The sequence below is a fragment of the Polycladomyces abyssicola genome (assembly GCF_018326425.1).
Lineage (GTDB): Bacteria > Bacillota > Bacilli > Thermoactinomycetales > JIR-001 > Polycladomyces > Polycladomyces abyssicola.
This window is the reverse complement of record NZ_AP024601.1, coordinates 1,916,144-1,973,814: the sequence shown is the minus strand read 5'-3', so window position 1 is coordinate 1,973,814 and position 57,671 is coordinate 1,916,144. Positions and strand designations below refer to the sequence as shown.

56 protein-coding genes (2 of these 56 running past the window's edge) are annotated in these 57,671 nt (G+C 53.3%); 50 read left to right on the top strand and 6 right to left on the bottom strand.

The window, feature by feature from the left end:
• The 4 genes in view from fdhF to KI215_RS09850 are tightly spaced (at most 39 nt apart) and all read left to right on the top strand, a layout consistent with a single transcriptional unit that may run on beyond the window.
• Window positions 1-1,877: the 3' portion of a formate dehydrogenase subunit alpha gene (gene fdhF, locus KI215_RS09865; RefSeq protein WP_212775151.1), read on the top strand. The gene continues 1,105 nt to the left of window position 1, outside the view; only the last 1,877 of its 2,982 coding nucleotides appear in the window; the start codon falls outside the window, past its left edge; its stop codon occupies window positions 1,875-1,877.
• Window positions 1,828-2,301 carry a helical membrane plugin domain-containing protein gene (locus KI215_RS09860; protein ID WP_212772577.1) on the top strand — a complete coding sequence of 158 codons (474 nt, stop codon included), beginning with the start codon at window positions 1,828-1,830 and terminating at the stop codon, window positions 2,299-2,301. Before fdhF ends, KI215_RS09860 begins: the two co-directional genes overlap by 50 nt.
• Complete coding sequence (gene fdhD, locus KI215_RS09855) at window positions 2,298-3,188, top strand: formate dehydrogenase accessory sulfurtransferase FdhD (protein WP_212772576.1); 891 nt, start codon at window positions 2,298-2,300, stop codon at window positions 3,186-3,188. Before KI215_RS09860 ends, fdhD begins: the two co-directional genes overlap by 4 nt.
• Window positions 3,189-3,227: 39 nt before the next feature.
• Window positions 3,228-3,677, top strand: a complete 450-nt coding sequence (locus KI215_RS09850) for a hypothetical protein (RefSeq protein WP_212772575.1) — start codon at window positions 3,228-3,230, stop codon at window positions 3,675-3,677.
• 64 nt (window positions 3,678-3,741) lie between these two features.
• On the opposite strand, the gene KI215_RS09845 is transcribed toward KI215_RS09850, so the two are convergent.
• Together KI215_RS09845 and KI215_RS09840 are read right to left on the bottom strand one after the other, a co-directional pair.
• Window positions 3,742-5,460, bottom strand: a complete 1,719-nt coding sequence (locus tag KI215_RS09845) for an Rqc2 family fibronectin-binding protein (RefSeq protein ID WP_212772574.1) — start codon at window positions 5,458-5,460, stop codon at window positions 3,742-3,744.
• Between the two features lie 369 nt (window positions 5,461-5,829).
• Complete coding sequence (locus KI215_RS09840; protein ID WP_212772573.1) at window positions 5,830-6,204, bottom strand: hypothetical protein; 375 nt, start codon at window positions 6,202-6,204, stop codon at window positions 5,830-5,832.
• A 166-nt stretch (window positions 6,205-6,370) separates the two neighbouring features.
• Here KI215_RS09840 and KI215_RS09835 point away from each other — a divergent pair, with 166 nt between their 5' ends.
• Window positions 6,371-9,163, top strand: a complete 2,793-nt coding sequence (locus KI215_RS09835; protein ID WP_212772572.1) for a calcium-translocating P-type ATPase, SERCA-type — start codon at window positions 6,371-6,373, stop codon at window positions 9,161-9,163.
• Between the two features lie 22 nt (window positions 9,164-9,185).
• Window positions 9,186-10,034, top strand: a complete 849-nt coding sequence (dapF, locus tag KI215_RS09830; protein ID WP_212772571.1) for a diaminopimelate epimerase — start codon at window positions 9,186-9,188, stop codon at window positions 10,032-10,034.
• A 148-nt stretch (window positions 10,035-10,182) separates the two neighbouring features.
• On the opposite strand, the gene KI215_RS09825 is transcribed toward dapF, so the two are convergent.
• A complete protein-coding gene (locus KI215_RS09825; protein WP_212772570.1) occupies window positions 10,183-10,830 on the bottom strand; it encodes a LysE/ArgO family amino acid transporter in 648 nt (215 codons plus the stop codon).
• Between the two features lie 259 nt (window positions 10,831-11,089).
• Between KI215_RS09825 and KI215_RS09820 the strand changes: the two genes are divergently transcribed.
• The 28 genes from KI215_RS09820 to spoVM all read left to right on the top strand — a co-directional run bounded on the left by KI215_RS09820 (window position 11,090) and on the right by spoVM (window position 41,011).
• Window positions 11,090-12,445 carry a glucose-6-phosphate isomerase gene (locus KI215_RS09820; protein WP_212772569.1) on the top strand — a complete coding sequence of 452 codons (1,356 nt, stop codon included), beginning with the start codon at window positions 11,090-11,092 and terminating at the stop codon, window positions 12,443-12,445.
• A 213-nt stretch (window positions 12,446-12,658) separates the two neighbouring features.
• A complete protein-coding gene (gene galT / locus KI215_RS09815; protein ID WP_212772568.1) occupies window positions 12,659-13,639 on the top strand; it encodes a galactose-1-phosphate uridylyltransferase in 981 nt (326 codons plus the stop codon).
• Complete coding sequence (locus KI215_RS09810; RefSeq protein WP_212772567.1) at window positions 13,640-14,833, top strand: galactokinase; 1,194 nt, start codon at window positions 13,640-13,642, stop codon at window positions 14,831-14,833.
• Window positions 14,818-15,819: a UDP-glucose 4-epimerase GalE gene (gene galE, locus KI215_RS09805; protein ID WP_212772566.1), complete on the top strand. Its 1,002-nt coding sequence runs from the start codon at window positions 14,818-14,820 to the stop codon at window positions 15,817-15,819. The genes KI215_RS09810 and galE overlap by 16 nt, the downstream gene beginning before the upstream one ends.
• On the top strand, window positions 15,816-16,949 hold the full coding sequence (locus tag KI215_RS09800; protein WP_212772565.1) for a M24 family metallopeptidase: 1,134 nt from the start codon (window positions 15,816-15,818) through the stop codon (window positions 16,947-16,949). Before galE ends, KI215_RS09800 begins: the two co-directional genes overlap by 4 nt.
• 23 nt (window positions 16,950-16,972) lie before the next feature.
• Window positions 16,973-18,193 (top strand): ROK family transcriptional regulator, encoded by a 1,221-nt coding sequence (locus tag KI215_RS09795; RefSeq protein ID WP_246512076.1) that lies wholly within the window; start codon window positions 16,973-16,975, stop codon window positions 18,191-18,193.
• Between the two features lie 342 nt (window positions 18,194-18,535).
• Entirely contained in the window at window positions 18,536-19,945 is a 1,410-nt protein-coding gene (locus KI215_RS09790) for a branched-chain amino acid transporter BcaP (RefSeq protein WP_212772564.1), read from the top strand.
• Between the two features lie 263 nt (window positions 19,946-20,208).
• Window positions 20,209-21,072: a YicC/YloC family endoribonuclease gene (locus KI215_RS09785; protein ID WP_212772563.1), complete on the top strand. Its 864-nt coding sequence runs from the start codon at window positions 20,209-20,211 to the stop codon at window positions 21,070-21,072.
• Between the two features lie 151 nt (window positions 21,073-21,223).
• Window positions 21,224-21,490, top strand: coding sequence for an extracellular matrix/biofilm regulator RemA (gene remA, locus KI215_RS09780; protein WP_205492469.1), 267 nt, complete (start codon window positions 21,224-21,226; stop codon window positions 21,488-21,490).
• 14 nt (window positions 21,491-21,504) lie between these two features.
• On the top strand, window positions 21,505-22,110 hold the full coding sequence (gene gmk / locus KI215_RS09775) for a guanylate kinase (protein WP_212772562.1): 606 nt from the start codon (window positions 21,505-21,507) through the stop codon (window positions 22,108-22,110).
• A 12-nt stretch (window positions 22,111-22,122) separates the two neighbouring features.
• Window positions 22,123-22,335, top strand: coding sequence for a DNA-directed RNA polymerase subunit omega (rpoZ, locus tag KI215_RS09770; RefSeq protein ID WP_212772561.1), 213 nt, complete (start codon window positions 22,123-22,125; stop codon window positions 22,333-22,335).
• Between the two features lie 131 nt (window positions 22,336-22,466).
• Window positions 22,467-23,669: a bifunctional phosphopantothenoylcysteine decarboxylase/phosphopantothenate--cysteine ligase CoaBC gene (coaBC, locus tag KI215_RS09765; RefSeq protein ID WP_212772560.1), complete on the top strand. Its 1,203-nt coding sequence runs from the start codon at window positions 22,467-22,469 to the stop codon at window positions 23,667-23,669.
• Window positions 23,659-26,106, top strand: a complete 2,448-nt coding sequence (priA, locus tag KI215_RS09760; RefSeq protein ID WP_212772559.1) for a primosomal protein N' — start codon at window positions 23,659-23,661, stop codon at window positions 26,104-26,106. Before coaBC ends, priA begins: the two co-directional genes overlap by 11 nt.
• 16 nt (window positions 26,107-26,122) lie before the next feature.
• Window positions 26,123-26,602: a peptide deformylase gene (gene def, locus KI215_RS09755; protein ID WP_212772558.1), complete on the top strand. Its 480-nt coding sequence runs from the start codon at window positions 26,123-26,125 to the stop codon at window positions 26,600-26,602.
• A 23-nt stretch (window positions 26,603-26,625) separates the two neighbouring features.
• A complete protein-coding gene (gene fmt / locus KI215_RS09750; RefSeq protein WP_212775149.1) occupies window positions 26,626-27,549 on the top strand; it encodes a methionyl-tRNA formyltransferase in 924 nt (307 codons plus the stop codon).
• Window positions 27,546-28,907 (top strand): 16S rRNA (cytosine(967)-C(5))-methyltransferase RsmB, encoded by a 1,362-nt coding sequence (rsmB, locus tag KI215_RS09745; protein ID WP_212772557.1) that lies wholly within the window; start codon window positions 27,546-27,548, stop codon window positions 28,905-28,907. The genes fmt and rsmB overlap by 4 nt, the downstream gene beginning before the upstream one ends.
• A 51-nt stretch (window positions 28,908-28,958) precedes the next feature.
• A complete protein-coding gene (locus KI215_RS09740; protein WP_212772556.1) occupies window positions 28,959-29,789 on the top strand; it encodes a GAF domain-containing protein in 831 nt (276 codons plus the stop codon).
• 125 nt (window positions 29,790-29,914) lie between these two features.
• Window positions 29,915-31,504, top strand: coding sequence for a spore germination protein (locus tag KI215_RS09735; protein WP_246512301.1), 1,590 nt, complete (start codon window positions 29,915-29,917; stop codon window positions 31,502-31,504).
• The gene (locus KI215_RS09730; RefSeq protein WP_212772555.1) at window positions 31,501-32,658 is read left to right on the top strand and encodes a GerAB/ArcD/ProY family transporter; all 1,158 of its coding nucleotides are present in this window, start codon (window positions 31,501-31,503) and stop codon (window positions 32,656-32,658) included. Before KI215_RS09735 ends, KI215_RS09730 begins: the two co-directional genes overlap by 4 nt.
• Window positions 32,642-33,814 carry a Ger(x)C family spore germination protein gene (locus KI215_RS09725; protein WP_212772554.1) on the top strand — a complete coding sequence of 391 codons (1,173 nt, stop codon included), beginning with the start codon at window positions 32,642-32,644 and terminating at the stop codon, window positions 33,812-33,814. Before KI215_RS09730 ends, KI215_RS09725 begins: the two co-directional genes overlap by 17 nt.
• Window positions 33,815-34,056: 242 nt before the next feature.
• Window positions 34,057-35,115 (top strand): dual-specificity RNA methyltransferase RlmN, encoded by a 1,059-nt coding sequence (gene rlmN, locus KI215_RS09720; RefSeq protein ID WP_212772553.1) that lies wholly within the window; start codon window positions 34,057-34,059, stop codon window positions 35,113-35,115.
• 116 nt (window positions 35,116-35,231) lie between these two features.
• Window positions 35,232-35,987 (top strand): Stp1/IreP family PP2C-type Ser/Thr phosphatase, encoded by a 756-nt coding sequence (locus KI215_RS09715; protein WP_205492458.1) that lies wholly within the window; start codon window positions 35,232-35,234, stop codon window positions 35,985-35,987.
• 28 nt (window positions 35,988-36,015) lie between these two features.
• Window positions 36,016-37,638, top strand: a complete 1,623-nt coding sequence (gene pknB, locus KI215_RS09710; RefSeq protein WP_420830192.1) for a Stk1 family PASTA domain-containing Ser/Thr kinase — start codon at window positions 36,016-36,018, stop codon at window positions 37,636-37,638.
• A gap of 165 nt (window positions 37,639-37,803) precedes the next feature.
• A complete protein-coding gene (gene rsgA, locus KI215_RS09705; RefSeq protein WP_212772551.1) occupies window positions 37,804-38,682 on the top strand; it encodes a ribosome small subunit-dependent GTPase A in 879 nt (292 codons plus the stop codon).
• 2 nt (window positions 38,683-38,684) lie between these two features.
• Window positions 38,685-39,356 (top strand): ribulose-phosphate 3-epimerase, encoded by a 672-nt coding sequence (gene rpe, locus KI215_RS09700; protein ID WP_212772550.1) that lies wholly within the window; start codon window positions 38,685-38,687, stop codon window positions 39,354-39,356.
• A 177-nt stretch (window positions 39,357-39,533) separates the two neighbouring features.
• Window positions 39,534-40,091, top strand: coding sequence for an energy-coupled thiamine transporter ThiT (gene thiT, locus KI215_RS09695; protein ID WP_246512075.1), 558 nt, complete (start codon window positions 39,534-39,536; stop codon window positions 40,089-40,091).
• Entirely contained in the window at window positions 40,088-40,762 is a 675-nt protein-coding gene (locus KI215_RS09690) for a thiamine diphosphokinase (protein ID WP_212772549.1), read from the top strand. The genes thiT and KI215_RS09690 overlap by 4 nt, the downstream gene beginning before the upstream one ends.
• Before the next feature lie 165 nt (window positions 40,763-40,927).
• Window positions 40,928-41,011: a stage V sporulation protein SpoVM gene (spoVM, locus tag KI215_RS09685; protein ID WP_205493194.1), complete on the top strand. Its 84-nt coding sequence runs from the start codon at window positions 40,928-40,930 to the stop codon at window positions 41,009-41,011.
• Window positions 41,012-41,146: 135 nt separating this feature from the next.
• Here spoVM and rpmB read toward each other — a convergent pair whose 3' ends face one another.
• Window positions 41,147-41,335 (bottom strand): 50S ribosomal protein L28, encoded by a 189-nt coding sequence (gene rpmB, locus KI215_RS09680; protein WP_212772548.1) that lies wholly within the window; start codon window positions 41,333-41,335, stop codon window positions 41,147-41,149.
• Between the two features lie 185 nt (window positions 41,336-41,520).
• Here rpmB and KI215_RS09675 point away from each other — a divergent pair, with 185 nt between their 5' ends.
• The 6 genes from KI215_RS09675 (at window position 41,521) to recG (ending at window position 48,780) form a co-directional block, all read left to right on the top strand.
• Complete coding sequence (locus tag KI215_RS09675) at window positions 41,521-41,886, top strand: Asp23/Gls24 family envelope stress response protein (RefSeq protein ID WP_212772547.1); 366 nt, start codon at window positions 41,521-41,523, stop codon at window positions 41,884-41,886.
• A gap of 432 nt (window positions 41,887-42,318) precedes the next feature.
• Window positions 42,319-44,025, top strand: a complete 1,707-nt coding sequence (locus tag KI215_RS09670; RefSeq protein WP_420830110.1) for a DAK2 domain-containing protein — start codon at window positions 42,319-42,321, stop codon at window positions 44,023-44,025.
• Between the two features lie 19 nt (window positions 44,026-44,044).
• A complete protein-coding gene (locus KI215_RS09665) occupies window positions 44,045-44,899 on the top strand; it encodes a DegV family protein (protein ID WP_212772546.1) in 855 nt (284 codons plus the stop codon).
• Between the two features lie 100 nt (window positions 44,900-44,999).
• A complete protein-coding gene (gene sdaAB, locus KI215_RS09660) occupies window positions 45,000-45,659 on the top strand; it encodes an L-serine ammonia-lyase, iron-sulfur-dependent subunit beta (protein ID WP_212772545.1) in 660 nt (219 codons plus the stop codon).
• 177 nt (window positions 45,660-45,836) lie between these two features.
• Complete coding sequence (gene sdaAA / locus KI215_RS09655; protein WP_212772544.1) at window positions 45,837-46,724, top strand: L-serine ammonia-lyase, iron-sulfur-dependent, subunit alpha; 888 nt, start codon at window positions 45,837-45,839, stop codon at window positions 46,722-46,724.
• A gap of 4 nt (window positions 46,725-46,728) precedes the next feature.
• Entirely contained in the window at window positions 46,729-48,780 is a 2,052-nt protein-coding gene (recG, locus tag KI215_RS09650; RefSeq protein ID WP_212772543.1) for an ATP-dependent DNA helicase RecG, read from the top strand.
• A gap of 99 nt (window positions 48,781-48,879) precedes the next feature.
• On the opposite strand, the gene KI215_RS16120 is transcribed toward recG, so the two are convergent.
• On the bottom strand, window positions 48,880-49,005 hold the full coding sequence (locus KI215_RS16120) for a hypothetical protein (protein ID WP_275956696.1): 126 nt from the start codon (window positions 49,003-49,005) through the stop codon (window positions 48,880-48,882).
• A gap of 461 nt (window positions 49,006-49,466) precedes the next feature.
• Between KI215_RS16120 and KI215_RS09645 the strand changes: the two genes are divergently transcribed.
• From KI215_RS09645 to coaD, 4 genes are all read left to right on the top strand, one after another.
• Window positions 49,467-49,778 carry a DUF2461 domain-containing protein gene (locus KI215_RS09645; RefSeq protein ID WP_212772542.1) on the top strand — a complete coding sequence of 104 codons (312 nt, stop codon included), beginning with the start codon at window positions 49,467-49,469 and terminating at the stop codon, window positions 49,776-49,778.
• 299 nt (window positions 49,779-50,077) lie between these two features.
• Window positions 50,078-50,752 carry a hypothetical protein gene (locus KI215_RS09640; RefSeq protein ID WP_212772541.1) on the top strand — a complete coding sequence of 225 codons (675 nt, stop codon included), beginning with the start codon at window positions 50,078-50,080 and terminating at the stop codon, window positions 50,750-50,752.
• A 504-nt stretch (window positions 50,753-51,256) separates the two neighbouring features.
• Window positions 51,257-51,817 carry a 16S rRNA (guanine(966)-N(2))-methyltransferase RsmD gene (rsmD, locus tag KI215_RS09635; RefSeq protein WP_212772540.1) on the top strand — a complete coding sequence of 187 codons (561 nt, stop codon included), beginning with the start codon at window positions 51,257-51,259 and terminating at the stop codon, window positions 51,815-51,817.
• A 12-nt stretch (window positions 51,818-51,829) separates the two neighbouring features.
• Window positions 51,830-52,312, top strand: a complete 483-nt coding sequence (gene coaD / locus KI215_RS09630; protein ID WP_212772539.1) for a pantetheine-phosphate adenylyltransferase — start codon at window positions 51,830-51,832, stop codon at window positions 52,310-52,312.
• Between the two features lie 26 nt (window positions 52,313-52,338).
• On the opposite strand, the gene ylbJ is transcribed toward coaD, so the two are convergent.
• Window positions 52,339-53,583, bottom strand: coding sequence for a sporulation integral membrane protein YlbJ (ylbJ, locus tag KI215_RS09625; RefSeq protein WP_212772538.1), 1,245 nt, complete (start codon window positions 53,581-53,583; stop codon window positions 52,339-52,341).
• A gap of 213 nt (window positions 53,584-53,796) precedes the next feature.
• Between ylbJ and KI215_RS09620 the strand changes: the two genes are divergently transcribed.
• The 6 genes from KI215_RS09620 to plsX form a co-directional block, all read left to right on the top strand.
• The gene (locus tag KI215_RS09620) at window positions 53,797-54,600 is read left to right on the top strand and encodes a patatin-like phospholipase family protein (RefSeq protein WP_246512074.1); all 804 of its coding nucleotides are present in this window, start codon (window positions 53,797-53,799) and stop codon (window positions 54,598-54,600) included.
• On the top strand, window positions 54,584-55,699 hold the full coding sequence (locus tag KI215_RS09615) for a SepM family pheromone-processing serine protease (RefSeq protein ID WP_212772536.1): 1,116 nt from the start codon (window positions 54,584-54,586) through the stop codon (window positions 55,697-55,699). Before KI215_RS09620 ends, KI215_RS09615 begins: the two co-directional genes overlap by 17 nt.
• An 11-nt stretch (window positions 55,700-55,710) precedes the next feature.
• Window positions 55,711-56,235: a YceD family protein gene (locus KI215_RS09610; protein WP_212772535.1), complete on the top strand. Its 525-nt coding sequence runs from the start codon at window positions 55,711-55,713 to the stop codon at window positions 56,233-56,235.
• Window positions 56,236-56,303: 68 nt separating this feature from the next.
• Window positions 56,304-56,480, top strand: a complete 177-nt coding sequence (gene rpmF / locus KI215_RS09605; protein WP_212772534.1) for a 50S ribosomal protein L32 — start codon at window positions 56,304-56,306, stop codon at window positions 56,478-56,480.
• 158 nt (window positions 56,481-56,638) lie between these two features.
• Window positions 56,639-57,223 (top strand): transcription factor FapR, encoded by a 585-nt coding sequence (gene fapR / locus KI215_RS09600; protein ID WP_246512073.1) that lies wholly within the window; start codon window positions 56,639-56,641, stop codon window positions 57,221-57,223.
• A protein-coding gene (gene plsX / locus KI215_RS09595; protein WP_212772532.1) for a phosphate acyltransferase PlsX crosses the window boundary here: on the top strand, window positions 57,223-57,671 show its start. It continues 541 nt past the right edge of the window; the window shows 449 of its 990 coding nt (coding positions 1-449); it begins with the start codon at window positions 57,223-57,225; its stop codon lies beyond the right edge, outside the window. Before fapR ends, plsX begins: the two co-directional genes overlap by 1 nt.

Here is a 57,671-nt window from a genome sequence, read left to right as displayed (position 1 = left end):
AGAAGTTGGCCCGTGCTGTTATTGGTACCCACAATGTAGACAATTGCTCCCGATATTGCCAATCGCCCGCCACGCAAGGTTTGTTCCGCACGGTCGGATACGGCGGAGATTCGGGATCGATCTCGGATATCGCACAGGCGGATTTGGTCATCATCGTCGGTTCCAACACGGCCGAGTCTCATCCGGTACTGGCGACGAGGATCAAACGCGCGCAAAAACTGCACGGCCAGAAGGTGATTGTCGCCGATCTGCGCAAACATGAGATGGCGGAGCGGGCAGATCTGTTCCTGCGCCCCCGGCCGGGGACGGATTTCGTATGGTTGTCGGCGCTGGCTCGCTACATTCTGGATCAAGGATGGCACGATGCGTCGTTTTTGGAGGAGCGGGTGAACGGTTTAGAGGAATACAGGCGTAGTTTGGAACCGTTTACAATGGATTTTGCCGAGGAAATTACGGGGATTGCAGTGTCTGACCTGATCCGGGCGGCGGAGATGATCCGCGATGCCGATACTGTTTGCATCCTTTGGGCGATGGGCGTCACCCAACATACAGGGGGAAGCGATACCAGCACCGCCATTTCCAATCTGCTTCTCGTGACGGGAAATTACGGCCGTCCCGGCACAGGGGCCTATCCGCTCAGGGGACACAACAACGTCCAGGGGGCCAGCGATTTCGGTGCGATGCCGCATATGTTTCCCGGGTATGAACCGGTGACGGATGAGCGTGTCCGAAAGCGGTATGAAGAAGCGTGGGGTGTTTCGTTGCCGGACCGGCCGGGATGGAACAATCACCAGATGGTGGATGCGATCCACGACGGACGATTGAAAGCCATGTACATCGTCGGAGAGGATATGGCACTGGTGGATGCCAATGCTCGACGGGTGCAGCGCGCTTTTGAACAATTGGAGTTTCTCATTGTGCAGGATCTGTTTTTGACGCGAACGGCGCAGTTTGCGGATGTCGTACTCCCCGCCAGCCCCAGTTTGGAGAAGGAAGGGACATTTACCAACACCGAACGGCGGATTCAACGGTTGTATCCGGCGCTGGAACCACTGGGGGATTCGTTGCCGGATTGGCAAATCATCCAAAAGGTGGCGCGATCCTTGGGAGCGGACTGGTCATATGAACATCCGGGTGAAATCATGGCGGAAGCGGCCCGTTTGTCACCGATGTTTGCCGGGGTCACGTATGAGCGGCTGGAAGGATACCGCAGTTTACAATGGCCGGTCCTACCGGACGGAACGGACACCCCGCTGCTGTATCGCGATCGTTTTGCTTTCCCGGACGGGAAGGCACGTCTGCATCCGATGACATGGATTCCGCCGCGTAAACGGGAACCGTCGTATGACCTGCATTTGAATAATGGTCGCATATTGGAACATTTCCACGAAGGCAACATGACTGCTCGCTCCGCTGGCATCCGATCCAAAGTTCCGCGCGCGTTCGTGGAAGTGTCGCCCGAAGTGGCGAAGGAGCGGGGGCTGAGGAACGGTATGTGGGTTCGTCTCACCTCTCCGTACGGTCAAGTGCGGGTACCTGTGTTGGTGACGGATCGTGTGCGGGGGCGGGAGTTGTATCTCACCATGAATGATCACGAAGAGGGTGCTGTCAACCTGTTGACGGGTAATGACACGGATCGGGAGACGGATACCCCGGCGTACAAAGAATATACCGTCCGTATGGAGGTATTGGACGAACCGCCGACCGAACCGTTACCCCGGCACAACCCGCGTTTTGCCAACCGGCGTCCGACACGCGGGGTGGAAGTAGAACGAAAATGGCAAAGAGCGGATTACCGTATGCCCGGAACGGAAGGAGGAGTACGTGATGGCCGCACCCACGAGAGAAATCGCTTCCAACCGGAAAACCGCCGCTGAAGAAAAGCTGTCCCCAGAAGCGGTCCAATTGTTGAATCGGTGGGCGGAACGAAGAGAGGCAGTTGATGAACTGATCGACGTGATCGGTTTGCTTCACGAAAAAGGATGGTTACGAACGGCCAAGGCCTTTTTGGAATCGACCGACGAGCTGTTGGCTATCACACTGGAACAGCTCAATACGCCGGGCGGCAAACGTTTGTTGCGTAATCTGATTCACATTGGTGTCCTGCTGTCCGCGGTCGATCTGACGTCTGCGGTCAAAACGGCGGAAGAAGCGCATAAAAAAACAGATCGACCGGGCATATGGACGCTGCTGCAAACCTTGCGCGATCCCGAGGTGATCGCCGCCATCCACTTTCTCTTGAATATCGCCAAAAGGATACGTCCAGAAGAAGTAAAGGGGAGCGGGGAGGAGACGAGATGAGACTCCATTCGTTTCCTCCTCCCAGAAGCAATGTGTCTCGCAGGCACATCCGGCGTGTGACCGGAGGGCAAATTTCCACTCGGATGGACCGGATCATCGTGGAAGAACCGATGGAGATCCGCATCCGGCTGTTTGGTGTTCCCGAACCGATTTCCGTCGGGGTAACGATGCGCACTCCGGGTCATGATTTCGAACTGGCTGCGGGATGGTTGTTTGCTGAAGGCATTTTGCATTCGCCGGACGAAGTGTCGCATCTCACCTACTGTACAGACTCCCATGTGGATCATGAGCAGCGCTATAACATCGTAAACGTGTATTTGCGTCCCGGCATCCATCCGAATCTGGACCGGCCTCGCCGCCGTTTTGCGGCCATGTCGGGGTGCGGTGTCTGCGGGACAGCGTCGCTGGCGTCCCTCCGTGCCCAGGGTGTCGCCCCGGCAGAGAGTCAAATCCGGTTGCGCGCCGCCCTTTTGCCCCGGATGGGAGAGGTGTTTCGCCAGAGTCAACGTCTGTTTCAGCAGACAGGCGGTTTGCATGCGGCCGCCTTGTTTGATGAAGAGGGACGGTTGTTGTCCATTCGCGAAGATGTGGGGCGGCACAATGCGGTGGACAAACTGATCGGCCAGGCATGGCTCGATCGGCAGTGTCCGCTGGAACGGAACATTCTGATGGTAAGCAGTCGCGCCGGTTTCGAGATCGTACAAAAGGCGGCCGTGGCCGGCGTGCCGATCCTTATCACGATGTCGGCACCGTCCACTTTGGCATGTGATACTGCAAGCGCGTTCGGCATCACGCTGATCGGATTCGCCCGTGGTGACTCGTTTAACGTGTATACGGGTGAGGAGCGAGTTTGGTTGGAGACAGTCGAACACACGGAAGGGGAATAAGTGTGTTTCAACGGAGAGAAAGGGGACAAGGATTTCGGGATGAAGCGGATTTGGACGGGGAAACTGTTGGTTTCTGCAATGATGACGGTTGTGACTCTGATTGTATTGAAAATGATTGACTGGATGGAACATTCATTCCAACCACCGGACCCCGATGTGTTGGTGATCCCTTTTGATCCGTTTTTTTATCTGATGTACGTGGCCCCCTTCATGTTTTTATTTGCGTTGCCCGTCTCGATGGTGTCGGATTGGTTGACCCAGCGGGCGGGGAAATATCGGTGGGGGTGGTCCCTGCTCATTCATACGGGGGCCGCCGCACTGTTGATGTTCTGGTTAGGATGGCATATTCGGCAATCGGTTCAATGGGTGGTGACGCCTTTCACTCTCCTGGGATTGTTAGTGCAGTCGGTTTTCAGCCTGCCCACCTTGTTGGCGTTGATATATTGGGCACTGGATGAATGGTGGAAGAGCAGAAGCTTGAAAAAATAGTCGTACCGACGGTACGACTTGAGACTGCTGACAAAGCAGCTTCCTACACGCATTTCGGGTGTGTTTAAGCCCGTGCCTTTTTCGTCAGTTGCCGGATCACCGATTCATCCGGTGTGACATACAGCGTTTTTTGATGGTCATAGATGACAAAACCAGGACGGGCGCCGGAAGGCTTGCGCACATATTTGACCAATGTGTAGTCGACCGGCACTTGACTGGAATGACGGGCTTTGCTGAAGTAAGCGGCCAGCATAGCAGCCTCGTGCAAGGTTTTTTCGCCGAATGTTCGGGCCCGGATGACCACGTGTGAGCCGGGGATGTTCTTGGTGTGTAACCACGTGTCCCCGGACGAGGCGAGGTGATGGGTCAAATAGTCGTTTTGTTTGTTGTTTTTGCCCACGAGAATGGGTATCCCTTCAGAAGAATGATAGACAGCCGGGGAAGGTGCTTCCTTCTTCCGCCTGCGCGACCCTTTCCCCGAGGGACGAAGCCAGCCTTCTTCCTCCAGTTCTTCCCGAATCTGCTCCACTTCTTTCAACGAGGCGTTTTCCAACAGTGCCAGTACGGACTCCAGATAAGTGATGTCTTGACGTGCTTTTTCTATTTGCTCTTCGTTCCATTGACGGGTGGCTTTCGCTTTGTTGTACCGCTTGAAGTACCGTTGGGCGTTTTCTGACGGCGTCAACTGCGGATCGAGCGGGATCTCGATCTCAGGTGCTTCCGGGTCGTAATAGTTGATGACCCGTGCCACCTGGTCCCCACGTTGAATCTGGTGCATATATGCAGTGAGCAATTCCCCGTAAATCCGAGCATTTTCCGCTTTTTCCGCTTCCCGGATTTCCCTTTCCAGCACCTGGATTTTTTTCTCGTTCTTCTCTATCTCATTTTTCAGTTTGCGCACGAGATCCAATGTTTGCTGCCGAATGCGATCCCGTTCCGCCTTGCCGTGGAAAAAGGCATCCAAACACGAGCTGACACTGTCGAACGTTTTCGTTTCTCCCTTTAGGTGGGTTAATTTTACCACTGAGAAATACGACTTTTGTTCGGGAGAGATGACGATGGTGGGTTGGTACCGGTGTTCGCGAATCTTGGCCATCATCTCGGAAAAGGCCTGCCACAAACGCGACCGTTCTCCCAAACCAGCCCGATGAACGATTTCTTTGGCGACCACGGGGCTGATGCCGGCAAATCGGTCGACGATCTGTCGGTCCAATCGGCCCTGGTTGAAGTCCAACGAACGGATGAATGTCGCTTCATCCGCTGTCAGCGGATGATGTTTGTCCTGAGCGGGTGGCCGTCGGTACGTCACCCCCGGCAACACCTGACGGTACCGGTTGACCGCATGGGAGACACGGCGGACCGCATCGATGATGTGGTTGGATTCCGGGTCTACCAAAATGATGTTGCTGTGACGGCCCATGATCTCCGCGATCAGCAGGCGGGTCACATCATCGCCCAAATCGTTGCGGGCCCGGATGTGGATGTGAACGATCCGCTCCATGTCCACCTGTTCGATGGCGGTGATGATCCCGCCTTCGCAGTGTTTGCGCATCAGCATGCAAAACATTGGCGGCTCCAGAGGATTTTCCGTCATATGTCGGGTGAGGTGAATTCGTGCATAAGACGGGTGTGCCGAGATGAGCAACAAATGATTCCGTTGTTGTGCCCGTACTTGCAGCAACAACTCGTTTTCACTCGGCTGATAGATTTTGTTGATTCGCCCGCCGATCAGTGTCTGCATCTCCCGAACGGCGGCACGGGTGACCAAACCATCGAACGACATGGTATCCCTCCTTCCTGAAAGGGTGGTCGGTCTTATGTATTGCACACGTCTCGTCCAGTATAGCACGATTGGTGTTACCCACTCCATACGATTTGCTGTGAATCCAATACGTGAGATGTGTGAGAATGCACTCGCATCCCAATATTGGTTTCATGTTCATGTAGAACGGCTTTCGTTGGTGGTAACTTTATTTGCGCTTGAATGGAATTTTCGGCTCGAGGCTATGATTTTTCCCATGGATTAACTGAGGAAAAGACTTGATCAAAAAAGGGCCTTCGGCAATCTACCGAAGACCCTTTTTTCGTGCAGTCGGCAAATGTGATAGGGTTCAAACCCGGCTCCCTGGTAAGGGATCGAAATGTAAATGGATCACTGCTTAAAATAACCACTGGCTCTGCACTTGCCAGACGGGCAATCCACCTTGAAGATATATTTGGCAGCGGGCACTTTCTGCACGCGGGCGACCGCTTTCCCCGGCTTCACCGATCCCTCCGCCATCACCGGGCAAACATCGGTGGCCGGTGCACAATACTCGATCACATAATAATGTACGGGGTTTTTTCCGCTGTTTTTTAGGTACAGCTGCAACGGACCGGTTTTCATGTCCACAGGTTGGGTGCTGATCGTGTAATTTCCGGGATTCAGTTTGAGATGAACTTCCGTTTCCGCATCAGCCATAGTAGAAATGGTGGAAAAGGATAAAAATACAGCGATCGTCAGGAAAGCCGTCCATGTCCTACTCAATGCGCGTCCTCCTATGGATCTTTTCCATTTAAATTTCCCGATAGAGAATTCATTTACTCCAAACTGTGACAAAAACAGGTGCCTGGTTATAACCTGTGACCTGATGAGGGGAGCTGTTCATGAGACTCAGGGGCGCTTTTTCTCCCCTTCCTCCTTTAACCCAATCATGATTTGGGGCCTGTCTGAATATGGTTACCAGAGAGGATGGGACAAAGGAGGAGGGAATGTGACGGAGCATGGGCATTGGGTGGATGTGGACACCCGGGAGGTGTTGGACCATTTCGCTGTCGATCCGGCAACCGGTTTACGTACGTCCGAAGCGAAGCGGCGGTTGCGGCGGGTTGGAGCCAACCAGCTGGCCGAAGGACAGCACGTCTCCCCGCTGATTTTGCTGTTGAATCAATTCAAAGATTTCATGGTTCTGGTTTTGCTAGCCGCCACGCTGGTGTCCGGCTTATTGGGAGAATACACGGATGCGATTGCGATTATCGCCATTGTTGTCATCAATGCAGTGTTGGGATTTGTTCAGGAAGTGAAGGCGGAGCGGTCGTTGCAGGTATTGAAACAGTTATCGGCGCCCACTGCCCGTGTGTTGCGGGATGGTACGTGGCAACGGATGCCGGCGGCGGAGTTGGTGCCGGGCGATGTGGTCGGGTTGGAGAGCGGAGACCGGATTCCGGCGGATATTCGTTTTTTGCAGGTTGAAGGCCTGTATGTGGAAGAGTCCGCGCTGACCGGGGAATCACTGCCTGTTGAGAAGACGGCTGCCCGGCTGAAACGCTCCGACGTACCGTTGGGTGACCGCAAAAACATGGGTTACATGGGAACGATGGTGGTTCGTGGGACGGCCAAGGCAGTTGTGATTGATACGGGCATGCGTACGGAGATGGGACGGATCGCCCACCTCATTCAATCTACGGAAACGGTGCAGACGCCGCTGCAGCGTCGCTTGGAACAGTTGGGGAAAGTACTGATCGCAGTTGCGTTGTTGTTGACGGCGTTGGTGGTAGTCACGGGCATTCTGCACGGACATGATGCGTACAAAATGTTTTTGTCTGGTGTCAGTCTCGCAGTGGCCGCTATTCCTGAAGGATTGCCGGCTATCGTCACGATCGCACTGGCCCTCGGTGTGCAGCGGATGATCCGCAGGCGGGCGATCGTGCGCAAACTGCCGTCCGTCGAAACGTTGGGGTGTGCCACAGTGATTTGTTCGGACAAGACAGGTACGCTGACCCAAAACAAAATGACCGTGACACGGGTGTGGGCGGACCGTCAATTACTGGAAGTAACGGGAAGCGGATATGAGTTGGACGGTGCATTCCTTTCGAACGGCCGGGAAATGCGGATCGACCAATCGCCTGCACTGCGTCGTCTGTTGGAAATTGCCGTGTTGTGCAACAATGCGGCGTTGGTCAAAGAGACAGAGCGAAACGGGCGGCTGCGACGGAAACAGGAAACCTGGCGAATCGACGGTGATCCGACGGAAGGTGCGCTGTTGGTGGCAGGAGCCAAGGGCGGCATGAAACTGGAGCGGCTGGAGCGGGATTGGCGGCGGGTGAAAGAGTTTCCCTTTGATTCCTCTCGCAAAATGATGTCCGTCATCGTGGAACGCGGAGGGAAGCGGATGTTGTTGGCCAAAGGGGCACCGGATGTATTGATTGAGAAATGCACCCACATTTGGCACGAAGGTCGTATCCAACCGATGACGGAACGACTTCGGGTTGAAGCGCTGCAGATGAATGAACGTTTGGCGTCGATGGCATTGCGCAATTTGGCGTTTGCGTTTCGGGAATTTCACGGGACGATCGCATCAGAGAAGGAAACGACCCTGGAGCGAAACCTCGTGTTCGTCGGTTTGGCCGGGATGATCGATCCACCGCGGGAAGAGGTGCGGGAGGCAATCCTCACTTGCCGGAAAGCGGGCATCAAAACGGTGATGATCACAGGTGATCATCAGACGACGGCAGTGGCCATCGCCCGGCAGCTGGGAATTTTGCAGGCGGGTGGTTTGACAGTAACCGGAAGGGATCTCTATAATATGAGCGAGTCGGAATTGAAAGAAAAAGTTCATCATATCGACGTCTACGCCCGTGTATCACCGGAACACAAGCTGCGCATCGTCCAGGCGCTGCAGGCAAACGGACATGTGGTGGCCATGACGGGGGACGGTGTCAACGACGCACCCGCCATCAAAGCGGCGGACATCGGTATTGCCATGGGCATCACCGGTACGGATGTGTCAAAGGAAGCGTCAGCATTGGTGCTGGCGGACGACAATTTCACCACGATCGCCGCAGCCATCGAAGAGGGGCGCAGCATTTACGACAATATACGCAAGTTCATCAGCTATTTGCTGGCGAGCAATGTGGGTGAGATCCTCGTCATGTTTATCGCGATGATGGCGGGAATGCCGTTGCCGCTCGTGCCCATTCAGATTTTGTGGGTCAATTTGGTGACGGATGGCTTGCCCGCGTTGGCACTTGGGGTGGATCCGCCCGAGGAAAACACGATGAACCGACCGCCGCGCAACAGCCGGGAAAGCATTTTTGCCCGCGGTGTGGGATGGAAAATTTTGACTCGTGGTCTTTTGATCGGGTTGTTTACGGTGGGAGCCTTTTGGATGACCTATACCGAAACTCCCGATGATTTGGTTCGTGCGCAGACGATTGCCTTTGCCACATTGGTGATGTCCCAATTGGTGTACGTATTTGATTGCCGCAGCAACCTGACCGTGTTTCACCGGCATCCGCTGGAGAACAAACCGTTGGTGTTGGCCGTCATTTCTTCGGTCATGTTGTTGATCGGCGTCATCTATTATGCGCCGCTCCAACCCGTTTTCCATACGGTGGCATTGTCCCTGCGCGAATGGGCGCTCGTGGTGGCTGCATCCGCTTTTCCGACGCTGATCGCCGGATTGCTGGACAGTTTGCCGATCGCGCGGCGGATGGTTCACGGGTGAGTAGACGTAGAAGGGGAACACGATGAAATTCACCAAGATGCATGGATTGGGCAACGACTTTGTGGTGGTATACCAAAAAGAACCGTTGAAAGAATCTCCGACGGAACTGGCTCGGGTCGTTTGTGATCGTCATCGCGGTGTGGGAGCGGACGGTCTGGTGTTCATTCTGCCGTCGGAGCGGGCCGATTTCCGAATGCGCATTTTCAACGCCGACGGTTCCGAAGCGGAACAATGCGGCAATGCGGTGCGGTGCGTGGCCAAATATTACTACGAATGCATCTCCGGAGCCAAAAAGGAGCTGACCGTGGAAACCGGCGCCGGGATTCAGCGAGTATGGCTGGATGTAGCAGATAGCCGGGTGGATCGGGTGAAGGTGGATATGGGCGTGCCCGTGTTGCAGGGTGAGCAAATTCCTGTCGCACTCAGCAAAGACCGTGTGGTGGAAGAACCATTGGAAGTGGACGGACGGCGATTTGACATTACCGCCGTATCCATGGGTAATCCGCATGCCGTCATTTTCGTGGACGATGCCGTCGGCTTTCCGGTGGAAGAGTGGGGGCCCAAGATCGAGGTACATCCGTTCTTTCCCAAAAAAACCAATGTGGAATTCATCACGGTCCGGTCTGACAGAGAACTGGACATGCGGGTTTGGGAACGTGGTGCCGGCCAAACCATGGCGTGCGGCAGCGGTGCCTGCGCATCTGTGGTGGCGTCGGTGTTGACAGGCCGGACCGGTCGTCATGTAATCGTCCACCTGTGGGGGGGCGATCTGGAAATCGAGTGGAGCGAAGCGGATGGCCACGTGTACATGACCGGACCGGCAGAAGTGGTGTTTGAAGGAAAATGGTTGGGGGCGGATGCTTCCTTTTGAGATCGTGGAACGAGCCGGGAAAGTGATGCAACTGATATGGATCAGACATGTTCTGGCCCGGGAGGATACCTTGGGGTTCCTCCCGGGCATTTGTGTACGTCGACCCATCGATCAATCTCTGCGGACCGTTTGTATCCGGCGGTTTGTGTCACCATGACATTGTTCCGGCGTGTTTTCCCAGCTCCACGATCAGTTGCTGGCCGATCATCGCGGCTACCCCCCAGATGATCAAAGCCGAAAGGCGATTGATCCACTGAAACCAACGTCCGCCGGAGTCCAGCGTCCGTAGTGTACGTCCAACTACGGACAGACAGAAAAACCACACCCATGAAACGAGGATGCAGGAAATTGTAAACGCCCAACGAGCGATCCCCGTGTACTGCAGTGAGCTGGTGCCGATCACGCCGATGGTGTCCAGAATGGCGTGAGGATTCAGCAGGGAGACGGATAAGGCAAACGTGATCTGTTTTACCGGAGGCAGTGGTGCAGACTCTTTTTCGGAGTCGGGATCGGGTGCTGACTGCCAGATGCTCCATCCCATATACAACAAAAAGAAAAAGCCGACGCCGAAGAGTGTCCATTTCAGCCATACCCATTGAAGAACCACCAGCGATACACCTGTTACGGCCAATGCGATCAATAAGGTATCGCAAACGGAAGCGGTCAAAACGGCCGGTAGCGACCGGGTCCATTTGGGTTGCAGAGCGCCTTGGTTAAAAACAAACACGTTTTGCGCACCCAACGGGATAATCAGACCAAAAGCGAGAACCCATCCGTGAATGATAGCCGCCAACATCTCCATCACTCCTGGGACATCCGACATTGTATATAATCATATGAAAAAACAGCACATTTGTGAAGTTGTTTGGTTGAGATATAAAGATATAGAGGTCTTCATTTGATGAAAAAAGTATTTTCTGGGATGGATGACGGTATTGCTGAACATTTCTTTTGGGCAACAAAAAATTTGTAGTATAATCAAGAGTGGCAAGCGGTGGAATCTCAAATTCACCTATTGAGTCCTTTAATAGTAAGGATAACGGGGGGGATGCGCAATGACCAAACACTTGACGTTTGACTATTCGAAGGCATTGACATTTATCGGAGAGCATGAGATTGCCCAGATGGAGCCGGCAGTGCGGACAGCACATGAACTCCTACATAACGGTACGGGGGCGGGTAACGATTTTCTGGGATGGGTAAATCTTCCCTTCGACTACGACCGGGACGAATTTACCCGGATTCAGGATGCTGCGAAAAAGATCCAGTCTGACTCGGACGCTTTGGTCGTGATCGGGATCGGCGGATCGTATCTGGGCGCGCGTGCCGCCATCGAAATGTTGACCCACAGCTTTTATAACCAATTGCCGAAGAACAAGAGGAAAACACCCGAAATCTATTTCGTCGGGCATCACATCAGTTCTACGTACACTGCTCACTTGCTGGAGCTGTTGGAAGGAAAGGATATCAGTGTCAACGTGATTTCCAAATCGGGCACGACGACGGAACCGGCCATTGCGTTCCGGTTCTTCCGTGAATACATGGAAAAACGTTATGGCAAAGAAGAAGCACGTCGGCGCATTTACGCCACCACCGACCGGGCCAAAGGTGCCCTGAAACAACTGGCTGATGCTGAAGGATATGAGACGTTCGTTATCCCGGATGACGTCGGCGGGCGTTACTCCGTTTTGACGGCGGTGGGGCTGTTGCCGATCGCTGTGAGCGGAGTGGACATCGAAGCGATGATGGCCGGTGCCCGAGATGCCGCGGAAGCGTACCGCAACCCCGTGCTGGCGGAAAACCCGAGCTACCAGTATGCAGCGGTTCGCAACGCGCTTTATCGAAAAGGCAAAACGACGGAGCTTTTGGTCAACTATGAGCCGTCGTTCCATTATTTCGCCGAATGGTGGAAGCAATTGTACGGTGAGAGTGAGGGGAAAGACCAGAAAGGCATTTTCCCGGCCGCTGTCGACTTTACAACCGATTTGCATTCAATGGGACAATACATCCAAGAAGGATTGCGCAACATCTTTGAGACCGTGATCCGAATCGACCAACCCCGGGTGGATCTGACCATCCAGTCCGACGAGGACAACCTGGACGGACTGAACTATCTGGCCGGTCAAACGATGGACTTTGTGAACAAAAAAGCGATGGAAGGAACGCTTTTGGCTCACACCGACGGTGGTGTGCCCAATCTGGTAGTGGAAGTGCCGGAAGTCTCTCCTTATTATTTCGGCCAACTTGTGTACTTCTTCGAAAAAGCGTGCGGCATCAGCGGTTATCTGCTCGGAGTCAACCCGTTTGACCAACCCGGTGTGGAAGCTTACAAGAAAAATATGTTTGCGCTCTTGGGTAAACCCGGGTTCGAATCCGAACGGGAACGTCTGCTGAAACGGCTGAACGGATAACCATACCGCCGGGAAGATCAGACAGAACCCCAATATGTGGCTGAGTCTCATCAAACAGGCTCTGATCCGGATTTCAACGTCCACTCATCCCAAACGATGAGTGGACGTTTTTTCTGTCATTATTGTCAAAAAAATCTGCTTTACAAATAAAAGAAAGCGCTTTATCATAAAGATACATAATTAATTAATTTAAGTTAGAGGGGAGTAAGTCAGGTGGAACTCCGATACAATCCGCTGTTGGATGATTGGACCATGGTGGCGAGCAACCGTTCGCACCGACCGACCATGCCCAAGGACTTTTGTCCGTTTTGCCCGGGGTCGGGGAAGGTGCCCGATGATTATGATGTCTATGCCTACGATAACGATTTTCCGGCGTTGATGCCCGATCCGCCGGAGCCGGACCCGGTCGGCTCATCACTCTACCAAACCAGAAAAGCCCGCGGCAAATGCGAAGTGATTTTGTATTCTCCGGAACATACGGTCACTTTGCCCCAGCTGTCGGTGAATCATATCGAAAAGCTGGTCGATCTGTGGACGGAGCGGTTTATCGAGTTGGGTAAGGATCCTGCGCACCAGTATGTGTTGATCTTTGAAAACCGCGGAGAGGAATGTGGCGTGACCATGCCCCACCCACACGGTCAAATTTATGCCTATTCGCAAATGCCGCTCAAAATCCGCACGGAATTGGCCAATTGCCAAAAACATCACGAACGGACCGGCCGTTGCCTGATTTGCGATATGAACCGGGAGGAACAGGCGTTTAGGCAACGGGTGATCGCCGAGAATGATTCATTTCTGGCGTATCTTCCCTTTTTCACCGACTACCCTTACGGATTGTTTATCGTGAGCAAAAGTCACAAAACCGCCTTGCCGGATTTCACGCGGAAGGAGAAACGGGATTTGTCCGAGATGCTCAAACACATGACCGGTACGATGGATACACTGTTCGATCGGTTGTTCCCCTACATGATGGTGCTGCATCAACGTCCGGTCAACGGGGACGATGTGGAAGCGTACTATCATTTTCACATCGAATTTTATCCACCGTTGCGCGACCGTAATAAACTGAAATATTATGCTTCTTCGGAAATGGGAGCATGGGCGGCCTGTAACCCCAATGCTGTCGAACAAACGGCGGAGCAGATGAGGGAAGCGTACCGCCGGTATCTGGAAAAGGAGGGGCGGAGTGCTTAAATGGCGGGTGAAAATTGGTTCAGCGAGTTTGAACGGCGGTTTGGCGATGGAGGTGAGGTTCGCGTCTTTTTTGCGCCGGGAAGGGTGAATCTGATCGGAGAACATACCGATTACACGGGTGGTTACGTTTTTCCGGCGGCGCTGACGTTCGGCACATGGGTAATGGTTCGTCCACGCAGAGATGGTTGGTTTCGATTCGCATCACGCCAGATGGAACGGGAAGTCCACTGTCGTGTGGATGAGATCCGATACCGTTCGGAAGACGGTTGGGCCAATTATCCCAAAGGAATCATCCGCCAGTTTTTGGAGCAGGGTGTCCAAATGGACGGAGCAGACATGCTGTTTCACGGCAATATTCCGATGGGATCGGGGTTGTCCTCCTCGGCTTCCATCGAGATGGCCACAGCGGTGGCTTGTCAAGCGTTGGCCGGAACGGACTGGCCGATGGTGGAGCTGGTCAAAATGGCGCAACGTGCGGAAAACCGTTTCATCGGTGTCCAATGCGGGATCATGGATCAATTCGCCTCTGGTATGGGACGAAAAGATCACGCCATCCTGCTGCATTGTGACACCCTGCGGTACAGGTACGCTCCGTTGGAATTGGGCGATTACCGGTTGGTCATCACTCATACCAACAAACCGCGCGAACTGGCCGATTCCAAATATAACGAACGTCGTGCCGAGTGTGAGGAAGGATTTCGGCAAATCCGCCCCTGGTTGGAAAACGCTACTTGTTTGGGTGAGGTAGATGTGGACACGTGGCAACGGGTGCGGGAGCGGGTGTCCGATCCAACAATTCGAAAGCGGCTGACACACGTGGTAGAGGAAAACGCCCGTGTCCATGCATCCGTGGAAGCGTTGGAGCAAGGGGATTTGATCGCGTTTGGCCGATTGATGATGCAATCGCATGAATCTTTACGCGATTTGTACGAAGTGACCGGAAAAGAGCTGGATGCGCTGTTTGATGCGGCTCGACAGGTGGATGGATGCATCGGCACGCGTATGACGGGAGCGGGATTTGGTGGATGCACGGTCAGTTTGGTACACCTGGATGCGTTGGGGACGTTTCAAGAGGAAGTCGGAAAACAGTATGAAAGGCAGACGGGATTGACACCCACTTTTTATACGGCGGAGATCGGAGACGGTGCACACGAGGTAAGTGAGGAGGTTTTCACATCATGGCGATTCTCGTAACAGGCGGTGCCGGTTATATCGGCAGTCACACAGTATGCGAACTGTTGGATCACGGAGAAGAAGTGATTGTGCTGGACAATCTGGAAAAAGGCCATCGGGATGCGGTGCTGGCGCCGATTTTTATCCAAGGCGATGTACGTGACCGCGAACTGTTGGACCAGATTTTCCGCCGGTACGATGTAGAAGCGGTGGTTCATTTCGCCGCATACTCCCTGGTCGGTGATTCAATGAAAGATCCGTTGGCCTACTACGACAACAATGTAACGGCCGCACAAATCCTGTTGACGAAGATGATGGAACACGGAGTGAAGCACATCGTCTTTTCGTCGACTGCCGCCACGTACGGTGAGCCCAGACAGATCCCCATTCAGGAGACGGACCCGACCGAACCGACCAATGCATACGGCGAAACCAAGCTGGCCATCGAAAAGATGATGGGATGGTGCGAACGGGCCTATGGATTGCGTTTTGTTTCCCTGCGGTATTTCAACGCGGCAGGTGCGCATCCGGACGGTCACATCGGCGAGGATCATGATCCGGAAACCCACCTGATCCCGATCGTACTGCAAGTGGCCCTCGGCCAAAGGGAGGCATTGTCCATTTTTGGCTATGATTATCCGACCGATGACGGCACTTGCATTCGTGATTATGTACATGTGATGGATTTGGCGCAGGCGCATCGGTTGGCATTGGAGAAATTGCGGGAAACGGGGAAAAGCGGTATTTACAATCTGGGAAGTGGAACCGGTTTCTCCGTGAAACAGGTGGTAGAACGCGCCCGGGAAATCACCGGACACCCCATCCCCACGCGTGTGGCACCACGCCGACCGGGAGATCCGGCCGTGCTGATCGCATCCTCCCGGAAGGCGCGGGAAGAGCTGGGATGGCGACCGCAATATGAGGATTTGGACACGATGATCACCACAGCCTGGGCATGGCACCGATCCCACCCAAACGGATACAGAAAAGAGGAGATTCGCGGATGACAAAAGCGGTTGAAGCGGAGCCGTTTGCCATCGTCCAAGAGCGTATCGACCGACTTCGCAGATGGGCGGAACAAAACGGACTGGATGGTGTCCTGTTGCGAAAACGGCGCAGTTTCGCATGGCTGACCATGGGACGATGCAATCATATCGTCTGGTCAACGGAAGAGGGGGTTGCCGATCTACTGATTTTTCCCGATCGGGCAATATGTGTAACGACGCGAATGGAGTCTGACCGGATCGAAGAGGAAGAGTTGGCGGGACTGGGATTTGAGATGATCGCTCCGGAATGGACCGAGGGAGTGTTGCCCACTCTTCGCCGCTTATGTGCGGGGAAAAAGATCGGGGCTGATGTATGGCCGGATGCATTGGGTATCGAAAGCGCAGTCTATATGGGGGATTCATTGTTTCAGTTGACCTATGTGCTGGAGGAAGAGGAAATCCGGCGCTACTCATGGCTCTGCTGGCAGGCGGCGTGGGCTGTTGAGGAGACTTGCCGGGAAGTCCGACCGGGGATGAGCGAATGGGAGATTCAATCCCGTCTGGCGGAGAAGATTTTGCTGCACGGCATATTGCCTCAGGTGATCCTGGTGGCCACAGATGAGCGTGTGTTCCGCTACCGTCATCCTATCCCTACCGCCAAACCACTCAGGCGATACGCCATGTTGGTCCTCTGTGCGGAAAAGTGGGGATTGGTGGCCAATGTGACGCGTTTGGTCCACTTCGGTCCCCTGCCGAAAACGCTGTCGGACCGTCGTCGGAAACTGGCTGAGATCGATTTGACCATGAATCTCGCCACCCGTCCCGGAGTCCCGATCCGGGAAGTGTTGCGGGCGGGCATCGAGGCATACCGCCGGGTGGGACATCCGGATGATTGGCGATATCTTCATCAGGGCGGTCCAACCGGGTATGCGACCCGTGAGTTTTTGGCGACACCGGACTGTGAGGGGGTGGTGCAACTGCATCAGGCGTTTACTTGGAATCCCTCACTGCCGGGTATCAAATCAGAAGATACGATATGGGTGGATAAACAAGGGAATCACTTTCTCACCCACACCGGAAATTGGCCGTATATTATAATGGAGAGAGATGGACAAGTCTTCCAACGGCCAGATATTTTGGTGATACCCTAACGATCTGGGAAGGAGTTACAGCCGTGCCGCGGACGATTCAAGTGGGAAGTTTCCGGTGGATGAAGACGCTCAATAAGTCAACCATCCTGAATATGATTCGGCTTCACGGCCCCATTTCCAGAGCGGAGATTGCCAAGATGACCAAATTGACGCCGCCCACGGTGACCAATATCGTCGGCGAACTATTGGAGTCCAAGCTGGTGATCGAGGCGGAATTGGGTGAATCGACAGGTGGCAGAAAGCCGATCATGTTGAAGATCAACGCCGATGCATTCACCGTTATCGGCATCTACGCAGGTGCGAAAAGAATACGGGGCGTGGCGGTCAACTTGGAGGGTGAGGTTCAACATACCGTACATGTAGAGGTTCCGCCTGAACCGACTGCTGAAGCGTTTGTTGATCTCGTCCGGGGGGCAATCCGCCAATTGTTGGATCACATAGATCTCCAGACCCGCCCTTGTTTGGGAATCGGGGTGGGGATGCACGGTTTGGTTGACACTGAGAAGGGGGTGTCCATTTTTGCCCCCAATCTCAATATCCGGGATTTGCCCTTGAAAGATCAATTGGAACAAGCGTTTCAACTGCCCGTCGAAGTGGAGAACGATGTACGGGCACTCGCTTTGGGGGAAAGTTGGTTTGGGTTGGGAAAAGATATCGCCGATTTCATTTGCGTGCATGTGGGGACGGGGATCGGTGCCGGGATTATCTTGAATCACGAGTTATATCGTGGACCGTCGTATGCTGCAGGTGAGATTGGACATACCACCATAGACCTGAACGGTCCGAAGTGCGGTTGTGGCAATGTGGGATGTCTGGAGGCGCTGGCGGCAGGTCCGGCCATTCTGTCCCGGGTAAGAGAGGCGATCAGACGAGGTCGATCCACTGTGTTGGCGGAGTGGGTAAAAGGGGAGACGGAACGGTTGACCGGGGAGATGGTCCACCAGGCTGCTCAGCAAGGAGATGAATTGGCCATCGAAGTGTTGGCTGATGCGGGCCGTTATCTGGGAATCGGTCTCGCCAACCTGATCAATACACTCAATCCCTCCCGCATCATCTTGAGCGGTGGTGTGTCACGCGCCGGTCACTTCGTATTGGAGCCGCTCCAAAAAACCGTAAGAGAACGGGCACTCTCCGCCGCAGCCAGAGATGTCGCCATCATGCGTTCCCGACTGGGGGACAACGGTGCGGCGATCGGTGCGATGACATTGGTATTGCAAGATTTGTTCATGCCCTCCTACGCATAAGGCGTAGGATCTTGCTTTTTATTATCCGAATAATTAATATATTTTAATTAAGGGGGGGGTGATTAGAATATAGTGAATCATCTGATGAAAAGGGAACTCAAGGATAGAAAAAAAGATATTTCCAAATCTTTTATCCGGCTGATACACGTTGCTTCACTGTTGATGGGTGGGAAATAAGGGTTTATGGCGATTATGGTGAACCGATGGGGATGGAAAGAGAGGTAAAATTCGTTAATTGACTACAAAAGAATACATTTGTTACAATGTGAACGATCTTATTTGTCAAACAATTCAATAAGAGTTTGGAATTTGGGTGATGGGTACGCTAAGTCGCAGGAGGAGATGGATATGAGTCTATTCCGGAAAAAGAGTATCAACCAATTGATCCAGTCAAGCAAAAAAGGAAAAACCCTGAAAAAAGATCTGACCGCTTGGGATCTTACGCTGCTGGGGATCGGAGCGATTATCGGAACGGGTATTTTCGTTCTGACCGGAACCGGGGCGCTGAAGGCTGGCCCGGCTTTGACCCTGTCCTTTATCGTGGCCGGTTTGGCTTGTGCGTTTGCCGCCCTTTGTTACGCGGAGTTCGCTTCGCTCGTGCCGGTGTCGGGCTCGGTATACACGTACAGCTACGCCACTTTGGGTGAATTTGTAGCTTGGATCATCGGTTGGGATTTGGTGTTGGAATATTTGTTGGCGACCAGTACAGTATCCGTCGGTTGGTCAGGATATTTCCAATCACTGTTGAAAGGGTTGTTCGGTTTTGAACTGCCGGACGCATTGACCGCCGCTCCTGGTGCGGTGCCAGGTAAAGCCACCTTTTTCAATCTGCCCGCATTTCTGATCGTCTTGGTGATCACCTTCCTGTTGGCGCGGGGAATCACGGAGTCCAAACGAGCCAACAATATCATGGTCATCATCAAAATCCTGGTTGTGTTGCTGTTTATTTTCGTCGGTGTCCAATATGTCAAACCGGCGAACTGGACGCCGTATATGCCGTTTGGTTATCAAGGCGTGTTTTCTGCAGCAGCACTGGTCTTTTTTGCCTACATCGGATTTGACGCCGTGGCCGCAGCCGCCGAAGAAACAAAAAATCCGCAACGGGACTTGCCGCGCGGTCTCCTTTATTCTCTGGGGATATGTACGGTATTGTACGTGGTGGTTTCAGGTATCATGACGGGGATGGTGCCGTTCAAACTTTTCGCCCAAGACCAATCTCACCCAGTCTCATTGGCGCTGGTACAAACGGGTCAAAACTGGGTAGCCGGATTTGTCGACCTGGGGGCCATCATGGGAATGACCACGGTGATGTTGGTGATGCTGTACGGGCAAACCCGGATTTTCTTCGCCATGTCCCGTGACGGATTGTTGCCCAAGAAATTTTCGGATGTGCACGAAAAATATCGGACGCCGTACGGTGCCACTTGGTTCCTGGGCTTGATCGCCGCGTTGATCGGTGCGCTGGTGCCGCTGGATAAATTGGCCGAGCTGGTCAACATCGGTACGCTGGCTGCATTCACCTTGGTGTCCTTCGGTGTGCTGGTTCTGCGCAAAACGATGCCCGATGTAAAACGTCCGTTCAAAGTGCCCGCAGTTCCGGTTGTGCCGATTTTGTCCATCATATTCTGCGTCTTCCTCATGACGCAGTTGGCCGCGATCACTTGGATTGCGTTCGTCATCTGGCTTACCATTGGATTGGTGATTTACTTCGGCTATTCCCGCAAGCACTCAGTGTTGAGCCAAGCGGAATAAAAAGCCGCAGACAGGTTAACCTGATAGGACACCCTGGAAGACTGCGATTTCGGGAGCGGGGCCGAAATTCCCGTCGAGCGACTTTAGCCTTTGCTACGGGCGGAGACAGGGAATCGGCGCCCCACCGGACTTTGTCAATCACCTGCAGGCTGTCTCAAAAAGGGACAGCCTGTTTCGTTTTCCGCAGATGCCCGGCTACACTTGTGAGTCAACGGGAAATCTTTTAGAATAAAAACATGGAAGAAAACAGGAATATCCGCAGTATGACAGGCTACGGTCGCGGTGATCGAGAAAAGGACGGTATTCGCTTCATCGTGGAAATCCGCTCGGTCAACCATCGTTTTTTGGAGATTATGGTGCGGTTGCCGTCAGGGTGGATGATGATGGAAGACCCCGTTAAAAAAGCGGTGCAATCCGTTGTCAAGCGGGGGCGTGTCGACGTGTTCGTCACCCTGGAGACGGGAGACCGGGAGCAAACGGCCGAAGTGGATTGGCAGTTGGCGCAATCGATTGTCCATACCGTGAGGGAGATGAATCAACGCTTGGGATTGTCAGGTGAACCGACTGCCATGGATTTGTTGCAGATGCCCCAAGTGTGGACGTTACGTGAGAGAGAAATCGAACCAGAGCATCACCAGTCTCTGTTGCTGGAAGCGGTCCATGAAGCTTGTGAGGCATTGCTCCGGATGCGTCAGCGGGAAGGGCAAGCGCTGGCGGAGGATCTCGCTCACAGAATCGGCAACCTGTCCCGTTTGGTGGATCAAATCCGGAAACGCGCACCGGTGGTGGTAGAGGAATACCGTACTCGTTTGCGCCAACGATTGAATGAGTTTTTGTCGGAAGTGAACATCGACGAAGACCGATTGCTGATGGAGGCGGCGATCTTTGCCGACAAATCGGATATCCAGGAAGAATTGACCCGGTTAGAAAGTCATGCCCGTCAGTTCCTACATTCGCTCAGTTCGAACGAGCCGGTGGGGCGTCGTCTCGATTTTCTGCTGCAAGAAATGAATCGTGAGGTGAATACGATCGGTTCCAAATCGGGAGACCGTCTCATCAATTCCTGGGTAGTGGAGTGCAAGAGCGAGCTGGAAAAAATGAAAGAACAAGTGCAAAACATCGAGTAAGACGGCAATAATGGAAGGGTAGAATTGATTCCCGGGTCAAAAGGATCTAAAATGGGGATGAAGGAATCCGTACCGGTCCGCCCATCGGCTCCGGGCGGTTGATCCATCACGACGAGCTCAGTTTTCTCAGTGGAGCGAGGAGGCACTCGGATTGGGTATCAAACTGATCAACATCGGTTTTGGCAACATCGTCTCAGCCAACCGGATCATTTCCATCGTCAGCCCGGATTCCGCTCCGATCAAGCGGATCATACAAGAGGCGAGAGAACGCGGCATGTTGATTGACGCCACATACGGCAGACGTACCCGGGCGGTGATCATCACCGACAGCGATCACGTGATTTTGTCTGCCGTTCAACCGGAGACTGTGGCGCATCGCCTGACGAGTAAAGATCACCATGAGGAAATTGTCGAATAGGAAGGTTTTGTTGCATGCAATTCTCCCATCAAAAACAAGGTCTTCTCATCGTTCTTTCCGGCCCTTCCGGGGCGGGAAAGGGAACTGTTTGTGCGCGTTTGCGCAATTTTATGCCCGAGTTGACCTATTCTGTCTCCGCCACGACGCGAAAACCGCGTGAAGGAGAACAAGAAGGGGTCAATTATTTTTTCAAGACACGGGAAGAGTTTGAAGAGATGATCCGCAACGACGAACTGTTGGAATGGGCCGAATATGTGGGGAACTACTATGGGACCCCCCGCCGTTTTGTGGAAGAACGCCTTGCCGAAGGGCAAGACGTTTTGTTGGAAATCGAAGTGCAGGGGGCCATGCAGATCAAACGACGTTTTCCCCACGGCGTGTTCATTTTTTTGGTACCCCCTTCACTGGAAGAATTGAGACGGCGGATTGAAGGAAGGGGTACTGAAACGGACGAAGTGGTTGAGCGGCGGCTGGACACCGCTGCAAAAGAACTGGGTCTGATCGAACACTATGACTACGTGGTCGTCAATGACCGTGTGGATGCGGCGTGCGATCGGATTCGTTCGATCATCATCGCCGAACATTGCCGCAGAGAACGCCTGATGGCCATTCGGGAATAGGAGGGTTGGAACATGCTCTATCCGTCGATCGACAAGTTGATGGAAAAAACAGATAGCAAATACTCGCTGGTGGTGTTGGCTGCCAAACGTGCAAGGCAGCTCCTGGACGGTGCCAAACCAGGGCTTGAACCCCGTTCCAACAAATATGTGGGTATTGCTCTTGAGGAAATCGCCGCCGAAGTGGTGAAACCGCAAGAGGACGTTACTGCCGATCAAAAGAAATGAGAAAGCAACCGAAAACGAAGAAAGGGAGAAGAGGGACCGTTTTCCGGTCGGCTGTGCAATCGCGGCCAGACTGAAGGAAAATGGGTCCCGTTCGCTTTGTATGGGATCGGGTTGATGAAGGAGGGCATCCCATGAAGGGGAAACGCATCGTGGTCGGCATCACCGGTGGGATCGCCGCTTACAAAGCAGCTGCGTTGGTCAGCGCGCTGGCGAAACTGGAGGCCGACGTTCGTGTAATCATGACTGAATCGGCCACCCGTTTTATTACTCCGCTCACTCTGCAAACGCTCTCGCGGCATCATGTGGCGGTGGATACCTTTGAGGAGCGCGATCCGGCAGTGGTTTCCCATATTGATCTGGCCGATCATGCGGATCTTTTTGTCATCGCCCCCGCTACGGCCAATCTGCTGGGGAAACTGGCGCACGGTTTGGGAGACGACATGCTGACAACAACCTTATTGGCCACCCAAGCACCGGTATTGATTGCTCCTGCCATGAACGTGCATATGTATGAAAATCCGATCGTTCAGGAAAATATTACTAAATTGAAGCGGTTGGGATATCGCTTTATCGATCCCGGTGAAGGACAGCTGGCATGCGGTTACGTTGGCCGTGGGCGTATGGCGGAACCGGAGGAGATCGTCCAAAGAATCCGGGAAATCTTGGCGGAGCCGGTGACAGATCTATCCGGCAAATGCGTGATTGTTACGGCAGGTCCCACCCGGGAGCCGATGGACCCTGTACGTTTTCTTACCAACCGTTCCTCCGGAAAGATGGGATACGCATTGGCGGAAGCCGCACGGGATGCAGGAGCGGAAGTCGTTCTGATCAGCGGCCCCGTCTCACTGGAGACGCCGTATGGTGTCCGGAGGGTGGATGTGGGTACGGCAGATGAGATGCTGGATGCCGTTCTGCGCGATTTGCCCCGGGCGGACGTGGTGATCAAGGCAGCAGCAGTGGCTGACTACCGGCCGGCACAAGTGGCTGATTACAAGATTAAAAAGAGCGGGGAGGAAATGGTTGTTCGATTGGAACGGACCCCGGACATCGCCGAAGAGGTGGGACGACGCAAACAATCTCACCAGTTACTGGTCGGATTCGCTGCGGAAACCGATCATGTGGAGACATACGCGCAAGACAAACTGAAGCGGAAGAATATGGATCTCATCGTCGCCAACGATGTCACACAGCCCGGTGCCGGGTTTGAGGGTGATACCAACATTGTCACTGTCTACGACAGAGACGGGGAAGTTCTCCGTTTGCCGAAGCTGTCCAAGCGGGAAGTGGCTCGACGGCTGATCGGCCTGATCGGAGAGAGGTTGCATGCGCGCTGATCGGCGGATTGCCCGTGTGATTGTCGACGTGCCGAGCAAGGAAACGGATCGGCCGTTTGATTATGAAGTGCCCGATTCCCTACTTGCAGACACCGAGATTGGATCTCGGGTGAAGGTGCCGTTCGGGCCGCGAACCGTGATGGGATATGTCGTGGATCTCACGACAGCCCCTTCCGCATCTCTCACCCGTTTGAAAGCCATCATCGATGTATTGGATGTCACCCCGCCGCTTACTCCCGAATTGGTCCGGTTGGCATTTTGGCTGTCCGAAGTCTACCTGTGCCGGAAGATAACCGCTTTGCATGCCATGGTGCCCGCGGTGCTGAAAGGGCGATATCAACGCATGTTGCGTGTCCATCCGCATACTCCACCGGCAACCGCGTTGCCCGACGCAGAGCGGCGACTGATTGAGCGCATCGAATCGAAACAGGAGGTCCCGCTGTCGCAGGCGTTGACATGGCCGGGTGTGAATCGGACCATCATTCGGCGACTGATCCGGGAAAAGCGGTTGTTGCTGGTCGAACATGTGGGGGACCGGGCAACATTGCGAACCGTCACATGGGTGAAACCGGCGCTTTCGCCGGACGAGCTGTCCCGTTGCTTGGCGGACATCCCCACCCGAGCCGTTCGTCAACGTGCGGTGTTGGAACATTTTATTCATCATCCGGAAGAAATCCCCCTCCCGGATTTGCTCTCCCGAGCGGGCACCACCCGTTCCGTCGTCGGGAAGTTGGTGGAAAAAGGCTGGCTCACCTGGGAGGAACGCGAGGTTTACCGGGATCCATACGGTGAACACGCGTTTGAGCACAAGCCGCCTTTGCCGTTGACGGATCAGCAACAACAGGCATTGGACACCATTCTTTCCGCGTTGAACAGTAACAAGGAGCGCACCATTCTGTTGCATGGGGTGACGGGAAGCGGCAAAACGGAGGTATATTTGCAGGCGATCGATGCCACCATTCGGCAGGGGAAGCAGGCAATTGTGCTGGTTCCGGAGATTTCGCTCACACCGCAAATGGTGAAACGGTTCAAGGAGCGATTCGGCTCCGATGTTGCGGTCTTGCACAGTGGATTGTCCGATGGCGAGCGGTATGATGAGTGGCGCAAAATCCGCTCCGGCGAGGTACGAGTGGCGATCGGAGCACGTTCGGCCATTTTCGCCCCGTTTGAACAGTTGGGATTGATCGTCATCGACGAGGAGCACGAATCCAGTTACAAACAGGAGGAACAGCCCAAATACCACGCCCGCGACGTCGCGCTGTGGCGCGCCCGGGAGCATGGGGCTACGGTGGTGTTGGGTTCGGCCACGCCTGCCGTGGAGAGCTATTTTTTGGCCCGGACGGGCGTGTATGAGTGGGTCACCCTTCCTCAGCGGGTCAACAATCGCCCCTTTCCCACCGTGGATGTGGTGGACATGCGGGAGGAATTGCGCCAGGGAAACCGTTCCCTGTTCAGCCGCAAGTTGCGCACGTCCCTCACTCAATGTGTCGAACGGGGGGAGCAGGCCGTCTTGCTTTTGAATCGGCGGGGTTACTCCACCTTTGTACTCTGCCGGGATTGTGGAGAAGCGATGACGTGTCCACACTGCGACATTTCGCTCACCTATCACCAAACCAACCGCACCCTTCGTTGCCACTATTGCGGATATGCGACACAGGTTCCTTCCACCTGTCCCGCATGCAGCGGTAAGCACATTCGTTATTTCGGCACGGGTACCCAAAGGGTGGAAGAAGAGTTGGCCCGTCTGTTTCCGGGAATACGGGTGATTCGGATGGATGTGGACACAACCAACCGAAAGGGAGCGCACGAGCGCCTGTTGAAAGCTTTTGGTAGCGGCCAGGCAGATGTGCTGTTGGGGACACAAATGATCGCCAAAGGACTGGATTTCCCACGGGTGACACTGGTGGGTGTCATCGCGGCGGACACCTCGCTGTATTTGCCGGACTTTCGTGCCGCTGAACGGACATTTCAATTACTGATGCAAGTGAGCGGACGTGCCGGTCGCCATCAATTGCCCGGCCGCGTGGTGATCCAGACCTACAATCCCGAACACTACAGTGTGGATCTGGCAGCTCGTTATGAGGTGGAGTCGTTTTACCGGCAGGAATGCCGGTTGCGCAAACAACACCGGTATCCACCGTTTTGCGGTTTGTTTACGGTCTTGTTGACGCACCCGGACCGGGCGGCGCTGATGCGCTCTGCCCACCAGGCAGCCATCAGGTTGCAGCAGGACCAGTTACCCGGTGTGGAAGTGTTGGGTCCGGTGCCGGCGCCGATCCCCCGTTTGAAAGATCGGTATCGCATGCAGGTGATGGTGAAATATAATGTAGAAACGGATTCTGTGACTGATTTAATGCGCCGGTTGAGTGAACTGGAAGATATTTTGGACGATCCCCGGCTGAAATGGAGCGTGGACCGGGACGGCCGGATTGATTAAAAAGGAGGCGAAGCGCATGACGATCAGAAGAATCGTCAAATATCCCGATCCGATTTTGAAAGAAAAGGCAAAACCGGTCACCAAATTTAATGAGCGTCTGCACAAATTGCTCGATGACATGGCGGAAACGATGTATGACGCCAAAGGAGTAGGTTTGGCAGCACCCCAAGTGGGAATTTCCAAACGTGTCATCGTGGTCGATGACGGAAACGGACTGATCGAAGTGGTCAATCCTGAATTGGTGGATATGAAAGGAGAACAACTGTCGCCGCCAGAGGGATGCCTGAGTATTCCGGGATTGCTGGGTGTCGTGCGCCGCGCCTACCAATTGCGGGTGAAAGGGCAAGATCGCTACGGACGACCGTTCGAGATGGAAGCGGAAGATTATTTGGCCCGTATTTTCCAGCATGAAGTGGACCATTTGAACGGCATCCTGTTCATCGACATCGCCGAGCGCGTATTCCGGCCGGAGGAAGAGGAGGATATGGAAGCGTGAGTGAAAAACCTCGCATTTTGTTCATGGGCACCCCGGATTTCGCGGTGCCTTCTTTGCAGGTGCTGGTAGAACAAGCCTATCCGATCGTCGGAGTTGTGACGCAACCCGATCGTCCCAAAGGACGCAAACAAGTGTTAACCCCGCCGCCCGTCAAAACGACGGCACTCTCTTACGGCATCCCTGTCTTTCAACCGGAAAAATTACGCGATCCGGCAGCTTTGGAGGAGATTTTGGCACTGAAACCGGACTTGGTGGTCACTGCCGCCTATGGTCAATTGCTCCCGACCGAATTGTTGGAAGCGCCGCAATGGGGTTGCATTAATGTACATGCCTCACTGTTGCCCAAATATCGGGGTGGGGCGCCGATCCACCATGCGTTGATCAATGGTGAAAAAGAGACGGGAGTCACCATCATGTACATGGTAGAGCAATTGGATGCCGGCGATATCCTGTCACAACGGTCCATCCCGATTGAAGAAACAGATCACGTCGGTTCGCTTCACGACAAATTGAGCCAATTGGGAGCGGAACTGTTGATGGAGACGATCCCCGCACTGTTGGCAGGGAAGATTCAACCGGTGCCACAGGATGAATCCCTGGTTACATATGCACCCAACATTCGGCGGGAAGATGAGCGGATCGATTGGTCACAGCCGGCCCATGCCATTTTCAACCGGGTCCGCGGTTTGCACCCGTGGCCGGTAGCGTTTACGACTTGGCAGGGGAAACCTTTGAAAATTTGGTGGGTCGAGGTCGCTGACGTCCGGCATGATGCGGAGCCGGGAACGGTGCTGAACGTCGAGGAGGACGGCATTACCGTCGCCGCTGGAGAAGGGGCTGTCGTTATTCAAGAGTTGCAACCGTCCGGCAAGAAGCGGATGACAGTGGCGCAATTCGTGCGCGGTCGAAATATGGAGCCGGGTGAGCGTTTGGGGGACGGGGAATGAAACGGCGCAAATCTGCCAGGGAAGTGGCGTTGGATGTGCTGATCGCGGTGGAAACACGCGATGCCTACAGCAACCTGGTGTTGGATCATGAGTTGGATGAGGCGGATTTGTCAATGCGTGACCGCGGCTTGGCCACTGAACTGGTATACGGAACCATTCAGCGGCAAAAAACATTGGACTGGCTGCTGGATTCACTGGTGAAAAAAGGGGTGGATTCACTCCAGCCGTGGGTGCGTCAGCTATTGCGGATGGGTGTTTATCAATTGGTGTATCTGGATCGGATTCCCGCCAGGGCAGCCGTACACGAAACGGTGGAGATCGCCAAAAAACGGGGGCATCGCGGGGTCAGTGGCTTGGTCAACGGTGTACTGCGGGCGTTGCTGCGCCAACCGTCCGTTCCTGAACCGCCAACGTCCATGCCGACGGTTGAACGTCTGGCGATCACCACCTCTCATCCGGAATGGTTGGTTCGGCGGATGATCGACGTATATGGCGAACCGACTGCCACCGCGATTTTGGAAGCCAATAATCGCCCTCCCGCTGCAGGACTGCGCGTCAATCGACTGAAAGCGGACCGGGACACGGTTCTGAAACGACTGAAGGAGGTCCGACCGGAGGCGACAGTGGAACCTTCCCCTGTTTCCACGCAGGCAATCCGTTACCGAGGCGGGGGCAGTCCCGCCCGTTTGCCCGGATTTGAGGAGGGTCATTTCACGATCCAGGATGAAGCTTCCATGCTGGTGGCCGAGGTGGTGGCCCCCCGATCGGGTTGGCGTGGGTTGGACGCTTGTGCGGCTCCGGGAGGCAAAACAACTCACTTGGCCGAGTTGATGGACAATCGCGGCCACATTCTTGCATGCGATATACATGCGCATAAAGTGGATTTAATCCGTGATCATGCTGCAAGGCTCGGCATTTCGATCATCGAAGCCCGACAAGCGGATGCCAGGAAGTTGGAAGTTGCTGAACCAGCGTTTGATTTTGTTCTGCTGGATGCGCCTTGTTCCGGCTTGGGCGTGATTCGCCGCAAACCGGATATCAAGTGGAGCAAAGAAGCCGAAAACATCGAGCCGCTGATCGCTCTGCAGCGGGAGTTGCTGGATGCGGTGAGTCGAATGGTCCGGCCAGGCGGAGTATTGGTCTACAGCACATGTACATTGGAGCCGCGGGAAAACGAGGAGCAGGTGCGATCGTTTCTTGCACGCCATCCCGAATTTCGTGCGGATGCACAATTGCCGCAATTGTTACCGGAGACGGTGGTTGAGCACTGTTGGGTGGAGGCGGGGATGGTCAAATTGTTGCCGCATCAGTTGGACACGGATGGTTTTTTCATCGCCCGCATGATAAAACAAAAATAGAGACCAGCTTGTCGCCGGTGGGCGGCTTCCGGGTCCTGCCGGCGATTTTTGATGAAAAAGGTGGTGAAACAGACGGTGGACATGGATCTGGAATTGATAGCGAAGGTGATCATCAGCAATCCGTTACTGACCTACGGCATGCTCGTGTTGATGATCACGATGGCAGTCGTGTTCGTATGGCGGGCCAAAAAAGGAGACCGGATTGCACTCTGGGGAATTGTAATCGAACCGAATAAAACGCTCCATGAATTGAAGCAAACCAACGAACGCATGTCCTACGAATACAAGCGTTCCCAGATGGTGATCGAATCGGTAAAAACGCTTTCCGAGGAAATTACTGCTGTTCTTTACGGTTCCCAGGAGGATTTTGAACGCCAGCGAAGAGCCATCTATACGTATTTTCTCTCTCAACTCGTCGCCGTCATGACCGTGAATAAGGCCAACAACCCGCGTGTGTGCGTGTTTGTCTCCGCTGGTGACGGCACACTCAAGGTGCATGAAGCCGCGGCTCACACACCGGAGGGCATGAAGAAGCTGCGGTTGCCCATCGACGATTCGGCAGCAGGGTATACATACCGTACAGGCGAGGTCTATTTTTCCGGCGACATCCACGCACCAGGCAACCGATTCAAAGCGCATCCCAAAGCGCAAAAAGTGTATCATTCCCTGATTTGCGTGCCAATCAAGACAGGAGAGCGGGTCATCGGCATCCTCAGCGTAACGGGAGATGAGCAGAAAACGTACTCGGATGCAGAAAAAATATATCTGCAGGCATTTGCCAATGTTTTGGCGCCCTTATTACATCTGGAATTGTACGGTTCCCCATGGGGGCACTCGAAAAAAGAAACCAAAAATCATGAAACGTTGGTGGTACAAACATAATGGATTGATATTTCCATTTTTGACTGATGATTGGAAATTGCAAGACGTTGACCTGATGCCTAGCATCAGGTCTTCTTTTTTCCTTGGTATGGTTTTATTGGCAGGCGGGGATGTTAAGAGTGGTGATGATCATGGAACAACAGGGAAACAGATGGACACGCAAACGAGCGCGCAAAAAAGTGGAAAAACTGGAGCAGCAAGCGGAGCAAAAGGTGAAGGAGCGGGTGGATGATACCGCCGTCACGGCGGATGCGGAGAAAAACGCCCACTACCTCGTCAAATTGTTGGGGGACAGTGCGGACGTCATCTCACGCGTGTTCACCATTCAATACGCACCTGACCGCAAAGCAGCTGTTTTGTACATCGATGGTCTGGTCAACATGGCCATTGTCGATCAGTTCATACTTCATCCGTTAATGGTGGAAGGGGAACGATTAAAGGTCAAAACGGACTTATGGCAGATGGTCAATGAGAGCCTGGTGCAAACCGGTGAGATGAAGCAATCGACCAAAATGCAGGAGATCGTCAACGGCTTGTTATCGGGCGATACGATTTTGTTTGTGGACGGATCCGACACCGGCTTGATCATCGGCACGCGCGGATGGGAAAAGCGCGGTGTCAGCGAACCACGGGCGGAAGCGGTGATTCGCGGTCCGCGTGAAGGGCTGACGGAAACGATCCGCATCAACACCTCGATGATTCGCCGGCGGTTGAAAGATCCCGATTTGCGGTTAAAAAACTACATGGTCGGTAAACGGACAAAAACCAATGTCTCCCTTTTCTACATCGAGGGAGTGGCGGATCCCAAAGTTGTACAAGAAGTGGAGAAACGAATACAAAACATTCAAATTGACGGTGTGCTGGAATCGGGATATATCGAGGAGCTGATTCAAGACCAGATCTGGACACCGTTTCCCCAGTTGCAAAACACCGAACGCCCCGATGCGGTCGTAGGTCATTTGCTGGAAGGAAAAGTGGCCATTTTGGTTGACGGAACACCCAACACGTTGATCGCACCTGCGGTGTTTACCCAGTTCTATTACAGTCCCGAAGACTATTATGAGCGATACTTAATTACATCCTTTTTGCGGATGATCCGTTTGCTGAGTTTGTTTATCGCGATGTTGTTACCTGCGCTTTATATTGCGTTCGTTTCGTTTCACCCGGAGATGATCCCGTCCAAATTGGCGATCGCAATGGCCGCGGGTAGGGCGACGGTGCCATTCCCTTCCATCGTCGAAGCGCTGATCATGGAGACCAGTGTAGAGGTGTTACGGGAGGCGAGTATCCGCCTGCCGGGCCCCATCGGTCCGACGATTGGGATCGTGGGGGCTTTAGTGATCGGGGATGCGGCGGTGTCAGCAGGGCTCGTCAGTCCAGCAATGGTGATCATCGTCGGGTTGACGACGATCAGTTCGTACGCCAACCCCTATTACAACGCGGCTATCTCACTCCGTCTGATCCGCTTTCCGCTGATGATCGTGGCGGCCACACTGGGGTTGTACGGCATCACGCTTGCGTTGATGCTCATATTGTTACACCTGGTGCAATTGAAGTCGTTCGGGGTGCCCTATTTGGCTCCGTTTTCCCCGGTCAACTGGACAGATATGAAAGACACATTAATCCGGGTACCGTGGCAATGGATGAAGGATCGGCCCAAATTGATGAAGCCAGGAGATACGCAGCGACAAGAGGAAGGAGGGAACACGACTTGAACTCGTCATCCAAGCAAATGACGCAAAAGTCGGTTTCCACTTATCAAGCTTTCGCCTTGATCACGTCTGCTATGATCGGGGTTGGGGTGCTCTCCATGCCGCAGAGTGTCGCCAAAGATGCGGGACCGGATGGAGTGTGGATCTTCCCGATGGGTGGACTGTTGGTCGCCTTGGGGACATTTTTTGTTACGAAATTGGGACTGCGGTTTCCTGATCAGCACTTTGTCCAGTACATTCCCCGCATTCTCGGCAGCAAGCGGGCTCCTTGGTTGGGGAAAATCATGTCGGCTCCGTTGATCGTGATCAGCGTTCTGCTCTGGCTGTTGACGTCCGCCTTGGTCAGCCGCCTTTTTGGCGAGGGTCTGGTCGCCACGGTTTTGCAACGAACACCCCTTCAAATCATCATTTTTACCATGATCGCGGTGGGAGCTGTTGTTGCAGCCCAACGAACGGAAGTAATCGCACGTTTCAACGAGTTTTTGTTACCATTTTTGTTCGTTCCGTTTGTGTTGAACTTCTTTGCCTGGTTACAGCGAGGTGAATTGGAAAACCTGCTTCCGCTGTTTCAAGTTGGGCCGCAACAATTGCTACGTGGATTGTTGACCAGCTTTTTCGCATTTGCCGGATTTGAGCTTGTGCTCAACTATATGCCCGATTACCAACAGCCCCAAAAAGCGATGATCGGACATATGACAGGTATCGCTGTTGTGACGGTATTATATTGGACCACCTTCATGGCTTCGCTCGCCACTTTCGGCCCGTTTGAATTGGTGCGTATGACCTGGCCTACGTATGAATTGATCAAGGTGGCAAGTATTCCCGGTAATATTTTGGAACGGTTGGAATCAGCGATCATCACCGTCTGGATGGTCGCTGTGTTCACCACTTTGATCATCAACCTCAATACGGCCATCAATACGACGATGGTGGCGTTTCGGTGGCCGGATCGGTATCGCAAATGGATCGCCTTGGGATGCTTACCCGTCTTGTATGTGATCGCAGTGTGGCCACCTGATATGAAAACGGCGTTTCTCATACGGGATTGGATCGGAATCGTATTGGTTGGATACGCCGTTCTTGTTTCCGCGTTTTTGTTGATCATCGCCGTCATTCGCAAGATCAAAGGGGGGACCGAGGATGTGGCGTCTTCATGATCATCAGTCGTGGAAATCAACCAAGTACTTCGGTCCACTTCGACTGTTTCACGGTATGATGGCATGGATATTGTTGGTGGCATTACTGACGGGGTGTTGGGACCAGCGTGAAATTGAGGAACGGACATCGGTCGTCGCGCTGGCGGTCGATCAGGATCCAACGGGATACAAAGTCTCCGTCCAAGTGCCCAATCCCATCAAGATTTTCGGTGTCGGTGGAGGCGGTGGAGGGGGAGAAGAAGCCGTGCAGATGTTAACCGGAAAAGGGAAAACGCTCATGGAAGCGATGAATGATATTCAAAACCAGACGAACCAAGAGGTGTTTCTCGGTCATGCACGTTTGGTCTTAATCGGAGAAAAGGTGGCGAAAAAAGGGATTTGGCCGTTGATGGACAGTTTGCGACGGCAGCCGGCCATCCGCAGACGACTCTGGCCCCTGGTCGTGAAAGGGGAGGCTCAATCTGTGTTGCAGGTGAAAACCAAATTAGAACAAGTTCCCACTGTATATATCATGGACATGGTGGATAACGGAGTCAGAGACGGCAGCATGGCCGACGTTTCACTTGGGAGACTGTACAAGGCTTTGTACAACCCCGCGTTTGATCCATATATGAACTATATCAAAGCCGAGCAGGACACGGTGCGATGGCTGGGGCTGGCTTTGTTCAAAAAGGACAAAATGGTAGGCACACTCAATACACAAGAAAGCGTGATCTTATTGCAAGCCAGAGAATCCAAATCAGGCGATCCCGTCAGAGTTCCCTGTCCCGATGGAAAAGGGGAAATCGTGTTTAAGCCGGACCAGGTGAAAACCAAATATCAAATCAACAAAACGAACAGCACTGTCCGAATCCACGTCCGTAATCGTGTCTACGGGGAGATTACGGAAAAAACGTGTCCGATCGATCTTAGCGCAGACGGCAATGTTGAGAAGTTGGAAAAATCAGTGGGGCAATGGTATGAACGGATGGGAAATATGGTGTTGCGAAAAACACAAAAGGAATGGAAAACGGATGTGTTTGGTTTTGGCAATAAAATGCGCGCTTTTCATCCAGATATTTGGAAATCACTCAATTGGAAAAAGCAATACCCAAACGCTCAGATTGATTTAACGTATCAGGTGGAAATCCGGCGAGTCGGGTTGGATGCCAAATGACGGGCGGTCTGTCTTGTGATTTCTACTTCAAAATGCGCGAAACATTTCGTCTGTGGATCTCGTTTGCTGTTGTGCCCTGAACAAATGTCAACATAGTGTTCATTTTTGCCGGTTGAAGGACACATACCGGTTATTACATGCGGGTTTGCGTGCGCTGACTTTTCACCTTCGCGAAAGCTTGATATAATGAGGATTGTTTTGAATGATTTTTTGTATGGAATCCAAAAATGGTGGGAATGAACATGAATGCTTTTGCATACGATCTGACGCACGAAGACTGGAAGGCGTGGATGCACAAACACGATTTGCCCGAATGGCGCGGGACTCAGGTAATGGAATGGTTATATCAAAAAAGAGCCACATCCTTTGATGAGATGACCAACTTACCCAAAGTTTTACGTTCGCGTCTGGCCGAGTCCTTTGTGATCCAACCGTTGAATGCGATCACGACGCAGGTTTCCCGGGACGGAACGGTGAAATTTTTGTTCGCGCTCCCGGATCAGCATGCGATCGAAACGGTCATCATGCGCCATGATTACGGGATCAGCGTTTGCGTCACCACCCAGGTCGGGTGTCGGATCGGTTGCACGTTTTGCGCATCAACATTGGGAGGATTGAAGCGAAACCTGCAAGCGGGGGAAATCGTCGCACAAGTGGTCGCTGCCCAACAATACCTCGACCAAGAAGGGGAACGGGTACGTTCCGTCGTCGTCATGGGGTCGGGGGAGCCATTTGAAAATTATGAGGCGACGCTGCAATTTGTCCGTTTGATCAATGATGCCAAAGGGTTGAACATCGGGCAACGGCACATCACGGTTTCCACCAGCGGCGTGATTCCGGAGATCTACCGGTTTGCCGACGAAGGCTTGCAAGTGCGTTTGGCTGTTTCGCTTCACGCCCCGAATACGGAACTTCGATCCAAGTTGATGCCGATCAACCGTCGCTTTCCGTTGCCGGATCTGATGGAGGCCTGTCGTTATTACCTGCAAAAAACCGGGCGGCGGATCACGTTTGAGTATGCTCTCATCGGGGGTGTGAACGACCGGGACGAACATGCGCATGAGCTGGCCGAGTTGCTACAGGGGCTTGATTGTTTGGTCAACCTGATTCCGGTCAATTACGTCCCGGAACGGAATTATGTACGGACGCCGCGCAAGCAGGTATTCGCTTTTCAGCGCATTTTGGAATCCCACGGAATTTCGGCGACGATCCGCCGGGAACACGGCAGCGATATTGCAGCCGCCTGCGGACAATTGAGGGCAAAGCATCTGGAAAAACTGGAGAACACAACAACAAGTTGATCAAGAGAAAACAAAAATGGAAGCGGGAGCTTAGGAACCCTTGCCGGGTGAATCCTCGTTTCCATCCAATGAATGGGAGCGTTTTTCCATGTAGATGAGGAAAGGGGTTACCGGGGATGAAGATGGCATGGCGGACCGATACAGGCCGGGTGCGCAAGCACAACGAAGACAGCATCGGTCTGTTTCGCACAAAAAAAGGGGCTCTGGTTGCAGTGGTTGCTGACGGGATGGGCGGTCATCAAGCCGGAGACGTAGCCAGCAGGCATGCCGTCGAGATCATCCGTCGGGAATTGGATACACTCTCTTCTAGGGCAGATGTGGAGGAGCGTCGTCAACGCCTCCTGGAGGCCGTCCAAAAAGCCAACCAAAGCGTCTTCCAATTGGCGAACGAAGTGCAAAAATACAAAGGGATGGGCACTACACTCATTGCCGCCGTCATCGCCAAACGTGAAATTGTGCTCGCCCACATTGGCGACAGCCGTGCCTATCTGCTCCATCGGGGTGGCCTGTATCAATTGACGGAAGATCATTCGCTGGTGAACATCCTGAAAAAACACGGCCAAATCACGGAGGAAGAAGCGCGGAATCATCCCCAGCGCAATGTGATCATTCGATCGTTGGGCACCAATGAAGAAGTGGAAGCGGACATCATTGAGACACCGTGGAACCCGGGGGACACCTTGCTGATGTGTACAGATGGTCTGACCGGCATGGTAGATGTCCGCCAGATCGGGTTGGTGTTGACCTCCCGGATGACGTTGGACCAACAGGCCGATCGGTTGGTGCAATTGGCCAATGAAGCGGGGGGAACGGATAATATTTCCTTGATCTTGCTGAAAAATACCCGGGCGAGAAAAACATATTCGGGATAGGTCGGAGGAGGAGCGGGGTGACATGAATATGGAAGGGAAAAAGCTGGGTGGGCGTTACCACGTCATCAGTCGTGTCGGCGGTGGCGGAATGGCCGTGGTATATAAAGCGAAGGACCTTTTGTTGAATCGGTATGTTGCCATCAAAGTGCTGAACGAGTCGCTCAGCAACGACGCGGAGTTCATCCGTCGTTTCAGCCGGGAAGCACAGGCGGCGGCCAGTTTGTCGCATCCCAACGTCGTCAACGTGTATGACGTGGGCAAGGACGGTCACACCCACTATATCGTGATGGAGTATGTGGAAGGGCCGACGTTGAAGGAGTTTATTTTGGAGAACGGCCCTTTGCCTCCGGAAGAAGCGGCTGCTATCGCAATCCAAATCTGCGATGCGCTGGCGCACGCCCACGAAAATCAGATTGTTCACCGGGATATCAAGCCGCACAACATTTTGCTGGGATCCAACGGACGAGCCAAAGTGACGGATTTCGGCATCGCCCGTGCGGCCACCTCGTCAACCATCACGCAAACCGGTTCGGTGATGGGCTCGGTGCATTATTTCTCCCCTGAGCAGGCGCGCGGGGGTGTGATCGGTGAAAAATCCGATCTGTACTCGTTGGGCATCGTGTTATATGAGATGGTGACAGGCGTATTGCCGTTTGACGGTGACTCGGCGATCGGCATCGCGCTCAAACATCTGCAGGAGCCCGTGCCGGATCCGCGGCAATGGAATCCGGACATTCCGGATCAATTGATCGACATTATCATGCGGGCGCTAGAAAAAGATCCGCAAAACCGTTTCCCGTCCGCCAAAGCGATGATGCAGGAGCTCAAATTCGCTTTCCATGCGGATCGGTTGGAGACACCGCGTTGGCGCGCTGAAACAAAGGATGATGAAAATACCAAACCGATCGCCACGTTGTCCCGTGTGGAAGCGGCGGCGAAAGCGGAGGAACCGCGCCAATCTACCCAGGTGGGCGAGGATACCATGGCCAGCTTGGAGCGCCTGCGCAATATACCGGCTGACCAAAACAAGACCGTTTTGCAGCGTACCGTCATCTGGCTGGAGAATATGCAGGCTAACATGCCGTGGTGGCAAAAGCTTCTGTTTGGACTATTTACCATGGTCGTCATTATTGCCTTGACCATCTTCGGATTCACCAGCTTGTGGAGCCTCTTCTCCAGTGCAGGTGAGGATCAGGACGCGATGAACAAAAACCAACCGACCGCTCAGACGGTGACGTTGGAAGATTTGACCAACAAACCCCGTAAAGAAGCGGTAGAGTGGTTAAAAAGTCACGGTTTGAAACCCCAAATCGAGAAAAAGAGCAAAGAAGGCGTCGAACCGGGTGTCGTTTTCGACCAGGAGCCGGCGAGCGGGACTTCCGTCAAGCCCGGCTCGCCGGTTACTTTGTATGTCGCTTCCAATGAAGGTATGGTACAGGTACCGGATTATACAGGGAAATTTGAAAGTAGGGTTCGTGGATTACCAAATGTGAAAGTCCGTTATTGGGATTTTCCTGGTGTTCACGGAAAGATATATGAACAATATCCAGCACCCGGTTCATGGATGAAACCAGGCACTACCATCTATGTGTGGGTAGACGCGGACAATAACGTCGATCCTCCGCCGTCTGCCGGAGGGAAGCCGGAATAAAGCGGAATTCGTTTATGTATGTTTGTTAGATTTCTCACATAGGGAAAGATGAATAGAGGAGAATACGGCAAACGGTACAGGGACCGTTTTCCCGTCGCTCGACTGCGGCGGGATGACGTGTCCCGCCATTTTGTGGCGTGATTACATACGACAAGGAGGAATGTTATGCCGGAGGGGCAAATCGTTCGGGCTGTCAGCGGGTTTTACTATGTGCGGACGCCGGAAGGGGAAAAGGTGCAATGCCGCGCTCGCGGCGTGTTTAAAAAGAAAAACGTCACACCGTTGGTGGGCGATCTCGTTCGCTTCGACTGGACGGGCGACGGCCAAGGCTTCATCACGGAAGTAAAACCGCGCAAGACCCAACTGATTCGCCCTCCGATTGCCAATGTGGAGCAGGCGATCGTCGTGAGCGCTTTGCGTGAGCCTGCAGTTCAACTCATGGTGTTAGACCGTGTGTTGGTGCATTGTGAAAAGGCAGGGCTGGATGTGGTACTTTGTCTGACCAAAACGGATTTGGTGACAGACGAGGAAGAAATCGTACGGGTCCGATCTATTTACGAAACAGCCGGTTATCCAGTGGTGGCCACCAGTGTGGTGACGGGGGAAGGCATCGACACCGTCAGGCAATATCTGAAAGGGAAGTTGTCGGTTTTTGCCGGCCAGTCCGGAGTGGGCAAATCCTCTTTGCTCAACGCCATTCACCCCGGTTTCCAACTGGCGACCGGATCTGTCAGCAGCAAAATCGGCCGGGGACGGCATACAACGCGAACGGTGGAGATACTGGATCTTCCTGACGGTGGTCAAGTGGCGGACACACCGGGATTCAGTCAGTTGACATTTCAAGGGATGGAAGCTTCCGAGTTGAGCGATTGCTTTCCCGAATTCCGTCTGCGCTCCTCTGAGTGCCGATTCCGCGGATGCCTTCATCGCAATGAGCCGGACTGCGCTGTTCGGTCAGCGGTGGAGAAAGGAGAAGTTGACGCCGGACGGTATGAGCATTACCTTCAGTTCTTGCAGGAAGTCGAAGCGTTACGGAGGTATTGAGCATGATCAAAATCGCGCCATCCATTCTCTCCGCTGATTTTTCACGATTGGGAGAGGAGATCAAGGAAGTGGAAGCGGCGGGAGCGGACTGGATTCACGTGGATGTGATGGACGGCCATTTTGTTCCCAACTTGACGATCGGTCCACTTGTGGTGGAAGCGATCCGACCTCAAACGCGTCTGCCTTTGGACGTTCATTTGATGATTGAGGAACCGGATCGGTATATCCCCGCTTTTGCACGTAGCGGTGCCGACTGGATCAGTGTGCATGTTGAGGCGTGTCCGCATCTTCACCGGACTGTTCATCTGATCAAAGAGCACGGAGCCAAGGCGGGTGTGGTCCTCAATCCAGCTACGCCCGCAGGGGTATTGGAACCCATTTTGCCTGATGTGGACCTGGTTTTGCTGATGACGGTCAATCCCGGCTTCGGCGGTCAGAAGTTCATCTCATTTGTTCTGCCGAAAATCGGACAAGTTCGCGACATGTTGCAACGCGCGGGTCGAATGGATGTCGCATTGGAAGTGGACGGTGGGATCAATCCGTATACCGCAGCCGATGTTGTAGCGCAAGGAGCCGACGTGTTGGTCGCCGGCTCGGCAGTGTTCGGGGCCGAGAATCGAGAAGAGGCGATTCGTCGGTTGCGGGAAGCGGCGAAAAACGCGCTGGAAACTTGATAAATCTGGTTTAAGATTGGGGCCGTTTCCCTGTAAAATGAAGGGGAACGGCCTCGGCTGTCTTGTCAACTGTATTCTCATTGACAATAATAGAGATGAATTTCCGGCTGTAATGTGGAATGATGGCCGCAATCGATCACGAGAAATGAACATAACTAGAGAAAGGAGGAACGACTATTGACCAGTCAACAACGGTTGTTGACTTTAACCGAAATCGCCATCATGGCTGCAATCGGTGTATTGTTGTCCACGTACGTCAACATCCAGGGGCTTTGGCCGCAAGGAGGTTCCATCAGCCTGGTGATGCTGCCGATCGCTTTGTTGTCCTTTCGCCGTGGATGGGTAGCCGGCGTAATTTGCGGTTTGTTGGTCGGTCTGATCAATTTGATGGTGGAACCGTTTGTGGTGCATCCCGTGCAGGTCGTGTTGGATTATCCGCTGGCTTTCACGGCACTGGGTCTGTCTGGCGTGTTCGCGCTGAATCGGGACATGACCCGAGGCAAGCAGGTGACGCGGGCCGTTCTGGGTCTGATTCTTGCTGGCGGTTTGCGCTTGCTGTCCCATTTTATCTCGGGTGTGATCTGGTTTGGTCAGTATGCACCAAAAGGGATGAATGTGGCCTTGTATTCGTTCCTTTACAATGTTTCATACATCTTGCCTGATGTAATCATCGCCGCCTTGCTGATGACCATACTGATTACACAGGCACCGCAGTTGGTGATGAGACAACAGTGAATGGGAAATGGCATGGGACAGGGCGTGTTGTGATTGTAACGGGCGGGTCGATTGACAACGGGGACTTTTCGGCAATTCGTCCGGATGACGTGGTGATCGGCGTAGACGGTGGTGCGGTTCGCCTTTGGGAGGCAGGTGTACGCATCGATTTGGCCGTTGGTGACTTCGACACGGCGGGAGAAGATTTTCTTCACCGTTTGCGTGAATCCAGTGTTCCCACGCGCCGATTGCCGGCCGAAAAGGATTTGACTGATACGCAGTACGCGGTGGAACAAGCGTTGATGCACGATCCGCAAGAGATTCTGGTGTTGGGAGCGCTGGGCGGTACGCGCTTTGATCATACTTGGGCCAACGTGGGGTTGCTGGAGCGAATCGCCGACCGGGGCAGTGTCGGGATCATTCAGAACCGATGGAACCGGCTTCGGCTGATGAAAGGGTCCGGATCGCTTGTTCTTCCGCGAGATCGATACACTTTTTGTTCGCTGCTGCCAGTGTCAGAGGAAGTGAGCGGGGTAACGCTGACAGGCTTTCGCTATCCATTGAAAGAGGCGACGCTGAAACGGGGTGACACGTGGGGCATCAGCAATGAATGGGAAGCAGATCGGGCAGTCATCGTAATCCGCTCCGGTGTGTTGCTGGTGGTGGAAAGCAATGACGCATCCGACGTTTAGCGTGTCTGGTCAATATCGTCCGGATCGCTTCCCCGGAAAACATGGTCTCTTATTGGTATCCGCGATTGTTTGTGGGCACACTTTCCCCTCCGTCGCATATAAATAAATGACGTCAGCGAACACGGAATTTTATGTGCGTACTAACAGCGGTAAGGAGGGGTAGGGGTGAAATTTTACACCATCAAGCTCCCGAAATTTCTCGGTGGGATGGTCAGAGCCCTCTTGAGTATGTTTCAGAAGGAAAAGTGAGTTGCTTCCATCTTGATCCATCCATGCGCGTTCCGCTCACGTCCCGGGGAGACCAGGGACGATGACGGCGTGTCCACGAAAAAAGCACCGCGAACGGTGCTTTTTTTGACGACCTCAAAAAAACCCGCAGTCCGGTCAGACGCGGGTTACTTTTCCCGATTTAAGGGCTTTGGCACTCACATAGACGCGTTTCGGCTTGCCGTCAACCAAGATGCGCACTTTTTGTACGTTGACGCCCCATTTGCGCTTGGATTTGCGGTTGGAGTGGCTAACTTTGTTTCCGGTGCGTCCTTCTTTGCCGGTGATGAAACAACGACGGGCCACTCTGAACACCTCCCAGTTTCCTCTCATAGATAGCAAAACACCTAAACATTTTAGCACAACCCCATCCCCCTTGCAAGAAACGGATCAACCAACTAAGATGATATGGTAACTTTTAATTCCGAAATTGTTGTTGTACAATTGTGCTGAATGTGCAAAAGAGTGACCTCTCCCAAGGAGGAATGACGATGAGTCTCGAATTGGCCAATGACCTCGGGCACATCGAAGTAGCCAACGAAGTCCTTGCCACCATTGCTGGAGCGGCGGCCATGGATTGCTACGGCTTGGTCGGCATGGCTTCGCGCAGCCAATTGAAAGACGGTATCACAGAGTTGCTCAAACGGGAAAATCTGAGCAAAGGGATCGAGGTCCGGATCGAGCGGGGCGAAGTGGTGGTTGACATGTACATTATCGTCGGCTACGGAACGAAAATCTCCGAAGTCGCGAACAATGTTCAATCCAAAGTAAAGTACACACTGAAACAATTGGTGGGGATCGAGGTCAACCGGGTCAATATCTTTGTTCAAGGAGTACGGTTGGTCAACGAAGATTGACTCTCCACCGGGCTCACGCACCCCAAGAGCAATTCCTGAGGGGGTTCCTGGGATTCTTGGGTCATTTGCGTTCGCAGTCCGTTACCATTTTGAAAAACCCCAAGTTCAGAGGTGGTCATCACCCCGTCCCTTGCAGATCTACAACCCGGTTGTATTATACCTACATGGGCAGCGTACATAAAAGTACGCTGGTTCCTTCTTTCACCCTATGGTTAAATCGGTGGGATGGGTGGATTTGTCACTGGAACCTCATACCATGACGTTTGAAGGAACGTGATCCACTCTGAGTGGGATGAGCAACGCTCATACGTTCGCTTCATCAACAAATGGGTTGCTCTTGCCATTCTCAAGGAGGTTCCGAGTAACGCTGCCTTTATCCCACGATGGAAACCGTGGGGTTTTAGTTAGCATTTTCTGTAAGGAGGAGCACTGTTGACACATCAACAGATTGACGCGACACTTTTCTCACTCATGATTTGGGCGGGAGCGCACCAACTGGACAAACACGTGGAACAAGTAAACGCCCTCAACGTCTTCCCTGTACCGGACGGAGATACGGGAACCAACATGAATCTATCGTTCTCTTCCGGTGCCAAGGAAGTGGAACGGAAAAAAAGTAATCATGTGGGACAACTGGCGGAAGCGCTATCAAAAGGATTGCTGATGGGCGCGCGCGGAAATTCCGGCGTTATTTTATCCCAGTTGTTCCGTGGATTTGCCAAATCCGTAGCGAACAAGGAGACATTGTCAGCGAGGGATTTGGCCATGGCTTTCCATAAGGGGGTGGAAACTGCCTACAAAGCTGTGATCAAACCGGTTGAAGGCACCATTCTCACAGTTGCGCGGGAAGCGGCGGAAAAAGGGCTGATGCGCATAACCCAGACGAACGATGTGGTGGCGGTGATGGAGGCCGTGTTGGAAGAAGCGCGCCTCTCACTCTCTCGTACCCCCAAATTGTTGCCCGTGTTGGCGCAAACCGGTGTGGTGGATGCGGGCGGACAAGGATTGGTCTTCATTTATGAAGGTTTTTTGTCCGCATTGAAAGGAATGGTGGATCGAGAAGAAACGAAATCACTAGCTTCCGTCGCAGGGCCGAATGAATCCTTGGGAACAGTAGCACATCAAAATGCACAGGCCAAAATCGACGCATCCGAAATCGAGCATGGATATTGTACCGAATTCATGATCATGTTGGAGAAGGATGCATCATTTGACGAGACGGGGTTTCGCCGGGAGATGGAGCAGTTCGGCGATTCGCTCTTGGTAGTGGCCGATGACGATTTGGTCAAAGTGCACATTCATGCCGAGCGTCCTGGGGATGCGCTCAATTTTGCCATGCAATATGGTGGGCTTACGCGCATCAAAATTGAGAACATGCGTGAGCAACACGCCAACATCGTGGGAAAGGAAGGGTCCGCTTCTCCGACTGAACCACCAGTGGAAAAGGTGGAGGAGTCCGTTTCAGACGATTTCGCGGTGCCCAAGCCCTACGGGTTGGTGGCGGTTGCGGCAGGTGACGGCATTGCGGAAATCTTCCGCAGTTTGGGAGTGGATGTGATCATCGAAGGCGGGCAGACGATGAACCCCAGTACGGAGGATATTGCACGGGCGATTGAGCGGTTAAACGTCGAGCATGTCATCATCCTGCCCAACAACAAGAACATCATCCTTACGGCGGAACATGTGAAACATATCGTCGAAACCCCGGTGACGGTCTTACCGACGAAGACGGTTCCGCAAGGGTTGGCGGCACTGCTCGCTTTCCAACCGGAAGCCGACTTGGAGGAAAACCGGCGGCGGATGACGGAAAGTCTCAATCGGGTGCGATCGGGTGAAGTCACCTATGCCGTGCGCGATTCCAACGTACAGGGCATGGAGATCAAAGAAGGGGATTTCCTGGGAATCAGCGAAGGAAGAATCGAAACGGTAGGCGGCAGCCTGCTGGCTACTTCCCGGGACTTGCTCCAGAAAATGTTGTCCGAGCCGGCCGATGTCGTCACCATCATATATGGGAAGGACGTCACTGATGCACAGGTCAAGGAGTTATCCGATTTTCTGAAGCGGAACTATCCCGATGTGGAATACGAAGTGCATTATGGCGGTCAACCATTGTATTTCTTCCTGTTTTCCGTAGAATAACCGCGGAGGTGCTTATGCATTGCGCAAAGTAAAAGTGATCACCGACAGCACAGCGGACATCCCCGCTGAATTGGTACAGGAACTGGAGATTTCCGTTGTTCCGTTGAAAGTGCATTTACAGGGCCAAACGTATTTGGACGGAGTGGACATTCGAGCCGAAGAATTTTACAAGAAGTTGCAAGAAGCGAATGAGTTGGCGACCACTTCGCAGCCGTCCCCGATCGACTTTGTGGAAACGTACCGGGCGGCCGCCAAAGAAGGAGACGTGGATCTCTTGTCCATCCACCTTTCTTCGGCCTTCAGTGGCACGTTTCAATCCGCACTGTTGGCGAAATCGATGGTGGAGGAAGAGTTCAAAGTTACCGTTATTGATTCGAAAAAAGCGTCCTACGCCATCGGCATGATCGTGGTGGAAGTGGCAAGGTCGGCCAAAGAAGGTAAGTCACTCGACGAATGTGTGGCTCTTGTCAACCGGATGATCGACGAGATGGGTGTCTATTTCATGGTGGACACGCTGGAGTATCTTCAAAAGGGTGGCCGGATCGGAAAGGCGTCCGCTCTCGTCGGTTCGCTGTTGAACATCAAGCCGATTCTCTCCATCAGTGAAAATGGGGAAGTATTTCCCCTGGATAAAGTGCGCGGCAAGAGCAAGGCTGAAGCCCGCGTTTTTGAACTGATCAGGGAAAAAGCGGGGGACAAGGGGTTGGCAAAAGCGGCAGTCTTCCACGCTGACAGGCCCGAGGAAGCGGAAAGATGGGCGGAGCGGTTGCGCAACGAATTTGCGGTAGAAGATGTGGTCATCACGCAAATCGGTCCGGTAGTCGGTGCGCACGTCGGACCGGGAACGATCGCGGTCGTCGTTTTGCCGGCATAAATGCACCCGGTGATTGCCATCATTCTTGATCATCTTCTATTCTTGGTGGGAGCATACGGCAAATATGGCGAGTAGGTGGTTGCAGGAGGAGTGAGTGTGAATGAAGTATCGTACAGTTTTTGACATTATCGGGCCGATTATGATCGGCCCCTCCAGTTCTCATACTGCCGGTGCGGCACGTATCGGACGGGCGGCCCGCGCATTGTTCGGCAGAAAACCGAAAAAAGTGACGATTACGTTTTACGGTTCATTTGCCAAGACATATCGGGGACACGGCACAGACATCGCTATCGTCGGTGGTGTATTGGATTTTGACACATTTGACAAACGGATTGTCGATTCCTTGAAAATTGCGCGTGATCAAGGCATCGAAGTGGTCTTTCGGGAGTCGGAGGAAGTGCCGGATCACCCAAACACAGCACGGATATTGCTGGAAGACGAGAATGGGTCGACGGAAGTGGTAGGGATCTCCATCGGTGGTGGCAAAATGGAGATCACCGAACTGAACGGTTTTTCTCTCAACCTGTCCGGTAATGCACCGACATTACTCGTCCTGCACCATGACCGGTATGGTGCCATCGCCACCGTAGCCGGGATTTTGGCTCGCCATCAAATCAACATCGGTTACATGCAGGTTTCGCGTAAGGAAAAAGGTTCGCTGGCTCTCATGACCATCGAGACGGATCAGTCGGTGAGTGAAGAGGTAAAAGCCGAGATCGAGGCGCAAGAAGGCATCACGGGTGTGACCGTGTTGTCATGATTCACGGGCATGTGCGGTTCATCGTCATTTGCTGATGCCCATTATCAAAGCCGTCGATCCCGTTATTCCGGGGTTCGGCGGCTGATTTTTTCCTGGATGGTATGTTATCATTACTGTAGGAAAAAGGAATCTTCATCTGTTTTCAGCAACACGTCATCGAAAAGGAGACAGATCTCCATGAAATTTCGAACGATAGCCGAATTGGTGGAAATTGCCGAGTCGGAACAAATGCCGATCTCGGAAGTGATGATAAGGGCGGAGATGGAAGCGACGGGGGAATCCCGCGAGTCGATCTTCCGTATGATGGAGCAAAATCTGGATGTGATGGAGCAGGCCATCCATCGCGGCCTGACGGAAGATATCCGTTCACACAGCGGATTGACGGGCGGTGACGCCAAAAAGATTCAAGCCTACAAAAACAAAGCGAAACTTCTGCTCTCCGGTCCGACTGTTTTGGATGCGGTTTCACGTGCGACAGCCGTATCCGAAGTGAACGCTGCGATGGGAACGATCGTGGCCACGCCGACGGCCGGTTCTTGCGGTATTCTGCCCGGTTGTGTGTTCACCGCGGCCAACCGATTGAACTCAGACAGGGAAACGATGGTTCGGGCGCTGTTTGTCGGCGGGGCGATCGGATACATTATCGCCAACAATGCATGCATTTCCGGGGCGGCAGGAGGTTGTCAGGCCGAGGTGGGATCCGCTACGGCGATGGCAGCTGCTGCTGTCGTGGAAATGGCCGGTGGAACTCCCTCGATGTCAGCGCAAGCAGTGGCGATTGCGTTGAAAAACATGCTGGGTTTGGTCTGTGATCCTGTTGCCGGGCTGGTCGAAGCCCCCTGCGTCAAACGCAATGCGATGGGAGCAGCGATCGCGATGGTGGCGGCAGATATGGCGATGGCCGGGGTGGAAAGCGTTATTCCGCCGGATGAAGTGGTGGAAGCGATGTACAAGATCGGCCGGGATATGCCGGTGGCTCTGAAAGAAACGGCATTAGGAGGGTTGGCGGCGACCCCGACGGGACGAGCGTTGGAGCGTCGGATTTTCGGGGGGACGCCAAAGTGAACGGATGGATTTGAGAAACACGCCAGTGACGGCAGTGACGGGAGTGGGAGAAAAACGGGCGGAAGAGCTGGAGCAGTTGGGCATCCGAACCGTGGAGGACTTGTTGACTTATTTTCCATACCGGTACGATGATTACCGTCTGGTCGATTTGACCTCGGCGGAGCACGAGGAGCGAGTCACCGTCCGGGGCAAGTTGCTCACCATCCCCAGCATCCGATGGTATGGCGGAAAAAAGTCCCGTATCAGCGCCAAACTGGATGTGGACGGCCTGGCGGTTCAAGTGGTGTGGTTCAATCAGGCATATCTCAAATCCAAACTTCAAATAGGGCAGTCCCTGATGGTTTCGGGAAAATGGGATCGGCATCGCTTGCAGATCACTGCGGATCGGACTTTTTTTAGTAGTGCCGAGCAGGAAAAGCAAGCCGGTCGCCTTATGCCGGTCTATTCGATCTCGGGCGGCATCAAGGTCGCCTGGTTGCGCAAAACCATCCATCAGGCGTTTCTTCAGTTTGGACGCCATATTGAAGAGGTGTTGCCGACGGAGATCCGCGAACAGTACCGGTTGATGGACCGGGCGCAGGCCATGTATCGTCTTCATTTTCCCCGGAGCAGGGAGGAAGGAAGCCGTGCCCGACGCCGAATGGCATATGAGGAGCTGTTTTTGTATGAATTGAAACTCCTTCATTGGCGGAGGCAGACGCGTGAACGGGTAAAAGGGATTGCCCATGAATTCGATACAGGTCAAGTAAAACAATTGATCGAGGGTTTGCCGTTTTCCCTGACGGGTGCCCAACAGCGCGTCGTTCGCGAAATTTTGGACGATATGCGCTCGCCGGAGCAAATGCATCGTCTATTGCAGGGAGATGTGGGTTCAGGGAAAACGGTCATTGCGGCGATCGCACTCTACGCCAATTATCTGAGCGGTTGTCAGGGCGCGTTGATGGTGCCGACCGAGATTTTGGCTGAGCAACATTTGCAATCATTGAGGAAAATATTAGAACCACACGGCGTCCGTTTGGCTTTGTTGACAGGAAGTTTGACCACCAAAGAGCGAAGGGAAGTATTGAGTGAATTGCAGATGGGGTTGGCCGATGTGGTGGTGGGCACGCACGCGTTGATCCAGGAACCAGTGATGTTTCACCGCTTGGGATTGGTGATCACGGACGAACAGCACCGGTTCGGGGTGAAGCAGCGGGCCCGTTTTCGAGAAAAAGGCGAAGCGCCGGACGTACTCCATATGACGGCGACGCCCATTCCTCGTACACTGGCGATCACGGTTTACGGGGATATGGACGTCTCAGTGATCGATGAGATGCCGGCCGGTCGTCAACCTGTCGACACCTATTGGGTCAAATCCGATGTATGGCCACGTGTGGTGCAATTTATCGCCAAGGAATGCCGCAACCATCATCAGGCGTACGTCATCTGCCCCTTGATCGACGAATCCGAGAAACTGGATTTGCAAAACGCCCAGGCTGTGTATGAAGAATTGACGCAATCGCTGGCGCCGGTGCGGGTTGGTCTTTTACACGGAAAAATGTCTCCGGCGGAGAAAGAAGAAGTGATGCGGCGGTTTGCGGCCAATGACATCCAGGTGTTGGTGTCCACCACCGTTGTGGAAGTGGGGGTTAACGTACCCAACGCCACTGTGATGGTCGTTTATGATGCCGACCGTTTCGGATTGGCCCAACTCCATCAGTTACGCGGACGGGTTGGACGCGGCGGTGGGGCGGCTACTTGCATTCTGGTGGCTGATCCCAAAACGGAAACGGGCGTGGAACGGATGCGAATCATGACAGAGACGACAGACGGATTTGAAATCGCCCAACGCGATTTGGAACTGAGGGGACCGGGAGATTTCTTTGGTGTCAAACAGAGCGGGTTGCCCGATTTTCGGGTGGCCGATGTAGTAGAGGATGCCAAGATCTTGGAAATCGCCCGTACGGATGCCATCCGGTTGATCACAAGTTCTGATTTTTGGCAGCGCAAAGAATGGTCGCCCCTGCACCGCTACCTTCGAAGTTTGGATGAAGAAGGACAAGTGAATTTTGATTAAACAAGTTTTACGTAACCGATTTGCACATAAGAATATGTTGTGACTGAAAAAACCTAGAGGCACCGTGCCTCTAGGTTTCCCCCGGATGTTGGACCCGTCTCACCATAAGAATGGGTCTTTTTTTCTCGCCTTCCTTTTGTAACGCCGTCCATATCGCTGTGACAGTTGTGTCAGTGTCTCGATCAGCCTGACGACCGCAGAGAAGAGTATGATCCATTTCTCCACGTTCGTGCCCTCCTTTCCAATCGAGGCTGCTACTGACGGCGGATTTGCCAGCCAACTCCCGTCAAGTCAATGGGGTCAATGGTAGAAAGGAGCGCAGATGTTGGGAGACAGATGGTGAAGTCAAAAGTGGCAGGTGGGGTGGAAACGAGCGGATAAAGAAGAGGTTTCAGTTCGACTGCTCTGGGGTAAAAAAGTATATTCGGAATTTTTAAAATAAACTTCTGGAATTGGTTAATTCTGGGTGTTGGCCTAACCCCAATATACCATATCAATCCAATGATGTAAATACATAGAAATATTTTTCAGCCGATTCGGCGTTTTTTTTATTGGGATTCTACCTTCGGCCGGGATATTTGCAGGTCAGGCGAACGGATTTGGTAATCATGCATAGGCTGTTGGTATCAAATCAATAACTGAGTGACTATCTGTCGAGATCCGACGGTTAGATGGAGGAGAAAGCTGTGAATGCGGATAAAACGCTTTATATGGATTTGGCCAGAACGATCAATCAGACGCTGGGAAGAAAGGCGATTCACCCGGAAAGGATTCGCCAAGCCGTTAAAGAAGCCAAACGGATCAAGCGATATGGCGGTACAGCAGAACTGATCCATTATGCCACTCATTTGTACGAAACTTGGTTTACCCCGGAAGAAGTGGAGATGTTGAAGCGATCTCCGAGAAAAAAGGAATTGTCACACCGCATGATCGATCTGTTGGTCTTGGAAAAGGTGCTGACTCCCGCGCAAGGAATGATGTTCAAGCACATGGTGTAGCGATGGTATGTCGATCGTTGCCAGGTGCTTGTTTTGGTGATTCCGTCAAGCGTTCACGTTTTTCCAGGCGTAGCATAGATCATTGGAAAGAGTGCAGGGACACTGGTGGATTGACCGGGATAACGATACCCGGTCATTTTCCGTCGGATGGAAGGATGGTGTACCCTTTGGGCATCCCGCCTGCAAGATTGGGTGGATGGATTGGGCCGATATCTCGGACAGGATAAGGGCATCCGTCATACGATAGTTGTGTATCCTTGGTTTTCACATTCAAATGCTTGAAAGGGGGAAGTCGCCCTTTGAAAAAACTGCGGACCCAAGGCCAGTCCCAATCGCGTGGTTTGGGCTGGTTACAGGAAAAAGTGGAACAACTGTTGAAAGAGCGTCAGGAACAACTCTCGCGTCTGCGTGAGCAACAACAGCCTCCTTGGCCGATGCCGCCCGGCTTGCCGAATCTGCCTCCCCCTCAACACGGATTGTTTCCTGAACAGGGGGAAACACCTCAGAGGAACCACCTCCGTCACGAATCTCCCGGCGCGTCGCAACGTCATGAATCGCCCCATCGGCACGGAATGACCGAATTCAACCCGACGGAATCTCCACCCCCGGCTCCACCGTGGGCTGAAGAATGGCCGGATATGCCGCGAAGTCAGGATGGTGGCAACGAACCGCGGGAGCCGGAAGCATCCCGAAATTACAGAGAATGGCTGTTGGAAGAATGGGACTTTGAGGATATTCCCCCACCGCGTCATCTTTTGGAGGGAAGAGAAAATCCACCGAGACGAGCGCCCCATATGCCGGAGTGGCCGCCGATCGCTCCGTGGGACGCTCCGCCTAACAGTAACCGGAGAGCACAAGACTCGGAGGAGTTCTCGCAGCTGACGGATGAACGAAAAGAGGCAGAACGCGCCAAAGTAAATACCGCCAAGAGCAGAGGACGGCGAACAAGGAAACAGCGTCACAAAAAACGGTAACCGGAATGTGTCTCATTCGCAGACGTTGGAAGTCTGCGAATTTTTTTTGCACAAAAAAGGACTCGCGGGTAACCCCAGCGAGCCGATAGTATCCGTGCACTCTTGCACCGATACTGAAATGGGAGAGGAGAAACCGGAGGAAGAGCTTATGGGGAAACGTAAGTCTTCTCCGCGGTTTGACGGCATCGGTTGATGCCGCCATTCCTATCGTTGCCACATACGAAGCGAAATATACGCCTTGGTTGTCCGATTTTTTTGCTCTCAGCATGAACGCGTTTTCACCTAGGTTTTCTTTGTGGTAGGATAGAAATGTTAACAATGAGAAAGGAATGTCTGGTGGATTGACAACCCAGAAGGTTCCGGTGATAACAGAGAAAAAGTAAAACTCGCCTCCCGATCCATTTCCTCCGGATTAAGAAGGGAGACGGCTTTTGCGGGACTTTGTGGGAGTCCCTTGCTGACCGGACAGATCAGGCATGTCCAAAAAAGAGGGTGTGTAGACTCATGCGGATTATTGCCGGTACTGCACGCGGTTTGCGATTGAAAATGGTTCCCGGCAAACACGTGAGGCCCACTGCGGACAGGGTGAAGGAGTCATTGTTTCACATCATCGGCCCTTTTTTTGACGGCGGATGGGTGCTGGACCTCTTTGCGGGTACCGGTGCCCTGGGCTTGGAAGCTCTAAGTCGCGGGATGGATCGCGCGGTGTTCGTGGATCGTCATCGGTTGAGTGTGGAAACGATCCGTGCCAATGTTCAATTGGCCGGCTTCGAGAAACAATCGGAGATTTATCAGCGAGACGCGCGAGCCGCCATTCGAGTGTTGGCCCGACGCGGGATTCGCTTTCAATTCGTTTTTGTCGATCCGCCATACCGAGAAGGGTTGCATGTACCCGTGTTGAAGCAGTTGGCGGTAACATCGATTTTGGAAAAAAACGGCATGGTCGTTGTAGAATCAGCGTCTGATCAGGAACTGCCGAAAGCAGTGGAGGAACTTCACGTTACTCGCGAGCTGGAGTATGGTGACACCGTGATCAGGTTATACCAGCAACAAAGTGATGCTTAGGAGGTGGAGGCGGTGACAATTGCCGTATATCCTGGAAGTTTTGATCCTTTGACCTACGGTCATCTCGATATCATCCAACGCAGTTCCAAAGTGGTGGATCACCTGATTGTGGCGGTACTACATAATGCACAGAAACAGCCCTTGTTTAGTGTGGATGAGCGGAAAGCGCTCATCAGTGAAGTGGTGTCCGGAATGAAAAACGTGGAAGTGGACAGTTTTGACGGGCTGTTGGTCGACTATGTACGCGAACGGAACGCGGATGTGATTGTTCGCGGATTGCGGGCGATTACCGATTTTGAGTATGAGTTGCAATTGGCTTCCATCAATCGAAAAATGAATCCGGACGCGGAAACCCTGTTTATGATGACGAACAACCAATATTCTTTCCTCAGTTCCAAGATGGTCAAAGAGGTGGCCAAATATGGGGCGGACGTCAGCGATCTGGTTCCCCCGCCTGTTGAGGCCGCGCTTCGGAACAAATTTGGATTCCAGTGACCAACCCGGTGACAACATCGGGTTGGTCACCTTTTGGCAGGAGATTGGGATCGCATCATCTGTGCGATCAAACCAACCCCGATCAAGACGATGAAAACGATCAGGGTTTTTTCGGCATTCCACAATACTTGCTCCCCGAACGATGGCCAGCCGGAGACGGAGATTCGTGCGGCAAAGGCGGGAATGGTCACCTCCGGCTCCGCCATTTTCAAGGGCACTCCCAACAAGTAAGTCAATGTCGCGGCCAAGCCGGCATGTATGAATCGGGCCACCAAATATGGCGTGTAGCGAATGTCCGTCTTACCCAAAATGCTGACCACTTGGGCATGAACGGATAGTCCGCTCCATGCCAGGACAGCACCGGCAACGGCCAAATGGTCGGTCGGAGAAAAGGTGGGCAATGTGTTGCTGATACCTTGCACCCCCAGTGTTGCTTCGAAGAAGCCGGCGACGACAGGTCCGGATATTTCCATAGGCATGCCTGCTGCCTGTAGAAGCGGCCCGATCAGCAGTACGAGCACATGTATCACGCCTAGCAGTGTCAACACCTGGATGATGACGGAAAACATCATGATGAATCCACCAATCATCAATAAGGTCTGAATGGAGGAGTGGATCGCGTCCCCCATTAATTTTCCCAATGTTCGTCCGTCTTGCAACCTGGCGTAATGCATGGCACGAAAGGCGCGGGTCAAGAAAAATGATTGATCTTCGTGCGAGAGAGTAGTGACCTCGCTGCCCCCTTTGTGAAAGCGCATCAACCAACCTACCAGAACTGAGGCGCCATAATGAGCCAAGGCAATGGTGATGCCGAAGGAAGCATCACGAAAGAATCCCACGGCGACGGCACCGAACAAAAATAACGGGTCAGCGGTGCAGGTAAAGGCGACCAGACGTTCCCCCTCTATACGGGTCAGCAAGTGTTGTTCCCGAAGTCGTGCCGTCAGTTTCGCCCCCATCGGATAACCTGAGGCGAACCCCATCGCCATGACAAAACCGCCCGCACCGGGCACGCGAAACAAGGGGCGCATCAATGGCTCCAGCAGGATGCCCATGAAATGGACGACACCGAGCCCCATCAGGATCTCTGAGGCGATGAAAAACGGAAACAAAGCGGGTAAAATAACGTCCCACCAAATTTTTAGTCCTTTCAAGGAAGCCTGGAAGGTGGGTTCGGGGTAAAACACCAGTGAAAAGGCAAAAAATAAGGCGACCAATGCAAGTCCCAATGACTTCAATTGGGAGAGCAGGACAGGGTTTGTCCGATACATCGGAATCCTCCAAACAGGCGTGAGGTGATGGTGATACCATGTCTACGCGATCATGCGGGGAATTAGACCGCTTGTCTGTCCCATAGAATGCGTAAGGAAATGCGTTGGGCCAGGGGCGTTGATAAATCTATCAATCGACAACGTTTTCTTGGGCGATCGACTTACCATCAGACTGAGCAGGGAATCGGACACCCTAAAAGGAGGGGGGACGTTTTGGGGAGGCCGAAAATCGGATTGGCACTGGGATCTGGCGGGGCAAGAGGTTGGGCTCATGTCGGAGTGCTCAAAGTGTTGCGGGAAGGGGGTATCCCCGTTCACATGATTGCGGGAAGCAGTATGGGGAGTTTAGTCGGAGCGTTATATGCCAATAACTTAGAGTTGGACATGATTGAAGAATTGGCGACACGGTTGAATCGCAAATATTGGGTTGATCTGACCGTTCCGCGCAAAGGGTTTATTATCGGTGACAAAGTGCGGGAGCTGATTCGCTTGCTCACGCACGGGAAATCTATAGAAGAATTATCCATTCCCTTGGCGGTGGTGGCGACCGATCTCGTCAAAGGGGAACGGGTTGTTTTTACGTCCGGTCCGGTTGATCTGGCAGTACGGGCGAGTATCTCTATTCCCGGTATCTTTGAGCCAGTCGAATGGGAAGATAAAATTCTGGTCGACGGTGGTGTGATTGATCGCATTCCCATCACAGTACTTCGTGAAATGGGAGCCGATTTGGTTATTGCGGTAGATGTGGTTCCGCGTTTCAACGAAGTCAAAATCCGGTCGATCTTTGATGTGATTGCGCAAACGCTCGGTGTGATGGAGCGGCAGATGCTCAGTCAGCAATTGATTGAAGCTGACTTCCTGATTCACCCGGAGTTGTCCGAAATTAGTCCGACCGCTTTTCATCAAGTGGAGAAATGCATCCGATTAGGTGAGGAGGCGGCGCGCGCACATGTGGAACGGATTCGGGAACGGATCCGCAACTGGGAAGGGGTGGATGGTGATGGGATGGCCAAGTAGCAACCGGTACCGTTGGCTGCAGGTATTGGTGATATTGGCGGTTTTGGCTGTGTTGGGTTGGATGATTCCGGTTCCGTATTATGTGGTAGCCCCCGGTTCGGCCATGCCGGTGGCACCGATGGTGAAGATTCAGGGCGTCAACCCGGATGAGGCAGGCGCGTTTTACCTCACGACGGTATCGATGAAGGAAGGAAATGTATGGAATTATTTACTGGCCAAATATGGAGCTGACGGCGAACTGATCGCCAAACAGGAAATATTGAGCCCGGGAGAGAATTCACGCGAGTATTTCCAACGCCAGGAAGAAATCATGCGCACTTCGCAGGACAATGCAGTCATCGCCGCTTTTCATCAAGCAGGCAAACCTGTTTCAGTGAAGCTCCGCGGTGTAAAGATCTTGCGTGTGGTCAAAGGAATGCCGGCGGAAAAAGTATTGAAGGAAAACGATTTGATCCAGGCGATTGACCGGCAGCCCGTGCAAACAGCCGATCAGTTGATGCAGGCGTTGAAATCGCGGCGTCCGGGAGAACGTGTCCGTCTTCGGGTGGTTCGTGACGGAAAATTAAGAGAAGAGACGGTGACATTAACCCGTCTGCCGGTAATGCCGGGGAAAACACAGGCAGGAATCGGGATCGTTCCGGTCACGGATCGATTGGTGAAAACCAGGCCTGTCATCAGATTGAATGCGGGAAACATCGGCGGCCCATCGGCCGGGTTGATGTTTTCGCTGGAGATTGTCAACCGACTGACACCCGGTGACTTGACCAAAGGATATCGTGTAGCCGGAACGGGTACGATCTCCCCCGACGGACGCGTAGGGCAAATCGGCGGTGTGGAGCACAAGGTGGTGGCCGCAGAACGGGAAGGCGCGACCCTCTTTTTCGTACCGAAGGATATTGCACCGGGTGACAGCAATGCAAAAGCCGCGCAAGCGACGGTGAGGCGCTTGAAATTGCACATAAAAGTGGTCCCCGTCGCCACCTTGCAGGAAGCGATCCGGTATTTGGAACGTCTGCCCCAGCGGCGGAATACGGCTTTCCATCAGGCGGAAACATTGACAGGTCGTCGGGATTGGCATATAATAACCCTGTTTTCATAAGGAGTGGGAGCATGCAGGTATCCCTGCGGGAACTCAACCGCATCGGGGCGGAAACGCTGGTTTTGAACGAAACGGTTGAACTGGAGGGGCTTGAACGGGAAGTGCGGCAATTGGTTCGGTTTGAGCCGCTCCGCGTTCAGGTCGCTATCTCCCGTAACGATCATCGATTTCATGTGCAAGGTGAACTGGAGACGACGGCGACAGTCGTCTGTTCCAAATGTCTGACGCGATTTGACGTCCCTTTGCATACCGAATGGGAAGAATGGCTGACTGAACATCCCGCGTATGCAGAGGAAACAGAGGAACGGGAAGTTCAACTGATCGAATCCGATCCGGTCGATCTCACCCCTTATATACGGGAAGCTATGTTGTTTACCCTTCCGTTTATCCCCGTATGTCGGGAAGATTGCAAGGGGTTGTGTCCCAAGTGTGGTGTCAACCGAAACGAAGTGACCTGCACATGCGACACGGAACGGATCGATCCCCGATTGGCTGCTTTACAGGATTGGTTCAACCAGCATCATGAAAAAGATTAGGGCGTACGGTCATTTATCGACGATTAGCCTGCCCTGATCGGTTCCATCATGTTGGAGGGGGTGAAATCATGGCAGTACCTTTTCGGCGTACATCCAAAACACGTAAGCGCAAACGGCGCACGCACTTCAAACTGTCTGTGCCGGGCATGGTTCGTTGCCCGCAATGCGGCGAATTCAAACTGGCTCATCGCGTGTGCAAAGCATGCGGATACTACAAAGGCAACGAAGTGGCCAGCAATGACTGATCACACGGAATAAAGCGGAAGACCGGCGTCAGTGACCGGTCTTTCATCTTTTTTGGGACATGTACCAAAATAGCCGTTGTATTTTGGCGGGGTTTTCTATATACTAAGTTAGGACTTGGTATTAATAGGTGGTCTTAAAAGGTGGTGAAACTCCCGCTGTGCGCCTCTCAAAGAAAGAACGGCAACGTCAGTTGACGTTGGCGTTACAACAAAACCCGTTCGCAACGGACGAAGAGATGGCCCGCCAATTTGGCGTCAGTATCCAGACGATCCGGTTGGATCGGATGGAATTGGGCATTCCTGAACTAAGGGAACGAATCAAGCACATGGCGGAAGAGAATTTCGACCGGGTGCGTTCGTTGGCGCCGGAAGAGGTGATCGGTGAGATCGTTGAACTCCACCTGGATCACGGCGGAACTTCCATTTTGGAAATCAAGCGGGAGCACGTGTTCACCCGCAATCGTATCGCGCGCGGGCACTATCTGTTTGCGCAGGCCAATTCGCTGGCGGTGGCAATCATTGACGCAGAGGTTGTGTTGACTGCTTCAGCCAACATTCGCTTTCTGCGTCCTGTTCGCCTGGGGGAAAAATGCGTCGCCAGAGCGAAAGTAGTGAAGGAAAGTGCCCATCGCGTACAGGTCGACGTGAAAACTCGTGTGGAAGAAGAAATCGTCTTTCAAGGCGTGTTCGATATGTATCGTGCCTCGGGAGACGAGGCGGTCAAGTTGAAGGAGGGGCATTGATGCGCATAGCGTTGGACGTAATGGGCGGGGACCATGCGCCAACGGCCATATTCGAAGGAGTACGGCAAGCGGCTGAACAATGGCCGGATTTGAGGTTGGTATTGATCGGCCGGGAAGAAGTTTTGCAATCTCAAACGTATCCATCCAATGTCGAACTCCATCCCGTAACCGAGTCGATTGATGCGGGAGAAGAACCGGTCAAAGCCATCCGACGTAAAAAGGACTCGTCCATCGTCGTCGGTTGCCGGATGGTGAAAGAGGGCAAGGCGGACGCATTCATCAGTGCCGGCAATACGGGTGCGCTGATGGCAGCCGGGCTGTTTTACACCGGCAGATTGGAAGGGATTGATCGTCCTGCGTTGGCGCCGGTGTTCCCCACGATGGACGGACGCGGCGTACTGGTATTGGACGTGGGTGCCAATCCGGAAGCCAAACCGGAACATTTGGT

Excerpts from the sequence above, each read along its gene's own strand:
- KI215_RS09820 (WP_212772569.1), top strand. The coding sequence starts at position 11,090 with ATGACCAAACACTTGACGTTTGACTATTCGAAGGCATTGACATTTATC.
- rsmD (WP_212772540.1), top strand. The coding sequence starts at position 51,257 with ATGCGGATTATTGCCGGTACTGCACGCGGTTTGCGATTGAAAATGGTT.
- pknB (WP_420830192.1), top strand. The coding sequence starts at position 36,016 with ATGGAAGGGAAAAAGCTGGGTGGGCGTTACCACGTCATCAGTCGTGTC.
- KI215_RS09790 (WP_212772564.1), top strand. The coding sequence starts at position 18,536 with ATGGATATGAGTCTATTCCGGAAAAAGAGTATCAACCAATTGATCCAG.
- KI215_RS09810 (WP_212772567.1), top strand. The coding sequence starts at position 13,640 with ATGGCGGGTGAAAATTGGTTCAGCGAGTTTGAACGGCGGTTTGGCGAT.
- rpmF (WP_212772534.1), top strand. The coding sequence starts at position 56,304 with ATGGCAGTACCTTTTCGGCGTACATCCAAAACACGTAAGCGCAAACGG.
- KI215_RS09735 (WP_246512301.1), top strand. The coding sequence starts at position 29,915 with ATGATCATGGAACAACAGGGAAACAGATGGACACGCAAACGAGCGCGC.
- KI215_RS09825 (WP_212772570.1), bottom strand. The coding sequence starts at position 10,830 with ATGTTGGCGGCTATCATTCACGGATGGGTTCTCGCTTTTGGTCTGATT.
- sdaAB (WP_212772545.1), top strand. The coding sequence starts at position 45,000 with ATGAAGTATCGTACAGTTTTTGACATTATCGGGCCGATTATGATCGGC.
- recG (WP_212772543.1), top strand. The coding sequence starts at position 46,729 with ATGGATTTGAGAAACACGCCAGTGACGGCAGTGACGGGAGTGGGAGAA.
- rsmB (WP_212772557.1), top strand. The coding sequence starts at position 27,546 with ATGAAACGGCGCAAATCTGCCAGGGAAGTGGCGTTGGATGTGCTGATC.
- rlmN (WP_212772553.1), top strand. The coding sequence starts at position 34,057 with ATGAATGCTTTTGCATACGATCTGACGCACGAAGACTGGAAGGCGTGG.
- KI215_RS09785 (WP_212772563.1), top strand. The coding sequence starts at position 20,209 with ATGACAGGCTACGGTCGCGGTGATCGAGAAAAGGACGGTATTCGCTTC.
- KI215_RS09800 (WP_212772565.1), top strand. The coding sequence starts at position 15,816 with ATGACAAAAGCGGTTGAAGCGGAGCCGTTTGCCATCGTCCAAGAGCGT.
- def (WP_212772558.1), top strand. The coding sequence starts at position 26,123 with ATGACGATCAGAAGAATCGTCAAATATCCCGATCCGATTTTGAAAGAA.
- fdhD (WP_212772576.1), top strand. The coding sequence starts at position 2,298 with ATGAGACTCCATTCGTTTCCTCCTCCCAGAAGCAATGTGTCTCGCAGG.
- KI215_RS09715 (WP_205492458.1), top strand. The coding sequence starts at position 35,232 with ATGAAGATGGCATGGCGGACCGATACAGGCCGGGTGCGCAAGCACAAC.
- priA (WP_212772559.1), top strand. The coding sequence starts at position 23,659 with ATGCGCGCTGATCGGCGGATTGCCCGTGTGATTGTCGACGTGCCGAGC.
- ylbJ (WP_212772538.1), bottom strand. The coding sequence starts at position 53,583 with ATGTATCGGACAAACCCTGTCCTGCTCTCCCAATTGAAGTCATTGGGA.
- KI215_RS09740 (WP_212772556.1), top strand. The coding sequence starts at position 28,959 with ATGAAAAAGGTGGTGAAACAGACGGTGGACATGGATCTGGAATTGATA.
- KI215_RS09850 (WP_212772575.1), top strand. The coding sequence starts at position 3,228 with ATGAAGCGGATTTGGACGGGGAAACTGTTGGTTTCTGCAATGATGACG.
- rsgA (WP_212772551.1), top strand. The coding sequence starts at position 37,804 with ATGCCGGAGGGGCAAATCGTTCGGGCTGTCAGCGGGTTTTACTATGTG.
- rpoZ (WP_212772561.1), top strand. The coding sequence starts at position 22,123 with ATGCTCTATCCGTCGATCGACAAGTTGATGGAAAAAACAGATAGCAAA.
- sdaAA (WP_212772544.1), top strand. The coding sequence starts at position 45,837 with ATGAAATTTCGAACGATAGCCGAATTGGTGGAAATTGCCGAGTCGGAA.
- fmt (WP_212775149.1), top strand. The coding sequence starts at position 26,626 with ATGGGCACCCCGGATTTCGCGGTGCCTTCTTTGCAGGTGCTGGTAGAA.
- KI215_RS09610 (WP_212772535.1), top strand. The coding sequence starts at position 55,711 with ATGCAGGTATCCCTGCGGGAACTCAACCGCATCGGGGCGGAAACGCTG.
- KI215_RS09860 (WP_212772577.1), top strand. The coding sequence starts at position 1,828 with ATGGCCGCACCCACGAGAGAAATCGCTTCCAACCGGAAAACCGCCGCT.
- galE (WP_212772566.1), top strand. The coding sequence starts at position 14,818 with ATGGCGATTCTCGTAACAGGCGGTGCCGGTTATATCGGCAGTCACACA.
- KI215_RS09615 (WP_212772536.1), top strand. The coding sequence starts at position 54,584 with ATGGGATGGCCAAGTAGCAACCGGTACCGTTGGCTGCAGGTATTGGTG.
- KI215_RS09835 (WP_212772572.1), top strand. The coding sequence starts at position 6,371 with ATGATTTGGGGCCTGTCTGAATATGGTTACCAGAGAGGATGGGACAAA.
- coaBC (WP_212772560.1), top strand. The coding sequence starts at position 22,467 with ATGAAGGGGAAACGCATCGTGGTCGGCATCACCGGTGGGATCGCCGCT.
- gmk (WP_212772562.1), top strand. The coding sequence starts at position 21,505 with ATGCAATTCTCCCATCAAAAACAAGGTCTTCTCATCGTTCTTTCCGGC.
- KI215_RS09675 (WP_212772547.1), top strand. The coding sequence starts at position 41,521 with ATGAGTCTCGAATTGGCCAATGACCTCGGGCACATCGAAGTAGCCAAC.
- KI215_RS09845 (WP_212772574.1), bottom strand. The coding sequence starts at position 5,460 with ATGTCGTTCGATGGTTTGGTCACCCGTGCCGCCGTTCGGGAGATGCAG.
- dapF (WP_212772571.1), top strand. The coding sequence starts at position 9,186 with ATGAAATTCACCAAGATGCATGGATTGGGCAACGACTTTGTGGTGGTA.
- KI215_RS09725 (WP_212772554.1), top strand. The coding sequence starts at position 32,642 with ATGTGGCGTCTTCATGATCATCAGTCGTGGAAATCAACCAAGTACTTC.
- rpe (WP_212772550.1), top strand. The coding sequence starts at position 38,685 with ATGATCAAAATCGCGCCATCCATTCTCTCCGCTGATTTTTCACGATTG.